The organism is Mycetocola saprophilus (genome assembly GCF_000718085.1).
Taxonomy (GTDB): Bacteria; Actinomycetota; Actinomycetes; order Actinomycetales; family Microbacteriaceae; genus Mycetocola; species Mycetocola saprophilus.
Genome location: NZ_JOEC01000002.1, coordinates 1151249 through 1208919, shown reverse-complemented (window position 1 = coordinate 1208919; position 57671 = coordinate 1151249). Strand labels below are relative to the sequence as shown.

Genomic DNA, 57671 nt, shown 5'->3' with positions numbered 1-57671 from the left:
CGCCTTGCCGGTAACGCGGTCATCGAAGCGGGCGCCGAGGGCCACGATCAGGTCGGATTCCTGCAGCGCGAGCACAGCGGGAACCGTTCCGTGCATGCCGGGCATACCCAGGTTTTGCGGGTGCGAGTCCGGGAAGGCACCGCGGGCCATCAGGGTGGTGACGATCGGCACGCCTGTGCGCTCGGCCAGCTCCAGGAGCTCCTCCGAGGCGCGGCCGCGGATCACGCCGCCGCCCACGTAGAACACCGGACGCTTGGCTTCGAGGATCAGCTGCGCGGCGGCGTTGATCTGCTTGCCGTGCGCCTTGGTGACCGGACGGTAGCCGGGCAGGTCGAGGGTGACCGGCCAAATGAAGGGCACCGAGTCCTGCTGTGCATCCTTGGTGATGTCCACCAGGACGGGGCCGGGACGACCGGTCGTGGCGATGTGAGCCGCCGCGGCCAGGGTTGCCGGAATGTCCTTGGCGTCCTTCACCAGGAAGGAGTGCTTGGTGATTGGCATCGTGATACCCACGATGTCGGCCTCCTGGAACGCGTCGGTTCCCATCAGGTTCGAGAACACCTGACCGGTGATCGCGAGCATCGGGACCGAGTCCATGTGGGCATCGGCGATCGCGGTCACCAGGTTGGTGGCACCGGGACCGCTGGTTGCGATGCAGACACCGAGCTTGCCGGTGGCCGCGGCGTATCCCTGGGCGGCGTGGCCGGCACCCTGCTCGTGACGAACGAGGATGTGGCGCAGCTCGGTGGAGTCCATCAGCGGGTCGTAGACCGGCAGGATGGCCCCGCCGGGGAGACCGAACACGTCGGTCACCCCCAGCAGTTCCAGCGTGCGCACAACCGCCTGGGCACCGGTCAGCACCGGGGTGTCGGTGCGTGCGGGGCCCGGGATCGGGCTATCGGATTGGGGACGTGGGGTGGGAGTGTCAGCTGACATGTGACAAATGATTCCTCAAGTGATGATGATCTGACTGGGGACGCAAAACTAGCCGGTGATCGCGCCTTCTGCGGCCGATCGAACGAGCTTAGAGTATTTTGCGAGTACGCCACGGGTATAGCGCGGGGGAAGCGGTGCCCAGCCTTCACGGCGGGCGGCCAGCTCGGACTCCTCGACAAGTAGGTCAAGAGAGCGAGCTGCGATATTGACCCGAATGAGATCACCATCGCGCACGAATGCAATAGGACCTGCGTCCACTGCTTCGGGTGCTATGTGGCCGATGCACAGTCCGGTTGTGCCGCCTGAGAATCGACCGTCCGTTAATAGTAGTACATCTTTTCCGAGTCCCGCACCCTTGATGGCCGCGGTGATGGCCAGCATCTCGCGCATACCCGGTCCACCCTTGGGGCCCTCATAGCGGATAACCACTACGTCTCCGGCCTGGATCTTGCCCTCGGTCAGTGCGTCCATGGCACCTCGCTCGCGCTCGAACACCCGGGCGGGTCCCTCGAAGATTTCGGCGTCGAAGCCGGCGGTCTTCACCACGGCACCCTCGGGGGCAAACGAACCGTGCAGGATCGTCAGGCCACCGGTGGCGTGGATGGGGTTGTCCAGGGTGCGGATGACCTCGCCGTCCAGCGGGTCGGGGTTCAGCTCGGCCAGGTTCTCGGCCACGGTCTTGCCGGTCACGGTGAGCGCGTCACCGTGCAGCAGGCCGGCGTCCAGCAGCGCCTTCATCACGACGGGGATACCACCGTGGCGGTCCACGTCGTTCATAACGTACTTACCGAAGGGCTTGAGGTCACCGATGTGGGGAACCTTGTCGCCGATGCGGTTGAAGTCGTCCAGGGTCAGGTCAACCTCGGCCTCGCGGGCGATGGCCAGCAGGTGCAGCACGACGTTGGTCGAACCGCCGAAGGCCATGGCCACGGCGATGGCGTTCTCGAACGCCTTCTTGGTCAGGATGTCGCGGGCGGTGATGCCCAGGCGCAGCATGTTGACCACGGCCTCGCCCGAGCGGTGGGCGAAGTAGTCGCGGCGACGGTCGGCCGAGGGCGGCGCGGCCGAGCCGGGGAGGCTCATGCCCAGGGCTTCGGCGACCGAGGCCATGGTGTTGGCGGTGTACATACCACCGCAGGCACCCTCACCCGGGGCGATCGCGCACTCGATGCGCTTGAGGTCTTCCTCGCTCATGGTTCCGGCCTTGCAGGCACCCACGGCCTCGAAGGCGTCGATGATCGTGACGTCCTTCTCGGTGCCGTCGGAGAGCTTGACCCAACCCGGGGCGATCGATCCGGCGTAGAGGAAGACGCTGGCCAGGTCGAGGCGGGCGGCGGCCATCAGCATGCCGGGCAGCGACTTGTCACAGCCGGCCAGCAGCACGGTGCCGTCGAGACGCTCGGCCATGACCACGGTCTCGACCGAGTCGGCGATGACCTCGCGCGAGACGAGCGAGAAGTGCATGCCCTCGTGACCCATCGAGATACCGTCGGAGACGGAGATGGTGCCGAACTGGAGCGGGTATCCGCCACCGGAGTGGACGCCTTCCTTGGCGCCCTGAGCAAGCCGGTCAAGCGAGAGGTTACACGGGGTAATTTCGTTCCACGAGGACGCGATACCAATCTGGGGTTTGTCCCAGTCGGCGTCTCCCATTCCGACGGCACGGAGCATGCCTCGGGACGTGGTGGCTTCGATTCCATCGGTTACTGCGCGACTTCGCGGCTTCAGGTCAATCTCGGACATAAAGAGAGTCTAGGACCTAATTCGTGACCGTTTTGGCATATGCGCGTGATGCACGTGCACGGGCGAGCGCACGAAGTACCAGCGCGACCTCGTGCGGACCCGCGACCCGATGCTCGGCCCGCGTCTCCCCCGGACCACACTTGAGTCCAAAATCCCCGGATTCAAGGGCCGCGAAGGCGTCCTCATCGGTCACATCGTCCCCGGCGTAGAACACCGCATCGGCACCGGTGTGTGCGCGCAAACGTGCAATTCCGTCGCCCTTGGTGGCCGACAAAATACTAAATTCCAGCACATCTTTTCCCGTACGTTCACTCAGTTCGGGATCGTTGGCGCGCACCCAGGCGCGAACGGCACCGTGCAGGGCCGGCACCGAGACCTGCTCGGCCAGGCGGGTATGAACCGCGGCCCCCAGCGGCTTGGGTTCTACCCAGGCCCCGGCGATCCCGGCGGCCCCGCGCTCAAGCGCCTGCACCAGTGCCGCGACTCGTGCCCGTTCGGCCTCGGTGGGCTCGGGTCCGGCATCCTCCCCCAGGCGGTACTCTCCGCCGTGTGAGGCGACGATGAGGATGCCCGCGGAGTCCGGATACAGCGCATCCAGCGAGGCCAGGTCTCGCCCCGAGACCAGGGCCACGGTGGTGTCCGGGAGGCCGCGCAGCTCGGCGATGGCCGCGGCCGATTCGGGCAGCGCGCGGGCGCTCATCGGATCGTCCACGATCGGGGCCAGGGTCCCGTCAAAGTCCAGCGCCACCAGGATGCGCGGGGTCTCGGCAAACCGGTTCAGGGCCGCTTCGAGGACGGGAGCCAGGCCCGCCGCCGCGGTTCCTTTCTCTCCGGATTCCCCCGGAGTCGGCGTGCCTTCGCCGGGCCCGGTCACTGCTGCTCCGCCCCGACCCGGTGCCCGCGCGCCTCATCCAGGCGGGCGGCGGCCGAACGCTCCAGCTCGGCCAGGAACGCGGTGGACCAGCGTTCCACGTCGTTCTCGCGCACCTTCTTCCGCATCGACTTCATCCGCTTGGCCCGCTCGGGCTGGGGCATGTTGATCGCGGTCATGATGGTGTCTTTCAGACCCTCGATGTCGTGCGGGTTGATCAGCAGCGCCTGGGTCAGGTCATCCGATGCCCCGGCAAACTCGCTCAGCACCAGCACGCCGTCCTGATCGAACCGGGTGGCCACATACTCCTTGGCCACCAGGTTCATGCCGTCGCGCAGCGCGGTAACCAGCATCACGTCGGAGGCCAGGTAGAGCGCCACCATCTCCTCGCGCGGATAGCCGTGGTGCAGATAGTGCACGGCCGAGTGACCGATCTGGCCGAAGTCGCCGTTGATCCGGCCCACCGTGAGCTCGATCTCGTCGCGCAGCTGGCGGTAGGTTTCCACCCGCTCGCGACTCGGGCTGGCGACCTGGATCAGGGTCACGTCGGCGGGGTCGATCCGTCCGTCGGCCAGCAGCTCGCCGTAGGCCTTCAGGCGGTGACGGATGCCCTTGGTGTAGTCCAGCCGGTCCACGCCGAACAGAATTTTGCCCGAGCCACCCAGATCCGAACGGATCTCGGCCGCCCGTGCCTGCACCTCGGGGGTGCGCGCCAGGGCCTCGAAGCTCGCCGAGTCGATCGAGATCGGGAAGTGCTTGGCCAGCACATGACGGGTGGGGCCGCCGCGGCGATAGCCTCCGGTCTGGCCGGGCGAGGAGTCGGATTCCAGCGGCACATAGACGCTGGTGCCCTTGGTTTCATAACCCACCAGGCGACGCACGGCCCGGGTGAAGTTGGAGGCGTCGGCGACCCGCTGGAAGCCGATCACATCGGCACCCAGCAGACCCTCGATGATCTGGGTCCGCCAGGGCAGCTGCGAGAACAGGCCGTAGGCGGGGAAGGGAATGTGGTTGAAGAAACCGATGGTGAGGTCGGGACGCAACTCACGCAGCATGCCCGGCACCAGCTGCAGCTGGTAGTCGTGCACCCAGACGGTGGCGCGGTCATTCGCGGTCTCGGCGGCGGCCTCGGCGAAGCGGCGGTTGACCTTGACGTAGGAATCCCACCACTCACGGTGATAAGTGGGCGGCGCGATCACGTCGTGATAGAGCGGCCAGAGCGTGTCGTTGGAGAAGCCCTCGTAGTAGCTCTCGACCTCTTCGGCGCTGAGCGGAACCGGCACGATTCGGGTGCCGTTATGGGTGAACGGGGAGATGCCCTCGGTGTCGGCACCGGCCCATCCCACCCAGGCGCCACCCAGGCGCTCCATCACCGGGGTGAGAGCCGTGACCAGCCCTCCCGGAGATGTCCGCCACCCCGGCTCACCCTCGGCCGTGGTGTAGCGGTCCACCGGCAAGCGGTTGGCCACCACCACAAAGTCAAAGCGGGCTTCGGACTGGTTGGTACCTGATGTCATCGTTATACTCCCCGTGGTTGCCAGACAGGCTATCAGTCGAAGATGTGCAGATCTCACCTCATTTTCACCTGCGGGGTCTATGCTGGCCCCGATGATACAGATCGGAATGAGCACGTCCTGCGTTTACCCGCTCGAAACCGAGCGGGCGTTCCAGCTCGCACGGGAGGCCGGATTTGACGGCGTCGAGGTCATGGTGACCAATGCCGCAACCACCCGCGATGCCGTCGAGCTGCGGAAGCTGAGCAAGAAGTATCACCTGCCGATCCTGTCGATCCATGCGCCGGTTCTGCTGCTCACCACCTTCGTATGGGGTCGCGATCCGCAGGTCAAGCTCGAACGTTCGGCCGAACTGGCCGCCGCCGTGGGCGCGGACACCGTGGTGGTGCACCCGCCGTTTCGCTGGCAGAAGGACTACTCGGAGAACTTCCTCGAGATCGTGCGCCGGATCGAAACCTCCTCGGGAATCAACATCGGCGTGGAAAACATGTTCCCGTGGAAGGCGAAGGGCCGCTCGGTGGCCGCCTATGCCCCGGGCTGGGATCCCAGCGACTGGGACTGCGACAACGTGACCCTGGACTTCTCCCATGCCTCCCTGGCCGGGCAGAGCGGGCTCGAACTGGCGCAGCACTTTGGCGACCGGCTGCGCCACATTCACCTGTGTGATGGATCCGGCTCCCAGGACGATGGCCAGATTTTTGATGAACACCTGATCCCGGGCATGGGCACCCAGCCGGTGGCCGAAACCCTGGAGTATCTGGCCGCCAAGAACTGGGACGGCGCGGTGGTGGCCGAGATTAATACGCGTCGGGCCAAGTCCGATGCCGAACGCCTCAAGGCCCTGCGCAAGACCGTGCGGTTTGCCCGCACCCATCTGGGGCTGCACACGCGCTAGTTTTCTGCGCATCCACGGCGGGTATATTCCCGCCTCGCCCCGGTCGCACGCTAGGGTTGAAGGGTTCCGGTTCGAAATGAGGGCGCATGCGTAAGTATCTTCTGAACATTGGTGTGATCAGCGCCGCGTTTGGTGCGGTGGGCCTGATCCGGGCTACCGCTTCGGGACCGCGCAACTGGCGCCTTGCCCTGCTGTGGTTCAGCTGGCTGATCTCGCTCGCGCTGGCGATCGGGACCGTCGCCGAAGACAATCCGCGCATCGAACGCGACTAAATTTTTCCTGCGCTGATCCCCGGTTCTGTCCTAGACTGACCGGGAATACACGCACGCCCACACTTCGACTCGCCTTCGGGAGTTTTATGCGCGCCCTTCCCGTCTCTCCAGACCCCACCCGCACCGCGATTGGGCATCGGCTGCGTGCCGCACGGCAGGCGCAGCTGCTGACCATCGAGCAGCTGGCCGAAACCACCGGCCTGTCCAAGGGATTCATCTCCCGGGTCGAGCGCAATCAGACGTCCCCGAGCGTGAGCACCCTGGTGGCGCTGTGTGATGTGTTGAACGTGGCCGTGGGCGACCTCTTTAAGCGCTCCGAGCAGCTCGTGGTGCGCGGCGCCGATGCCCCGCGGATCACCCTGGGTGGCGAGGGCATGCTGGAGCTCCTGGTGTCCCCGCGGACCGAGAAGCGTGTCCAGGTGGTGCGCACGATCGTGGATCCCGGCGGTCACAGCGGCGAGGCCCCCTACTCGGTGAGCGCCGAGCTGGACCTGGTGTACCTGGTGCGCGGACGGATCGAGATGAGCTTTGCCGACGCCGTCTGGGAACTGGGCGCCGGGGATTCGCTAACCCTGGACGGACGCGAACCGCACTCCTGGAAGGTGCTCGGGGATGAGAGCGCCGAGCTGTTGTGGGTCATGGTCCCGGCCACCTGGAACGGCAACCCGACCTCGGGATAGAGCCCAACACAAAACCCCCACGGTTTCCCGTGGGGGTTTTGTTGTACCGGTGGCGCCTTCTTACAGGGCGATCACCGGGTTTTCGAGGATGCCGATGCCGTCCAGCGCGGCCCGCACCGTATCCCCGGGCTTGATCGGGGACGCGGTCTCCGGCGAACCGGTGAGGATCACATCCCCGGGTCCGAGCGTCATATACTCGCTCAGGTATTCGATCTGCTCGGCGATGTTCCAGGCGAGCCGGTCGGTGTCGCTCTGGCAGCGCAGCTCTCCGTTGACAAAGAGTTCCAGCGGAACCGAGTCCGGATCCAGGTCGCTTACCAGCCAGGGGCCGAGCGGGGTGAAGCCGTCTCCGCTCTTGGACTGGATCATCTTTTCGTCGAGGGCGATCTGGTCGGTCGCGGTCACGTCGTTACCGATCGTGAATCCGGCGATGACCTCGGCGGCCTCCCGTGCGCTGACGTTGCGGCAGTGCACCCCGATGACCACGGCGAGTTCGGCCTCGGCCACCACGTTTCCGTGTCCGGGAACGATCCGGATCGGCTCCCCCGAACCGATCGCGGACCTGGCGGACTTCATGAACGCCTGCCGGGGAATGGCCCGGTCGGCGGCGGAACCGTTGTGAGCCATGCCGAGGATGACCCGGGGATCACTCGGTGCGGCGAGCACCGCGCCCTCGAGCGGCCAGTAACGACCGGTCAGCGGCGAAACCGTGGCCCACTCATCGGCGACCTCATACCAGGCGCCGTCGATCTCGCGGACCGGGACGATCTGGGTGAGGCCGGAGCCTGTGACGTTCCCCGCGTCGGGGGCGGCTGGTGCGCCGCCCCCGATGCGCAGTCTGGCCCGGCGCACTAGGAGCGTCCGACGGTGGCCAGCGGGCGCTCGGCGATCTGGGCGGCGGTGTCGGTGAGGGCGTCGCCGTGCAGGGTTAGGTCGCGGCCGCGGGTTTCCGGGGTGACGAAGGTGGCCCACAGGGTGAGCGCGCCGAGCAGCAGCACGTAACCGGCCAGCGGGATCCAGGATCCGGTGGTGGCGGTCAGCAGCGAGGCACCGATCAGCGGGGCGATACCGCCGGCGAGCACCGCCGAGAACTCGCGGGACACGGCCACACCCACGTAGCGGTGGCGGTTACCAAACAGCTCGGGCAGGGTCGCGCACTGGGCACCCAGCATCACGTTGATGGAGAGGGTGTAGGTCAGCGCGAGCACCGGGATGATGACGCTCACGTTGCCCTGAGACATCAGCCACCAGGCGGGGATCGCCAGCACCAGCTGGATGATCACACCGGCGCGGTAGACGGGCATCCGTCCGAAGCGGTCGCTCAGCGCACCGGCCAGCGGCAGGATGATCACACCGAGGGTCGCACCGATCGCGATGGCCAGCGGGCCCACCCAGGACTCCACACCCACGTACACGGTGATGAAGGAGATCGCCAGGGTCTGGTACAGCGCCGATCCACCGTTCTCGGCCATGCGCAGGCCGATGCCGCGAATGACGCTACCGAAGGACTTGGTGAAGACCTCCTTGAGCGGCGAGTGCTGCTCCTGCTCCTGCTTTTCCAGCTGCACGAAGGTGGGCGACTCGGCCAGGCGGTAGCGGATGAAGACCGAGACGGCGATCAGCAGGATCGAGGCCAGGAACGGCACACGCCACAGCCAGTCATGCACGATCTGCTGGTCCACGAGGCCCAGCAGGTAGAACACGATCGAGGCCAGCACGGTCCCGATCATGATGCCCACAAACGGCAGGGCCGAGAAGAATCCGCGGCGGCGAACCGGCGCGTACTCGGCCATCAGCGTGGTGGCACCGGCCTGTTCGGCTCCGGCACCGAGGCCCTGCAGAACCCGCAGGAAGACCAGGAGGATGGGGGCCCAGATGCCGATCTGCTCGCCGGTGGGCAGCACACCGATCAGGGTCGAGGCACCACCCATCAGGCCGATGGTGGCCATCAGAACCCACTTGCGGCCGAGCTTGTCGCCCAGCACACCGAAGAAGATTCCGCCGAAGGGGCGGGCGAAGAACCCGACCGCGTAGGTCGCGAAACCGGCGGCGATGCCGGCTCCGGGGCCCAGGGCGGGGAAGAAGAGCTGACCGAAGATCAGCGCGGAGGCGAGCCCGTAGAGGGCGAAGTCGTAGTACTCAAGTGCGCTTCCGACACTGGAAGCAAGGGTGGCGCGGCGCAGGTTGTTGGCGTATTCCGGATCGTCGGATCCGCGGACCTCTGCGGCGGGGGATGTGGACACGGTCTGTACCTTTCGGGACGGCTCGCATCTGGAGACTTCCCGGGTTCACCGTGGGTGGGGGCCGTCTACCTTGACGCGAGGGTTACCTCGATGTGGGCGTCGGTGCCCACACCCCCACACTAACAGCATGCTGAACGAAGTTCAACATATTGAACGAACTAGGCGACATCCCCCACCAGCAGCGGGTTCGAGAGGGCGGCGGCGGCCGTCCCCAGGGCACGCGTCACGCGCTCGCGACGACCATCCTCGGGGGCCAAACCCATCATCGAGGCACCCAGGGCCAGCGGCTGATCCCCCGCATTGCGCGGCGGAATCACCACCGCGACGCCGGTGACCGTGGGGAACATCTCTCCCTCATCGAGCCCAAACCCGGTCTCGCGGGCGCGCCGAATCTTGGCAATCAGCGCATCCAGATCCGTGGTCGAGGCCGCGGTCACCTGCGGACGGGTTTCCGGATCGGCAAAGCGCGCGCGGATCTCCTCATCGTCCAGGCGCGCCAGCAGGGCGTTGCCCACGGCGGTCAGGGCGGCCGGATAGCGGTCGCCGATGCCGGCGGTGAGCCGCAGCGGCGCGCGACCCTCGTGCCGGGCCAGGTAGAGCACGTCGGTGCCGTCGAGCACCGCGATCTGCACCAGCTCATGGCTCAGCTCGGGCGATTCGGAGCACACCCGGTAGAACTCGCGCACCTGATCGAAGCTCGCCAGATAGGCACCGCCGAGCTCCACCGTTCGCCGACCGAGCCGGTAACCGAGGTCGCCGCGCTGGATCAGCCCACCCTCCTCCAGCGCCACACACAGGTTGGCGGTTGAGGATTTGGCGATGCCCAGCGCGCGGGCCAACTCACTGATCCCGAGCGGCTGCCCGTGGGCGGAGGCCAAGACATCAAGAATCGCGATGGCTCGGGTTACCGCGGGGGCGGCCGTCTTCTCGGTACGGGGTGCGTCGGTCATGCGCGCTGGGCTCGCTTTCATCGAGATCGATCTCGTCGGGGTGCGTCTAGTAGAACTGAACCGTGTCTACCACGTTCTTGGGTGTGGAGCCATCCAGAATCGCGGTGGCGTTAGCCACAAACAGCTCGGCGATGCGTCGCTCCTCGGCGGCATTCAGCGCGGCGGTGTGCGGGCTGACCAGCACGTTGGGCAGGTCCCACAGCGCACTGGTGGGATCCAGCGGCTCGGCGGCAAAGACGTCGAGCGCGGCGAAGCCCACGCGGCCATCCTGAAGCGCCACGGTCAGGGCGTCCTCGTCGATCACGGTGCCGCGTCCGACATTGACCACGGTCACGCCGGACTTGACCAGCGCGAGCAGGTCGGCGCTGAGCATCTTCTCGGTGGCGGCGGTCCCGGGCAGGGTCACCACGATCGAGTCGGCGCGGCCGATCACGTCGGCAATATTGTCGGGGTGCACGATCTCGGAGACGCCGGGGACGTCCACCGGGCGACGGCTGGTTCCGATGACGTGCGCGCCCAGGGCGTCGAGCTTGCGCGCAACCTCGGCACCGATGCCGCCCAGGCCCAGCACCAGAACCGTCTGCTCCGAAACCTGACCCATCTCCCAGCGGTCGGTCCACGCGTGCTCGGACTGCTGCTTCTGCAGGCGCGGCAGGGTCTTGGCCCCGGCGAAGACGCCAAACACGGCGAACTCGGCCAGCGGTCCGCCATGCACGCCGGCGGAGGTGGTGAAGGTCACCCGGGCAAGGTCGGCCTCGGAGAGTCCGGCGGCCTTGACCTGGCCGCCGCCGCCGGCGGCCATGATCTGTACCCAGCGCAGCTTCGGGTTTGCGGCAACGGTGCGAGCGAGGGCCGCGGGGTTCACATCGGGGATGCCGTAGAGCACGTCGGCCGAATCTAGCAGCTGCTCGAAGCGGGCCTGCTGCTCGGGGGTGCGAGTGAAGGAGGGGTCGCCGGCAAAGTCGGCGGCAAAGCGCATCGGGGGTAGCAGGTCGGCCTCGCGCACCAGGTCGATTCGCGGCTCACGCTCGGTGATCAGGGTGGCGAGTTCCTCGGGCAGCGGGGTGGCCACAACTACGCGGAGGCGGGTGGGGGAATCGGTCATGACGACGCGGACCTTCCTTTCGACGATGAGCGGGGTCTGCCCCCATCCTAACCCCAGGAGGCCAACTCTCTGAACGGAGTTCGATATAGTGGCCGCATGATGGTGATCAATGATGTTCCCAAAATTGGTGTTGGCGTGATCGGACTCGGTTCGATGGGCGCCCCGATGACCCACAACCTGCTCTCCCACGCCCCGGAGAACGTGCGGGTCTTCGTCCAGGGCCGCCGCCCCGAGAAACTGGTGCCCTTTGTCCGGGCGGGTGCGACCGCGCGCAATACCCCGCGCGAGCTGGCCGTTGATTCCGACATCGTGATCGTGATGCTCCCGGATCTCGCGCAGCTCGAACAGGTGCTCGCCGGGACCGACGGACTGCTCGCGGGGATCGAAACGCCCACCCTCCTGGTGGTGTGCTCCTCCGTCTCCCCCACCGGACTGCGCGAGCTTGCCGCACGCCTGGACGCCGAGACCGGCGGCCTGCTGCGCGTGGTGGATGCGCCGGTGTCCGGTGGCACCGAGGGGGCCGAGGCGGGAACCCTGTCGATCATGGTGGGTGGCGATCCCGAGGATGTGGCGCGGGTTCTGCCCGTGCTGTCCACGATGGGAACGCCGCTCCACCTGGGACCGCTGGGCTCGGGCCAGGTGGCCAAGGCCTGCAACCAAATGATCGTCGCCGCCACGATGACCGCGGTAGCCGAGGCCGCCGTGGTCGCCGAGCGCGCGGGGCTCGACGTGGCCGCGCTCCTCCCCCTCTTGCAGGGCGGGTATGCGGGTTCGCGGGTGCTGGAAACCAAGGCCGAGCGGATCATCACCAGGGATTACACCCCGACCGGGATCGCCGCCTTCATGGTCAAGGACCTCACCGCCGCGGTGGCCGAGGCCGACGCCACCGGCACCGCCGCCCGCCAGCTACGCACCAACCTGGACGTCTTCACGGACCTGGTGGACGCGGGCCTCGGCGACGAAGACCTGGCGGTGGTGCACCGCTTCGCCGAGATCGATCCACTCGGCTAGGTTCGCCCGGCCGGCGGCCCCCAAACCAAAAGTCCCGGCGGGAAACCCGCCGGGACTTTGTTGGTGCACCCCCTCGGACTTGAACCGAGAACCCACTGATTAAGAGTCAGTTGCTCTGCCGATTGAGCTAGAGGTGCCCACGCCGTATCCGACGTGATATCTCCACCGTACCCAGAGAAGACGGCGAAGAAAAATCGACACTCGCATGGCGCAGCACCCGGCGTCGGGGGGACACCTGGCACGGTGGTATCGCGAACAAACAAAACACCCCGATTCCGCGGGGAATCGGGGTGTAATTGGCTGGTGCACCCCCTCGGACTTGAACCGAGAACCCACTGATTAAGAGTCAGTTGCTCTGCCGATTGAGCTAGAGGTGCGCGCTAAACACTGCGGTGTTTTGGCAACGTCACAACTATACACACAATCCCACACGCCTCCTATTCGTGACACCGCCGGGCGCGTCCTGTCCCCGGACCCGTAGCATCGAGGCATACCGTTTTGTGCTCACCGATCGAAGGACGCACCATGTCTGCCGTTGTAGTCACCGCCGTATTCACGCCCGTCGAGGGCCGACTTGAGGCCGTACTGGACGCGCTGCGTCCGGCCATCGAGGCGGTGCAGACCGAGCCGGGCTGCGAGCTCTATGCGATCCATCAGCACCCGAACGGCGACATCGTGATGATCGAGAAGTGGTCAACCGTGGAGCAACTCGATGCCCACGGAGAGGGGCCGGCCGTGGCCGCCCTCAACACCGCCCTGGCCGGGCTGCTGGAGGGTCCCGCCGTGGTTACTCGCCTGGTCCCGATCCCCGTGGGCGATCCGATTCGCGGCACCCTGTAGCCCGCACGGACCGGCGACCCACACCAGATCTCGGGTCGCGGCACCCGATAACCGCGCGTTCCCGGCCCGGGACCGCCACACCGGTACCGGACAAACGTATAATCGGCACGTGAGCTCCGCCGACCCGATCCTGCGTGTTCTCGGCCCGATCCGGGTAGGCGAGACCCCCGTCCCCGGCGAGCGCGCCCGCGTGCTCCTGGCGGTCCTGGCGCTGGCCCACGGTGAACCCCGCTCCCCCGGATACCTGGCCGATGAACTGTGGCCCGAGCAGCCCCCGGCGGATGAGCGCGGCGCGCTCCAGGCCCTGATTTCCCGGGTACGAAAGCTGCTCCCCGCGGGAGTCCTCGTGCTCGAACCGGCCGGATATCGGCTGAGCGTCGACTCAGACCTCGGCCGCGCCCACGCGGCCCTGCGCACCCCGCAGGACCCGAAAGCACTGCGCGATGCCCTGGGACTCTGGAGCGGGGATCCGGGACCAGACCTTGATCCGTTCCCGGTCGCCGACGACCTGGCCGCCCACGCCCGAGAAACCCGGATCGCGCTGCTTCGAACTCTCGGCACGCTCCTCGCCGAAACCGACCCCGCCGCCGCGCGCGACGTACTCACCGAGCTGTGCGCGCTGGATCCCTTGAATCAGGATGACCACCTGGCGCTGATCCGCGTGCTCGATGCGCTCCACGAACCCGCGGCGGCCCTGGCGACCTACGCCGCGCTGCGCGAACGCCTGGCCGAACAGCTGGGCACCGATCCGCGTCCCGACCTGCGCGCCGAGCACGCCCGTATCCTGCGAGCGGACTCGGCGGCGGCCGACGTCGAGGTCGAGGTCCGCGCCCCCGCGTCCGTGGACACCCTCGACCTCTCCCCCGACACCCTGTGTGTGGGACTGCGCGGGTTCGCCGATACCCTGATCGGCCGCGATGCCGACGTCCGCGCCCTGCACCAGGCCCTGCACCAGCACCGCCTGGTCACGATCCTGGGCCCCGGCGGCCTGGGCAAAACCCGTCTCGCCCAGGCGGTGGCCCAGTCCTGGCGGGGGCTGATCCCCAGGATCGTGGTGGCCGAGCTGGCCGGTGTGCGCAGCGCCGATGACCTGCCCCGCGCCCTAGCCGCACTACTCGGGCTGCGCGACAACCTGGCCGACGCCCGCGTGGGCGATGCACCCCGGCTCGATCTCGGCGAGCGCGTGCTCACGACCCTCGCCCAGACGCCGACCCTGCTGATCCTGGACAACTGCGAACACCTGATCGACGCGGTGGCCGGCTGGAGCGCCGACGCCCTGGGTTCCTGCCCGGACCTGCGCCTGCTCACCACCTCTCGCTCGCCGCTGCTGATCCCCGGGGAGTGGATCCACGAGCCGACACCGCTGGCCTCCGGTGACGCCGACCACCCCGGTCCCGCGCTGCTGCTGTTTGCCGAACGCGCCCACGCGGCCCGACCCGGCGCGCGCTTTGACCCGGTATTGGTGGCACAGCTGTGTGAGCGCCTGGACGGGCTTCCGCTGGCCATCGAACTGGCCGCCGCACGCACCCGGGTGCTGACCCTGCCGCAGATCCTGGACGGGCTCGCGCACAACCTCGGGGTGCTGGATCCCCCACGCTCGGGCGGAAACCGAATCGCCCCGGACCGCCACCGCACCCTCACCGCGGTGATCGGATGGAGCTGGAATCTGCTGAGCGAACGCGAGCGGGAAACCTATCTGGTGTGCTCTCTCTTTCCCGACGGCTTTGGTGTGCCCGCGGCCTCGGCGGCGCTGGGCCGCGACGCGACCGAGGACCTTGAGGGTCTCGTGCTGCAGTCCCTGGTGCGCTCCTTCGAGGACCGGGCCACGGGGACCATGCGCTTCCGGATGCTGGAAACCATTCGCGAGTTTGGTGCCGCGGAGCTCGCCCTGCACGGGGGCGGCGATCTCCTGCGGGATCGCATCATCGACTGGGCCGAGGCCTTTGCGCTGGAACTCGTGCCGCGCACCGACGGCCCCGAACAGACCCAGGGCTTTGCGCTGGTTCGCCTCGAGCACGACACGTTTATGTGGGCGCTGCGCGTGGCCCTGGAACGGGGCAACGCCCACGCGGCGCTGGCGATCTTTGGGCTGGTGTCCTTCTATCAGGCCCGACTCAGCATCTACACCGACGCCGACGGGCTGGCCGACGCCATCCTCGCCCTCCCCCGGGTCGAGCGGGACTACACCGGGGTGCGCGCAAACGCCGCGGGGCTCGGGTTTGTGGTGCTCTCGGTATTTGGGCTGTTCGATAATCTGCGGACCGGGGTCACCGCGCTCACCCGAATCCGCACGATGCTTGATGCGGGCACCCTCACCGATCGCCGAATCGAGGCGTTCTATCGGATGCTGCGCAGCTCCGCGGCCCCCGACCGCATGATGACCGTGCTGCACACGATGGCGGGCGATCCCGAACCCCGGGTTGCCGTCTACGGACTGCTCCTGGCCGCCCAGCTGGCCGAGAACGCCGGACGCGCACGGGAGGCCATCGACTTCGCGCTGCGCGCCGAAAAGCTCGCGCACGCACTCGGCGATCTCTGGACACTCACGATGACCCGCGTGGTCCTCGCCCAGCTCACCAGCGAGGTCGCCAGTATCGAGGACTCCATCGCCTGGGCAAAACTCGCGCTCCCCGGGCTGACCACGCTCGGCCTCGCCGAGAACCGTCGCCATATCCTCTGGCTGCTGGCGATCTATACCGAGTCCCCGGCCGAGCTGGAACCGCTGCTCACCGAGGAGCCCAGCCCCCACATGAACAGCGCCGAGGAGGACTTCCGCTCGGTCGCCTGGGCCGGCCGGGCCGAACTCGCACTGAAAAACGGCGAGCGCGCCCGCGGCCTGGAACAGTATCGGCTCGCCGAGCGGAACTTCGCCACCCCGGTGGCCCGCGCCTACGCCTGGTACACGATGGTCGCCTCGGGATCCCTGGCCGCTCACGGCCTGGCCCACGAGCCGGACCCGGCGATGTTCCGACGCCTGCGCACCCGCGCCCTCGCGCTGCAGCGCATCGGCGGCATCCACACGGATATGCCCGTGTGGGGATCGGCCCTGCTCGCGGTCTCCACGCTGGGGCTCAGCACCCCCGCCCTCGCCGATCTCTCGCTCGAACTCTTTGCGGTCTGCCGGGCGTTCTCCGCCCGGCAGGAACTGCCGGCGCTGCGCTACGCGACGCATGAGGCCGCCCACGCCGAGGTTTCCGGCTCCGAGGCGGTGACCCGGGCGCTGGCCGAGGCCGATGCCCTGAGCGCCGAGGACCGGGTGGAGCGCGCCGTCACGATTCTGCGGGATCCCCGCTGGCGGGCGGCCGGCGCCTAGCCCGCACACGCCACACACCCCGTCCCTCCGCGGTGGGAGGGACGGGGTGTGTGGCGTCCGGAACCGGTCGGCGCTAGGCGCGGCGCATATAGGCGCGTACCGTGAGCGGGGCGAAGATCGCCACGATCACCGCGGCCCCGATCAGCGGGAGGAACGCCTCGCTGGTAAACGCGCCGGTGTTCAGCACGTCGCGCACCGAGGTCACCAGGTGCGAGACCGGGTTGATGTTCACAAACCACTGCAGCCAGGTGGGCATGGTATCCACCGGAACAAACGCGTTGGAGAGGAAGGTCAGCGGGAACAGGATGATCATCGAGATACCCTGCACGCTCGAAGCCGAGCGGGCGATCACGCCGAAGAAGGCGAAGATCCAGCTGATCGCCCAGGCGCAGACGATCACCAGCAGCGCGGCACCGATGACCGACCAGATGCCGCCGTGCGGGCGGTAGCCCATGATGAAGCCCATCACGAAGGTCAGGGTGGTGGCGATCGCATAACGCACGGTGTCGGCCAGCAGCGCGCCCGAAAGCGGGGCGATGCGCGCAATCGGCAGCGAACGGAACCGGTCAAACACGCCCTGGTCCATGTCCTCGCGCAGCTGGGTACCGGTGACCACCGAGGTGGTAATCACGGTCTGCACCAGGATGCCCGGGATGATCACCGGCAGGTAGCTGGCCACATCCCCGGAGATCGCGCCGCCGAAGATGTAGGTGAACATCACGGTGAAGATGATCGGCTGCAGGGTCACATCGAAGAGCTGCTCGGGGGTGCGCCGGATCTTCAGCAGGCCGCGGTAGGCCATCGTGAGTGAGTGCCGGATGCTTTCGCCAAGGCTCACCCGGTTGCGCAGGGTGCGCTCGTGGGCGGGCACGATGGTGCCCCCCGAGGCGTTGTGGGTGCGGGATCTGGGTGCGGTGGTGGTGCTCATGCGTGGGCTCCCTCGGGGGTCTCGGCGTCTTCGGTGGGTTTGCCGGTGATGCTGAGGAACACATCATCCAGGCTGGGCTTGTGCACGCTGAACTCCTCCAGTCGGATGCCCTCGCCGCGCAGTTCGATCAGCAGGTCGGTCACCCGCTCGGGGTCGCTCAGCGGCACCGTGATCCGCGCGGCCTCGGCCGAGGTGGTGCCGGCCACGCCGAGAACCCGCTCGGCAATCCCCAGCGCACGCTGGGCCAGCTGCGGCTCGCCCAGGCGGAGCTCCAGCGAGGAGGATCCCACCTGCGCCTTGAGCTCGTCCCCGGTGCCCTCGGCCACCACGCGGCCGCGGTCGATCACGGCGATCCGGTCGGCCAGCTGGTCGGCCTCGTCCAGGTACTGGGTGGTCAGCAGCACGGTGGATCCCCCGGCAACCAGGCGCCGGATGGTCTCCCACATCTGCGCGCGGGTGCGCGGGTCAAGCCCGGTGGTGGGCTCATCCAGGAAGATCAGCGGCGGCTGCGAGATCAGGCTCGCCGCCAGGTCTAGGCGGCGGCGCATGCCACCGGAGAACTTCTTCAGCGGACGCGATGCCGCCTCGGTCAGCCCGAACTCCTCCAGCAGATCGTTGGCCTTGATCTTGGCCTCGCGTCGCCCCAGCCCCAGGAGGCGGGAGAACAGCACGAGGTTCTCGGTGGCCGAGAGGCCCTCATCCACCGAGGCGTACTGACCGGTCACGCCGATCAGCTGACGCACGACCTGAGCCTCGCGCTGGACGTCGTGTCCAAAGATGCGCGCACTTCCGGCATCCGGGCGCAGCAGCGTGGCCAGCATCGAAATGGTGGTGGTTTTGCCCGCCCCGTTGGGGCCGAGCACTCCGTAGACGGTGCCGGTGGCGACCCGCAGGTCAACCCCGTCCACCGCACGGTTGCTTCCAAAAGTTTTGACGAGCCCGTCGGCCTCAACGGCCCACTCGGTGTGTGTATTCACAGGTGTCCTTTCAACGTCTCTGGGAACACACTGCCCGGCCCGGCTGACGCGGCACCGACGCGGCCACGTCGGCGCGTCAGTGATTAATCACGCATCGTTGATGCGACATTGCGTCACCCAATACCGGAAACCGATATTTCACGAGCGCCGATTGCTTCATAGGCTGGGGGCATGTCCAGATATACAGCACGCACACACACCCGCGGCGCCCTGGCTACACTGGGCGCCGGCCTCCTCCTCTCGGTGGTTCTGATTCCCGGAACCCCCGCCCTCGCCGCCACCCCCTCCGCCGAATTCCCCGGCCGGACCATGGGCAGCGGTGCCTACGGCTACGTCGGCCAGTTTGGCATCAGCCAGACCCAGTCCACCCCCAAGCCCCTCGACTTTGCCTACCCCTACGGGGTTTCGGTCCGCGATGGCGTGATCGCCGTGGGCGACTCGGGTCTGGCCACCTGGGAGGCACCCAACCAGCAGGCCGCCGGCCACAACCTGCAGACCTTTACCCTGCAGCCTGGACTGGGCACAAATGGGGCCTACCTGGGCGAGGGCAAGTGGGCGGTGGAAACCCACGAAACCGACGCCAACCCGCAGGGAATCGTCCAGCCCAAGTGGCAGACCCCCGCCGATCCCCAGGGCCCCCGTGGCCAGCGCGGCACCGCGATCGACTCGCGGGGCAACGTGTTTGTGCTGAGCTCGGATGCGATCCCCAACGTGCGCAAGTACTCCCCCACCGGTGAGCTCCTGCTCTCCTTCGGCGACGGGCATACGCCCGGACCGATCAACTGGCCCGTCGGCATTGATGTGGACGAGCAGGACAACGTCTACGTCACCAGCGAGGGCACCAGCGCGGTGACCGTCTGGGATAACAACGGAACCTTCCTCAGCTGGTGGAGCGTCTACTGGGCCGACGGCGAAAAGCTGCCCTTTGTGGACCTGACCGGCGTGGAGTCGGTGGCCGTGGACACCAAGCGCGGTGCCGTCTACATCGGAGACATTCAGGACGAGGGCCGCCCCGGCCGCGTTCACAAGCTCCTGCTGGACAAGACCACCGACCACAACGTCGACCCCGGCAACAACCCGGCGGGCTGGACGTGGAAGATTGATCCCACCTTCGGTACCGGCGGCTACGTCGAGCTGCCCAAGCTGTTCCTGGGCAAGAACCACGTGTTTGGCCTGGCCGTGGATGAGAACACCGGAAACGTGTACTACTCGGCGACCACCGGAAACATCAGCTGGCTCTCCCCGAATGGTGCCCGCCTGGGTACCATCGGCACCACCTCCGGGCTCGCGCAGTCCGAGGGCCGCACGGGCGTGGTGCGCGGGATCGACGTGGACGATGCGGGCATCGTCTATGCCAGCACCCAGCAGACCACCTCGACCAGCAATAAGCGCTCGATCGTGCAGGCCTTCGCCCTGACCCCGGACCCGGTTACCGGTGCCACCGCCACCGCGGGGGACGCCCGGGTGGACCTGGCCTGGACCGCCGTCACCCAGGGATACGGCCAGGTGCCGGTGCTGGACTACTTCATCGAATCCTCGACCGATGGGGGCACCACCTGGACCCCCGCTCCCGCGGCGACCGACGGTTCCGACGCCGCCACCCGCCGCGCGGCCAGCACTGCCAGCACCGCCACCACCCGCACCATCACGGGCCTGGAAAACGGAACCGAGACCTCATTCCGGATCCGCGCCGTGAGCGAGGCGGGGATGGGCGACCCGATGATCGTCACGGCCACCCCGGTGGCCACGGTTACCCCGACACCCACGCCGACCGTGGACCCGACGCCCACGGTTGACCCAACCCCTACGGTTGACCCAACCCCCACAGTGGACCCCACACCGACCGTGGATCCGACCCCCTCGGTCACCCCGAGCACGGATCCCGAGGTCACCCCGACCGACGGCCCCGGGACCAGCACGGACCCGAGTGACCCCCCGGTGGTTGCCCCGCAGCCGACCGATCCCGGCCGTCTCTCCCAGACCGGATCCAACGGTCTACTGCCCCTGGCCGGGGCCGCGATCCTCCTCCTGATCGCCGGCATCGCGATGCGCGCCCGCGCCCGCCGCGGCAACGCCTGATAGCCGGCATCCAGTTCCGCGTCTGCGCCTGGTGACCGGCACCCTGGTCAGCGCCCGCCGCGGTACCTGGAAGAGCTACCCCCGACCGAGCCCTCCGTCCGAGCGCCCGTCCGGCTCCCAGTCCGACTCCCAATCCGAGTGTCCCCGCCCACGATTCATCCCGTGGGCGGGGACACTCGCATTTCACCGAGATCGGGCAATAAAAAGCCCCGACCGGAAACCGGTCGGGGCTGGTGGTGCACCCCCTCGGACTTGAACCGAGAACCCACTGATTAAGAGTCAGTTGCTCTGCCGATTGAGCTAGAGGTGCGTTGTCCGAATAACCGGACAAGAGAAGACTTTACCAGTGCCGCACGCTCTTTTCCAATCGGGGCGCGTGTCGCCGTGTCGCCCGGTTTGGCGCGGATGCCCAGGGGGAAACGCTAGGCTATTTTCATGACTCTCGATGCCTCCTGGACCCCCGAAGAAGACCTCGCGCTGGCGCTGCGTTTGGCCGATGCCGCCGACGCAATCTCGCTCGAGCGCTTCCGCGCCGGAGACCTCCGGGTCGACACCAAACCCGACCGCACCCACGTGACCGATGCCGACCTGGCCGTGGAGCGGGCGCTGCGGGAAATCATCGAGGCCGAGCGTCCGGGCGACGGCATCCTGGGTGAGGAGTACGGCACCGAGGGCAGCACCGAGCGCCAGTGGATCCTCGACCCGATCGACGGGACCGCGAACTTCCTGCGTGGCGTCCCCAACTGGGCCACCCTGATCTCACTGGCCGAGAACGGCGTGCCCCGGGTGGGCGTGGCCAGCGCCCCGGCATTCGAGAAGCGTTGGTACGCGGCCCCGGGCGCCGGTGCCTGGCTGATCGAGGGGGACGCCGAGCCGCGCCGGCTGCACGTATCCGGGGTGCGCAGCATCGAGGATGCCTCGCTGAGCTTCCAGTCCATCGGTCAGTGGCGCGATGCCGGCTATCTCCCCCAGCTGCTGACCCTCGCCGAAACGGTGTGGCGCGACCGCGCCTACGGCGACATGTGGTCCTACGGGCTGCTGGCCGAAGGCCTGGTGGATATCGTCGCCGAGTTCGACGTCAAGGAGTACGACATCGCTCCGTTTGTGGCGATCATCACCGAGGCCGGCGGCCGCTTCACCGCTATCGACGGCACCGAGACCATCGCCGGGCGCAGCGCGCTGGCCACCAACGGTCTGCTGCACGACCAGGTGCTGAGCATCGTCGGCCGCTAAGCCTACCCCGGCTCACACGAATGCCTCGGCCCGTCGGGTCGAGGCATTCGCGTGAGTGAAAGCTACCGGTTGTGTGTGGGTTTCGGCCGCACCGCCCCGGGCGCGGATGGCTCCGCGAACGGCGCAGAATCAGCAGGCTCGGCCGCCGTTTCGACGTCGCTCTGCGTGGCGGGTGCCTCTCGAATCTCCGTTTTGAGAATCCGCGCCGACTGCCCCAGGCTGCGCGCCAGCGCGGGGAGCCTGGGTGCCCCAAATAGCAGCAGGACTATCGCAACCAGCGCGATCATGTGCCATCCCGAAAGGTTTGCAAGCATGGTGATCTCCTTCGATCCGTTTGGTGAGGCTTAGCGCCCGGCGAGTGATCCGCCGATACCGCCCACGCTGAAGTAGCGGTTGAGGGTGGCAAAGAGCAGGATCGGCGGAATCATCATGATGACCGAGACCGCCATGATTGAGCCCCAGTCGGTCATGTTTTGCTGGACAAAGGACTGCACCCCGACCGGCAGGGTGAAGCTGAGTTCCGACCGCAGGAACACCAGCGCCACCAGATAGTCGTTCCAGGCGAGCAGGAACGCGAAGATCGCGGTGGAGAGGATCCCCGGCAATGAGTTGCGCAGGATGATCCGCACAAACCCGCCAAACACCGAGGCCCCGTCAATCCAGGCGGCCTCCTCCAGGGCAATCGGGATCGAATCGATATAGGCGGCCATCATCCACGTGGCCACGGCGATCGTGCTGCCCACATAAACCAGGGTGATCCCAAACAGGCTGTCCGAGAGCCCAAAGCCCGCAAACAGGATAAACAGCGGCACTACCGAGACGATCACCGGCAACGACTGGATCACAAACAGCAACAGCGAGTATCCAGAGACCACCCTTCCACGGCCCCGGGAGAGGACATACCCCGCGGGGGCCGCAACCAGTACCGAGACCAGCACCGTGGCCAGCGTCACCACCAGGGAGTTACGCAACCACACCAGAACCGAGGTCTCGGTGAGGACGGTGGCGAAGTTTTCCAGGGTGATGGGGTCGGTGGTGGTGCTGGCGGCGCTGGGCTGCAGCGAGAGTCCGATCACCACCGCGATGGGGATCAGGGTCAGCGCCGTCAGCAGGATCAGCAGCGCAAACCGCCACCACCTTCCCTTTTCCTCGGGGGCGCGAGAGGGTCGTGCAAGGGCCGGAGCGACTCCCGGCCGTGCTGGCAGGGTTACGGACGCACTCATGCGGTGTCCACCTTTCGAATCTGACGGTACAGAACAACCGAGACGGCAACCAGGACCGCGGTCATCAGGAAGGCGATTGCCACACCCGACCCGGTCTCAAAGTTCTGGAACACCGATCGGTATGCAAGGACCACCAGCGATGTGGTGGCGTTGACCGGACCGCCGCCGGTCAGGAGGTAGATGGTGGGGAAGTCGTTCACGCAGAAGATTGTCATCAGGATCCAGCTGATGTAGGTGGAGCGTGCTACCAGGGGCAGCGTGATCTGGGTGAACTGCTGTCGCGGGCTTGCGCCGTCCATTCGGGCCGCCTCGTAGACCACCGGGTCAACGCTGGCGAGCGCCGACGCACTCATCATCATCATGAAGGGGAAACTGACCCACACCTTGAAGATGCACACGGTAATGGCCGCGAGCGTGGGATCCGCGAGAAACAGCGGGGTCCCCCAACCCAGCGCCTCAAAGAGCTGCGGTACCGGACTGGACGGTGTGGCCACCAGCCAGTTCCAGGCGGTCGAGGAAACGACGATCGGCACCACCCAGGGCAATAGGAGCAGTACCTTGAACAGTCCCCGGGCGGGCGTCCGGGTTCGCAGGAGGAGTGCGAGCCCGAGCCCGACGATCCAGCTGCCAAACACCCCCACCACCGTGAAAATGAGGGTAAAGCGGGCGGCCTCCCAAAACGCGGTACTGGTCAGAGCGTTGGTGTAGTTGGCGAGCCCGACAAACTGGCCGTCATCCAGCAGCGATCCATCCCGAACAGACTGGTTGAGACCAAACGCCAGCGGATACGCGTTCAGCAGGATCAGCAGCAGCACGGAGGGCACCACAAATAGCACCAGTGTCAGGTTCATCGGTGTGAGGCGCCGACGAGGACGCCGATGTTCTCCGGCGGGCCGGTGACCCGTACCCGCCGGTATCGCTCGAGCTCGGGTGCGTGGGGAAAGTGTTGAGGTCGCCATTACGACTTCTTCTTCATCAGCGATTCGATCGCCGCCTGGAAGGTGGTCAGGGTCTGCTTCGGGTTGCTCTTGCCCGCCAGCACGGTCTGCGAAAAGGTCTGCATGCCCTGCCCACCATCCACCGCGGCGAGGGCCCCGAACGAGCTGGTAGAGCGCGCACTGTAGGTCTGCGAGATCGGCTGCCAGACATCAACAATCTTGACGTTCTGAGCGTTCTCCTGAAACTCGGGCAGGTCGGCAATCGAGTGGCGCACGGGAATCGCGGTGATGACCTTCTGCTGCCAGTAGGTCTTCATGTTGTCCACATACCACTCCAGGAACGCCTCCGACGCTTCCTGATTGGGGGTAGCCGTGTACATCATGAGGTTGTTGACGTAGTAGAGCGAGCCTTTGGTGCCGTTGGGGGAAACCAGCGGCTCCCCCACCAGCACGTCGTTTTCGGTGTCCCCCACCGAGGCGTTCCAGCCCGGCGTATTGATGCCCATGCCGGCCTTACGGTCCTTCCACTGGGTCAGCAGGTTCTCCGAGGTGTAGCTGACGGCGGCCGGATCGATGATCCCCTCGGACACCATCTCGTTGAAAAACTCGAGGGTTTCAATGTTGCGGTCGGTCACCAAATCCGGGTTGCCTTCGGGATCGAACATGCCGCCACCGTTATTGATCATCATCGAGACAATCGCGTGCCCCCCGAGGTTGAATCCCGACCCGGCACCGGTGGCAAAGCCCACCACCCCGATCTTTTTCAGCGCCTTGCCCGCGCTCAGGAACGAGGCCCAATCGGTGGGGACGTCGACCCCGGCCTTTTCCAGCAGTGACTTGCGGTACCACAGCACCCGCAGGTCCATCTGCCAGGGAATGGCCACCTGGCCCTGGCCGGTGCGCAGCGCATCAAACACTCCGGGTAGGAAATCGTCATAGGATCCACTTTTTTTCAGCGCATCCACCACCCTGTCCGCGTAGGCGATCTTCCCCGCCTCGGCGAACTGGAACGCCTGGAACCCGGAACCCGAACTCACGGCGGGGCCGGTGTTTGAGGCGATCGCCGAGCTGAAGGTTTGGTAGTAGTTATTCCACTGGATGCTCTGATAACTGGCAGCTCCGAGGCCGGCGGCGGGTGTGTAGCTGGCGATCAGGTCCTTCCCGGCGCGGGAATAGTTTGCCTGGCCCCAGGGCATGTCCCAGAACTTGATGGTGCCCGCACCGCCACCGCCTCCGGCACCACCTCCGCCTCCGGCCGCACCGCCGGGGCTGCAGGCGGCAAGCAGGGGGATGGCCGCGGCGGCCCCCAGTGCTCCCAGGAATCCGCGACGGGACATCTGTAACCGGGAAACCGATTCGATACTATTCATGATTTTTCCTTTTCCGGAGGCGCACCTTTGGGGCACCCCACTATCTCGGCATTGAGGGGAGGGGGAGAGAAAGTCTGTGGTTAGATGGCCGGGGACAGGCCCATCTGGATGCGCCGGCCGTGCTCATAGTGGGCGAGGTCGGAGGTTGTCGTGCCGCCGTGAACGGCCGCTACCAGGCGGCGCAGTGCCGTACGTGGCGCGTTTTCCCAGAGGGCCGCGCGGTCGTCGTGGTGCCCCGGAGTCCAGATATCCACCCGTGCCCGCAGCGCAATCACCGGATCGGGAAGCTCCAGCACCACGGTGGTATCGGCACCGATCAGCCGAACCCGGGCGCCGCGGGGGCGGGAGGCGGTGAGGTGGCCGGAGAGCTGGAATTCTCCGCCCTGCTCGAGCGATCCCACCACGCGGAATCCCCCCGCACCGTGCTCGTGCAGCGTGGGTGATGCAACCGTGGCACCGAGGGCGTGCAGCAGCGCCAGCTGGTCGGCGAGGGCGAGTTCCAGATCCTCATCGGGTGGCAGGTCGGCACTGATTTCCACGAATGCCCGGGCCGCAACCAGCTCCGCGGCGGCCGCATGGTGGGCAGCAACGGCGGCGTTACTAGCCCAGTCGGTGAGGATCACCACCGGGGTGGATGCGGCGCTCGCGATCAGCTCGCGGGCATCCTCGGGGCGGGGGCGCACGATCAACAGGCCGCGATAGCCCGCGGCGATGGCCTCGCTGGCGCGCCTGGTCCAGCCTCGGTCCCCGGCGATGGCCAGCAGATCCGCGCCGGCGCAGGCCTGGTCTGAGGAGGGCCGTTTCACGCCGAGGTGTCCCGGGCGGAGGGAAACCGGCAGCGCGGCGATGCTCTGATCGATCATGCCCGGGATTTGTGCCGCGGGTTCGGTGTTGAGGGAGAGTTGAGTGCTCATGCGTGTGCTGCCTTCACTGTGTTGCGGGCGAGATTGGAGGCCGTATCGGCGATGGTCAGGGCAAATCGAAGATCCTCAATCAGGGTGTCGGCGGGCTGGGCGGGCGTCGCCCCCGCGGCAACCTCGGCGAGGTGTAACCACTCCCCCGCGTAACCGTTGTGGATCTCGCGGCCAAAGACCGTGCGGCGACCGTTCTGTGCCAGGGTGACCACGGCGGATCCCGCATGAATGTAGGAGGGGCCAAAATCCACGGCAATGGAGGCGTCCTCGCCGATGGCCTCGAAAAACCAGGAGGGTTCCCAGTTGTCGGTGAGTGCAGCGTGGAGTTCGATGGCCAGGGCCCCCGCCCGCAACACGATATGGTAGCCGCCGGGGGCCAGGGCCGCCGCGCGCACCACCTCGATTGGGGTTCCGTCGGGAACAAAGGTGCGCACCAGCGGAAGGTCGTGGATGGCGAGTCCCATGACCCCGCCGAGGACACGTTCGGCGACCTGCTCGGGGTCACTAAAGTCGGCAGGAACCGGGTCCGGTCGGCCCAGAACCTCGGTGGCGGAGTCTTCAAAGTAGGCGTTGGGCGGGAGCACGATCGAGGAGCGTACCGTGTGCACCCCGGCGGGGAAGTTCCCCCAGGCGGCGCGGGCCGCAAGCCAGGCCGGATCGTAGGTGTGCATCGCGCCCACGAGGATCGGCACACCGGTTTCGGCGGAAACCTCGGCGATGCCGCGGGCCTCCTCGGGGGTCATGGCGAAGGGCTTCTCGCAGAGAATCGCCCGCTTACCGGCGTGACAGGCGGCAATCACCTGCTCGGCGTGGAAGCGATGTGGGCTACAGATCACCACAACCTCCACGGTGGGATCCTGCAGCAGATCTGCCATCGTGGGGGCGACGCGGGCGCCCACGCGCGCGGCCACCGAGGCGGCGACTTCGGGGTCAACGTCCATGATGGCGCGCACGGTGAAGTGCTTCTGAAGACGGGAGAGGGTGGGGAGATGGATCGCCTGAGTCACCGGTCCGGCCCCCAGAATGCCCACGCCCCAGGGGGTCGATGCGCGGGGGTCGGAACGATGAGACGGCGTGAGTTGGTCCTGCACGGGGATGTGCCCTTCGATAGCGATGTGCCCTGTTTCGCGTCGATACTCTGTGCACCATTACACGAAAGTTTTAGGGTTGTTCAATATTCATATATATTGAACGAAGATTCAATTTTGTGCAAGACTTTTTTTGAAACGACGACAGGAGACGGATGACAACCACCAAACGCGGCCCCTACCGCAAGGGAATCGAACGTCGGGCAGAGATCCTCCGCACCGCCGGCCGGGTATTTGGTGAGTACGGATACGCCGGTGCATCCCTGCGTCAGATCGCCGACGAAGTGGGGGTCACTGCAGCCCTCCTCATCGCCCACTTTGGGAGCAAGGAGGGGCTACTGATCGCGATCCTCAAGCACCTCGCCGATGAGGGCGACGCGGCGATGCCCAACGACGGCGTCGGCATCGAGTTCTTCACCTGGTACTCGCCGCTGATGAAGTTTCACCTTCAGCGGCCCGGATTCATCGACCTGCTCCTCACCCTCGCCGCAGAGGCGTCAAGCCCCACGCATCCGGCACGCGATTTCATGGTCGAGCGCTACCGCCTGTTTGTGGCCAAGTGCGTGGCGCAGCTGGAGATTGCGCATGCTGCCGGAGATTTGCCCGGCGTACGTCCCGAAAAATTCGAGTTCGAAGCGCGCGCGTTTATCGCGCTGCTGGACGGGGTTGAACTCCAGTGGCGACTGGAACCCGAGATGGACCTGTTTGAGACCGTCACCAGCAATCTCGAGGTTATGCTGAGCCGGTGGAGCGAACGTGAGATCATCCTGACCCGGGATCCAGTGATCCCCGAGGTTCCCGGAGTCGCCCCCACTCCCGAGCCCTAGCCACGACCAGGCCGCAACACAAAACAGCCCGGTTCCAGAGGGAACCGGGCTGAGTGCTTCAACAGCGTGTGACATGACCGATGGTGGAGATGCGGGGAATTGAACCCCGGTCCACTGCTGCAATTCTGCGTCTTCTACGGGTGTATCCTTCGAAAACGTTTTCTCGGCCCCAACCTTTACCGAAGGCGGTTAGGTTGACAGGCCCAGCCAGAGTATTAGTCCCGCGTACCGCTCAGGCGTCGGCACACAGCAAGTTTCCTAAATGACGCCAGGAACCGGGGCGGAAACAAACCCGGTCTGACGGACTATCGGGCTCGCTTAGGCAGCGAGGGCGAAGTCAGTGCGCTTAGAGTTGGCACTTATTGGTTTTTCAGAGATCGTTAACGAGATAACCCTGAATCCTCGACCCGCTTCTCGCAGTTTCACAGGCAATGTCGAAACCGATCATCCCCATGCACATTCACGAAGAATGGGTCATGTCACACGCTGTTGAATTTTCAGGAGCCGAAGCCCACGAACCCCGAAGGGATGCCCCCAGTATATCCGGGATTGCCCGGGCGGGGAACCACGTTCGCGCGCGGCGATCAGCTTAGCGCGCGAACGGCGACCGTGGGCTAGTCTCGCTCGACCAGCAGCGCGCGCAGACGCTCGCGAATCTCGGGGCCCACGCCGGCCGAGTCGAGGTATCCCTCGAGCCCGCCGGGAACCGCATAGAGGTCAACCAGTACCGATGCGAGCACGTCCCGCGGGCTCTCGGTCATGATGCCCAGCAACTGCGGCGTGACCTCGATACCCTGACTGCGCGCCATCTCGGTCATGTGCTCGGCCCAGGCCCCGGCCAGGTTGGCCTGAGTCGCCTCATAGTCGTCCAGGACGTCCTCGCGGTCGACCCCCACGGTCAGCAGCACCAGGGCGCTGAGCACGCCGGTGCGGTCCTTGCCCGCGGTGCAGTGGATGATCGCCGGGGTGGTTGCCGGCTCGGCGAGCTCGGTCAGCACCGCCCGCACGACGTCTGTGTGGCGGAAGAGGATCGCCCGATACAGGTCGCCGAGCCCGAGCCCCGGAGTCGCGGCGGCATCCACCGATCCCTCAAACACCGCGTGGTGCAGGTCTTGGAAGCCCAGACCCTCCACATCGTCGGGCATCGCCGCACGCTCGGGCTCATCACGCAGGTCGATGATCGAGTGGATCCCGCGCTCGGTCAGCGCCGCGCGTCCGGCCTCCCCCAGGTTGTGCAGGGCATCGGAGCGATAGATCACGCCGGAGCGAGTGCGCCCGCCGGGGACCGGATAGCCCCCGAGATCACGAAAGTTGACGGTACCGGGCACGGGCAATGCTGAGGATGCGGTCATACCAACATCCTGGCGTGCGGGCCGCGCGGGTGCAAGGATTTTGCCGACAATGTCCGGCCCAACGCACGGACGCGGCGGCCCCGATCGGGGCCGCCGCGTCTGCGGAGGCGCTACTGGTCCAGGCGCACACGAGTGGACGAGCTACTCGCCCAGGCGCGCACGGGTGGACGAGCTACTCGCCCAGTCTGTTTCGCGTCGCCATCGCGCGGGCGGCCTCGCGATTATCCTGACGCTCACGCAGCGCGTGGCGCTTGTCGTACTCCTTCTTACCCTTGGCAATCGCGATCTCCACCTTGGCGTTGCCGTTGTTGAAGTAGATCTTCAACGGAATGATCGTGTAACCGCCGGGGGCCACCTTATGCGCAATCTTGTTAATCTCCTGGCGGTGCAGCAGCAGCTTGCGCTTGCGCCGGGCGCTGTGGTTGTTCCAGCTGCCCTGGAAGTACTCGGGAATGTGCACGGCATCCAGCCAGATCTCGTTCCCCTCCACAAAGGCATAGCCGTCCACCAGGGACGCGCGACCCATCCGCAGCGACTTCACCTCGGTGCCGGTGAGGACCATACCCGCCTCGAAGGTGTCCTCGATCAGGTAATCGTGGCGCGCCTTGCGGTTGGTTGCGACAACTTTTTCACCACGTTCCTTGGGCACGGTGTTCTCCTTCTTTGGGCACAGCTGGGCCCGGTAAATGACTCGGGCTGCCCGGGAAACCCGGGCAGCCCATCAGTATATCCGGTTGGGACCGGTATTTATGCCTTCAGGTAGCGCTTGATCGCGAAGTTCGCCGAGAGCGCTGCCAGGATCATGCCCACCAGGATCAGTGCGGGAACCACGATAAACGCGTCTCCCAGCCCCACCAGGTTGGACATCGAGGACGGCACATTGTCCTTGAGGTAGCCCTGCACAAAGAAGTGCACGATCGCGACGATCGCTCCGCCCGCGAGCAGGGACCCAATGAAGGCGGAGATCACCCCCTCAAGGATGAAGGGTGTTTGGATGAACCTGTTCGACGCACCCACCAGGCGCATGATCGTGATCTCACGGCGACGCGAGTAGGCCGACAGGCGGATGGTGGTGGCGATCAGCAGCACGGCGGCCATCAGCATCAGCGCGGCGATGCCGATCGCGGTGTAGGAGGCCACGTTCAGGACCGAGAAGATCGTGTCCAGATACTTGCGCTGGTCGGTGACCTCTTCCACGCCGGGGACGCTCGAGAAGGCCTCGGAGATCACGTTGGACTGAGCCGGGTTCTTGAGGTTGACCCAGTAGGTCTCCTGCAGCTGGTCCGGGGTCACGTACTTGGTGATCTCGTTGCCGGCGAACTTCTCCTGGAAGCGCTTGAACGCCTCGTCCTTGGACTCGAAGTAGAACTTCTCGATCACCGGGGCCAGGGCGGCGGACTTCAGTGCATCCTCGACACCCTTGCGCTGGTCGTCGGTCACCGCACCGCCGGCACAGGATTCGCTCAGCGAGTCCTGCGGGCAGAGGTAGATAGCAACCTGGGCACGGTCATACCAGTAGCCCTTCATCTGACCGATCTGCATCTGCATGAGGGCGGCGGCCCCCACGAAGGTCAGCGAGATGAAGGTCACCAGGATGATCGAAACGACCATCGACAGGTTGCGACGCAGGCCGGTGAAAACCTCGCCCCAAATCAGCGACATTCTCATTTAACCGGCCCCACGTTCTGCTCGTCTTCTCCCGTTTGGTCACCGTCGCGGCGCAGGCCGAGGCTCTCGGCGATGCCGAGGTGGTCGGTCGCGTCCTCGGTCTCCACCTGCGGCAGGCTGATCGCCTGGGTGTGGGTCGGGGTCGCGGGCGTGACCGGCGCGGCCGGAATGATCGGCTGGGCGCGAGTCTCCAGCTCGGCGGCGGCAGCCTCGGAGGCCACGGCTGCCTGGGCGGCCAGGGCGGATTCACCCTTGACCTCCTGCGGACGCAGCTCGGGCACGATACCGGTGTTGCCGTATCCGCCGGAACGCTCGTCTCGGACAACCTTGCCCTCGTGCAGCTGGATCACGCGGCGACGCATCTTGTCCACGATGCCCGCCTCATGGGTGGCCATCACGACGGTGGTGCCGCCGGCGTTGATCCGCTCCAGCAGCTGCATGATGCCGGCGCTGGTCGCGGGGTCGAGGTTACCGGTGGGCTCATCGGCCAGGAGTACCGGGGGCTTGTTGACCACGGCGCGGGCGATGGCCACACGCTGCTGCTCACCACCGGAAAGTTCGTGGGGGTAACGCTCCCCCTTGCCATCCAGGCCCACCATCTTGAGGACGTCGGGGACGGCCTCCTGGATGAACCCTCGGGACTTACCGATGACCTGCAGCGTGAAGGCCACATTCTGGTACACGGTCTTGTTGGGCAGCAGGCGGAAGTCCTGGAACACCACGCCCAGCTGCCGACGGAAGTAGGGAACCTTCCGGTTCGAGATCGAACCCAGGTCGTTTCCGAGCACGTGAATGGTGCCGGACGTGGGCCGCTCCTCCTTGAGGATCAGCTGCAGACAGGTGGACTTTCCCGACCCGGAGGCGCCCACGAGGAACACAAACTCCCCGCGCTCGACCTCGAAGTCGATCCCGTCGACCGCGGGTCGCTTGGACCCGGGATACTTTTTGGTGACGTTCTCATAGCGAATCATGACGTTTCGAGCCTAAGCATGCCGCTGAGCTTTTGCGCGCTGACACGCCAAGAGGGGTCACACTCTCGGGTTTCGGGGGCCGTTTTTCCGCGGTCGGGACTAGTCGCGGTCGGCGCTCTTGCGCCAGCGGATGCCCGCGGTGATGAAGCCGTCGAGGTCGCCGTCAAACACGTTGCTCGGGTTGTTGACCTCGTAGTCGGTGCGCAGGTCCTTGACCATCTGGTACGGCGCCAGGACGTAGGAGCGCATCTGGTCGCCCCAGCTCGCGGTGATGTTACCGGCGAGTTCCTTCTTCTTGGCGTTCTCCTGCTCGCGCTGCACCAGCAGCAGTCGGGACTGGAGCACCCGCATCGCGGCCGCCCGGTTCTGGATCTGCGACTTCTCGTTCTGGCAGCTCACCACGATGCCCGTGGGCAGGTGGGTGATGCGCACGGCGGAGTCGGTGGTGTTGACCGACTGGCCGCCGGGGCCCGAGGAGCGGAAGACGTCGACGCGGATGTCGTTGTCGGGGATGTCAATCGACTCGGTGACCTCCATCAGCGGCACGACCTCGACCGCGGCGAAGCTGGTCTGACGCTTGCCGGCGGAGTTAAAGGGGCTCATCCGCACCAGGCGGTGGGTTCCCGCCTCGACGCTCAGCGTGCCAAAGGCATAGGGCGCGTCGATCTCGATGGTGGCGGACTTGATGCCCGCCTCCTCGGCGTAGCTGGTGTCGAGCACCGTGGCCGAGTACTTGTGCTGTTCGGCCCAGCGCAGATACATCCGCAGCAGCATCTCGGCGAAGTCTGCGGCGTCCACTCCCCCGGCACCGGCGCGGATCGTGATGACCGCGGGACGCGGGTCGAACTCACCGTTGAGCAGGGTCTGCACCTCGAGGTCACCGATCGCGGTCCGCAGCTTTTCCAGCTCGGCGCGAGCCTCGGCAGCCGAGGCCTCGTCGCCCTCCTCGTTGGCCAGTTCGATCAGAACTTCGAGGTCGTCCAGCCCGTTGGCCACCCGGGTGACACGCCCGAGCGAGGCCTGCTTGTGGCTCAGCGCGCTGGTCACCTTCTGTGCCTCATCGGGGTTGTCCCAGAGGTCGGGCGCACCGGCCTGCTCGCTGAGCTCGGCAATTTCCGCGCGCAGACGGTCAAGGTCCAGCACGTCGCTGATGGTCGCAAAGGTGCTGCGCAGCGCGGCGATTTCGGCACTCAGGTCAAGATCTAACATATGGACCCATCCTAGCCGGGCCTGCACCGCGCGTGCATGCCCGCACGCTACACTGGAGAAACAAGCGCGAGTGGTGAAATTGGCAGACACGCAGGATTTAGGTTCCTGTGCCTTCGGGCGTGCGGGTTCAAGTCCCGCCTTGCGCACCAGTTTTTGATGGTCCCGGTGGGATTTTCTCTTGACCCGACGCACGGCCCGATGGGTAGCATGGGTGGATGACAGCGTCGTTGAGTTTCTCAGAGCTTTCTCTTCCCCCGATCGGATTTGGTACCGGGCGTGCGCATGGCCTCGCCGGCATCGAGTCCCTGCACTCGGCCTTTGAGGCCGGGTACCGCCTGCTGGATTCGGCCTTCAACTATGAAAACGAGGGCACCGTGGGGCGCGCGGTGCGCACCGCGGGGATCCCCCGCGACGAGTTCATCGTCACCAGCAAGCTGCCCGGCCGCCGCCATGCCCGCGCCGAGGCCACGTTCACGGTCGAGGAGAGCCTGTTTCGCACCGGCCTCGATCACATCGACCTCTACCTGATCCACTGGCCGAACCCCCGCGTGGATAAATACGTCGAGGCCTGGGAAGCCCTGATCGATGCCCGCGAGCGCGGGCTGATCCGGCACATCGGGGTGTCCAACTTCCTGCCCGAGCACATCGAGCGGCTGGAGGCTAAGACCGGGGTGCGGCCGGTGGTCAATCAGATCGAGCTGCACCCGTGGTTCCCGCAGGAGTCGGCCGTGGCCTACCACCGCGAGCGCGGCATCGTCACCGAGGCGTGGAGCCCGCTGGGCCGCGGCAACGGGGTCACCGCCGACCCGGTGATCGAGCGCATTGCCGCCGGACACGATGTGTCCCCGGCCGAGATTGTGCTGGCCTGGCACGTGGCCCGCGGGGTGGTCCCGATCCCCCGTTCGGCGAGCCCCGAGCGCCAACGACTCAACATCGCCGCCGCCCAGATCGAACTCTCCACCGAGGAGATCGCCCTGATCACCGCTCTCGGCCGCCCCGACGGCCGCCTGGGCGACCAGGACCCGGCGGTCTACGAGGAGTTCTAGCCCCTAAATAAAACGGCGGGCGGTGGAGATCAACTCCACCGCCCGCCGTGTTGTGTCCTACCTAGGCGAGGTCACCGGTTCCGCGGCGACGGATCTGCCGGATGCCCAGCAGCGCGCCGCCGAGCAGCAGACCCAGTGCGGCCATCAGCCAGCCCCACGGCGGGTTGGCGCCGGTGCCGCTCAGCTCGCCGCCCGGGGTGCCGGGGCCCGGCGGGGTGATGCCGGGATCCTTGGTGAACGTGTTGACCACGCTCAGGGCCACGTTGGTGCCCGATCCCACGGTCACCACACCCACGGCCGGGTCGCCGGCGTTCGGGGTGATCGCGGTCGCGTTGGCACCGCCGGTTACGGTTTCGCGCAGCTCGCACACGGCACCCGTAGGCAGCTGGGTGTAGGCGGCGGTCAGCCCGGTCGCGGCGGACAGCGTGCGGGTCGCGCCCTCGGGGATGGTCAGCGCGGTGCTGACACCGTCCCGGTCGAGGGTACAGGCCAGCGCCACCTGGAACTGAGCATCGGCGGCGGACGCGGCGTTATCACCCTCGACCGTCTTGGTGACGGTGATACCGCCCACCTCGAAGGTGTTGATCACGCGCAGCGCCACGGTGGTGCCCGATCCGATGATCACCGGCTCGGTCACCGCCGCCCCGTCGGCATCCACGATCTCACTCGTGGTGGCGCCACCGATCGCGGACTCGGTGAGATCACACGCGGCACCGCTCGGCAGACCGGCGAAGTCGGACTCGAAGCCGTTCTCGGTGCTCAGCTCGCGGGTGGCCCCGTCGGGGATGGCGATCGCCGCCCCGTCCAGGGTGCAGGCCAGCGCAACCTGGAACGGCCCGGTGCCCCACAGCTCGGCACCCGGTCCGGTGATCTCCTTGGTCACCCGCAGGCCCCCGGCGGCAAACGTGTTGATCGCGGTGAACTGCAGCGGCTCGCGCAGCGTTCCCACCGCAACCGCCGCGGCCTTGGTGTCCGGGGTGATGACCGTGGTGCTGGCCCCGCCGCTGTCGGTCTCATCCAGCTCACAGCGGGCACCGGCGGGCAGGGTGTCCACGATGATGTGACGCCCGGCGATGGCTTCGGCCTTGGTCAGGTGCAGCGCGCCGTCGTAGACCACGTCCGATCCCACCCGGCAGGTGAGCTCAAACACGAAGTCGGTGCCGTCATCCACGGCCGCCGCGCCGTCTCCCTCAACCCGCTTGAACAGGTCGATGGCGCCCAGCGGGAAGTTGTTGACAAAGCGGACAACTGCCGCGCGGGAGGGGGCCTCATCGGCGGTCAAGGTGACCGTGACGGTCGGCCCCTCGATGGTAACCGGTCCATCCACGCCCGGCGTGGTCACCGAAACATCCGCGCCGTGCGCATCGGTCTCGGTGATCTCACACACGCTGCCCACGGGCAGCCCGCTCAGGGTGCGGCGCTTCCCATCCGTCAGGCTAAAGGTCATCGGGGAGAGTTCGAATCCGGTGGCCACCACGGGCTTTCCGAGGAAGGTGCAGGACACCTCGAACGGGAAGGATCCGTAATCCAGCGGCTCACCGTTTTCATCCGATGCGCCGATCACCGTCTTGCTGACCTCGAGCGAGGTGAGGCTGTAGACGTTGGTCAGCGTGGCCAGCGGCAGCAGGCTCGGGGTGCGTTCGATCGTGACCGCGGGACCCGAGGTGTGAGAGGTTTCCCCATTGACTCCCGGGGCATCCACCAGCACACACTCGGCCCCGTAGGGGAACTGCTCCTCGAGGGTCACCGGCTTGCCGCCCTCCACGGTCACCGTGACCGGGGGCAGCACCGTTTCCAGTGCGGTGCCCTTCCCCACGGTGCACAGCACCTGCAGCTCGAAGGTCGCCGGGGCAAACGCCGCCGCATCTCCGGTCACCGTCTTCTGAACCGCGAGCGGACCCGTGGCGAGCGCAACACCCACCCGGCGTCCCTCGGTCGGCAGAACCGAGCCGATTCGGGTACCGGAGGCGGTAACAGTCTCGGCACCGATCGCGATGGTGTTCCAGGCGACGGTGTCCGAGGTCGCCACCGGCGAGAAGGCCGGCGTACGGGTCTGGAAGGTGTAGCCCAGGATGTCGCCGGGACGGAAGTGGTTTTCACCAAAGAGGAACACGGTCTTGATGTGCTTCACATCCGCGGCCGCGACCTCCGGGGTCAGCGGCAGCCAGGCCCCATCCGGGCATGCGGTCTGCGACGGAGACAGGTCCGCCACACAGGGATCCTGAGCCGAGGAGTAGTAGTACTCCACGCCCTCGGGGGTGCGGTAACCGTCCGCGGTCACCGGGGTCACCGGGCCCGTCCAGCTGGGCTCCCACTGGCTGCCACGGGGCAGCAGCACGAGCGCGCCCTGGTCGCCCGGGGTGGGCAGGCGGTCGATCGTGACCACCTTATCCATCTCCAGGGTGCCCGAGTTCTGGACCCGCTCACGCCAGGTCTCGGTGCCCAGCGGCTTGGTGATCGGCACGCAGTTGCCCGAGTAGTAGTCGTCCAGCGTCGGCGCGCACTCGGCGGCCGGGTTGGTCACGTCGGTGACACCCAGCGTGGTGTCGTCGGCCTTCACAAACTTCTGACCACGCAGCGCCCCGATCTCGGTCGGGTACACATCGGTATCCGCCACACAGGCGAAGACCTCGTGCTCCTCGCCATTACAGAACTGGAACGGCTGAGCGGCCTCGACCAGCACCGAGTTGGTCACGTGCTGCCCCGCCGAGATACCCGGGCGGAACATCATGTTCAGCGTGATCGTATAGGTGTCCCCGGGCATCAGTACCGTGCCCTTGGGGAAGGCGAAGCCGATGCTGGTGGGCTCACCGTCGGCGTTTTTCCCCTCGGTGATCGTGATCTGCGCGGGATCGGTGGGCATCGGCAGGTTCGGCGAGGGTGTGGCACCCGCGGGCTGGTAGCCGAACTCGTACCGCGGGTCGTCGCTGTCCTCATCAAAGATCAGCCAGGGCTTCCCGGTGGGATCGTTAGTGTTGATATCGGTGGGCAGGATGTCGGTGATCTTCGGGTCGAGGATCGCCCGTTCCAACCCGCTATTCGCCGGTGCCGGGTTCGACACGGTGAGGGTGAACGGGATGACCTGTCCCGGCAGCTGTGCCCCGATCGGCGTCTTCTTGACGCTGATCTCGGTCCCGCCGGCCTCATAGAAGGCCTGCGCGGTGGTCTCATGGGTCGCGGTCAGCGGGATCGATCCCGGACCGTTGACCGAGCTGGTGACCTCACCCTGCACGGAGTTGGTGAACACGCCACCGCCGCCGAACGGCCTGAGCTTCTCGCCCGGTGCCGCGGGCTGGGAGTCATCGGGAACCGGGACATCCGGGTTGGAGGCCAGGTAGGCGCGACGGTGCACGGTCAGCGGGATCTCCTGACGCGGGCTCGACGGGTTCTCCCACTGGGAGCCGTCGGTCCGGGTGAAGGTGAAGCGCAGTCCGCGCACGTCGGCCGCGGTGACACCCGCGGGCAGAGCCGGGGTGGCCGCCGGGGTGCCGAGCGTCCAGGTGGCACCGTTCAGACTCAGCGGGTTACCGCCGCCGGTGGTGTCATAGGTGCCGCCGACCAGCGCATCCACCTGCACCCGCAGGATGGGGGCGGTGAGCTTGAAGCCCGGCGCGAAGTCCACAAACCGGTAGGCGTTCCAGAACGTGGTGGTGTCATCGGTGACCACCATCTTGGCCGGACGCGCCGAACCGGTTGGGCGGGCCGAGAGGGTCATCGTGATCGAATCCCAGGGCTCATCCGCATAGCCGGGCTCATCCGGCAGGATCTGCGCGTACTGAATCTTCGGGTCGAATGACTTGGTGGTGGTGATGCCGATGTTCAGCTCGGCCAGCGCGATCTGGGCACTGTCCTTGGCGCTCACCTCGTGCACCCCGTTGACCCCGCCGGGATCGAGCACGGTGGCCGAGGCCTCGTTGCGCACCGGCGAATTCACCACGGTGACCGGGGCACCACCGTCGCGATGGGTGGCCCGCAGGCGCAGATCCATCGTCAGGGTGGACTTGCCGGCCGAGACGATGCGTCCGTGATGCGACACCTCGATGCCCACCACATCGGCCAGGTTTGCCGCACTCAGCGCCTTGGCCTGATCGATCGAGTAGGCGTCGATACCGCCCCCGGCGCGCGTGAGCTGCACCAGGGATTCGGCGGCAATCGCCCCGTCGGGCACGGTGATGCCCACGATCTTGGCCAGGTTGAACGTGTCAAACGGCTGGGTGGCACTGCCCGGTGCCGGGTCCACGATCTTCAGCGTGTCCACCTTGGCCACGGTTGCGTTGGTCGCGGTGATGGTCACTCGACCGCTGGGGTACGCGCTCTCCGGGGTGCCGGCCGGCGGGATGCCGATCGGTCCGCCGCTCCAGCCCTTGCTCACGGAGACGTTGAGCGGACGGTCGAGGATCGAGATCAGGTCCGAATCCTCATCGTGCGCGGCCACGGCCCCGCCGGTGATGCCACTGGCGCTGGCGATGTTGTTCACGTCGCCAGTGTCGGCGGTGTTGTAAAGCTCGCTACCCAGCACGGGCACGGCCGGAGAGGCCGGAACCCGCTTGGTGTCGCGCAGCTCCCACTCCAGGTCGATCTGACGGGTGTTTCCGTTTGAACGGGCAACCCCCGAGCCGACGGCCGGCGCATCCACGTCGGTCGCGGCCTCGCGGGCGGCGGTATTCTCGGCAAAGATCAGGCGCACACCCTGGGTCGAGGCCTGCTCGGCGGCGTTCAGCGCAATCTCGGGCAGCGATCCGGTGTAGGGCAGCGCGGTCGCGCCGGAGGCGGGCACCCAGGCACTCCCGTTCCACAGCTCCACCGCGGTGATCCGGTCATAGGCCAGCAGCGGATCCATGGCCGGGGTGATCGCCTTGATCTTCACCAGGTTGAAGGCCTGATAGGTGGTCTTCTCCACCGGGTCGGCCGGGCCGGCGTTCGGGGTCTGGCTCACGCGGGTATCGGCGATAACCATCTGCTCGTAGCCGCCGTGTCCACCGGTGGACCAGCTCAGGCGCGAGGTTGCTTGGTCTCCGGAGCGGGCGACCACGATCTGGTCGGCCGGGGCGATCCAGCGCTTGGTGAGGAAGTCATACTCCCCCGGGGTCGGCGCCAGAATCTCGATCGAGGGGCACGGGTTCAGCGTCGCGGCCCCCGCGGTGGCTCCCGGCGCGGTGGCCGAGGCACTCGAGCAGTTCTCGACGGTGATGTCGCTGCCCGCGGGCTTGGGAGCCAGGCTCTCCTTGAGCTCGGTGGTGATGTTCGGCTGCACCGTGGCCCCGGGCGCGAAGCCCGGCTCATCGCTGGTGAACTCGAACTGCAGGCCGCCGATCTGGTCGCGAATCGCCTCGGGAATCTCCATCGAGAACGAGGTGGCACCCACGACGTTCTCAGCCAGGACCACCCAGGTGTTGCTGACGGTGTCGAAGTAGCGCACGGTCAAGATGGCACCCGGGGGCACATCGGTCTTGGTAATCGCGGTCGGGCGGAAGTGATCCCACCAATCCGAGTCCTTGGGGGTTCCGTCGGCCTTGAGCTCGGGATCGTTAACCAGGATCTGGGTTGCGTTGGCGGTGGACCCCTTACCCACGGTCGTGGGGAGCTGGATCGTCGCCGTCTCCCCCTCGGTGCCCCAGATCTGTCCGGGGCTGATCTTCTTCTGGGTTTCCAGCTCGATCCGGTGCTCGTCCAGGGTCAGGGTGTCGGTCGCGGTGGCATCGGCGCTCTGGTCGCCGGCGGTGCCGGTCACGCCCACCACGTTGTCGATGGTGGTGTCCTTGGCCAGGCCCTCGGCGGCGGTGACCCCGAAGGTCAGGTTCGACTCGGCACCGGCGATAATCGGCTCGCCGGTGGTGTCGGTAAAGGTAATCTCGAAGTGCTTCAGCGATCCGAAGTCCACCGGCAGGGCCGGGAACTGGCCCCCGTTGGTCAGGGTCACGGTGACGCTCTGCTCGACACCGGCGCGGTCCAGGTAGACCAGGGTGATTTCACCGCTGTCGGCGCCCTGGGGGAACTCGACCGGCGAGGTGAAGCCGGTGAAGTCCAGGCGGGAATCGAAGTCGCCGGTGGCCGGCTCGCGAATGGTCAGCGTGGACAGCGGGGTATCTCCGGCGTTCGAGCCGGACAGGGACACGGTGGAGGCGCCGCCGGGCAGCACCACATCCGGGTCGAAGGACTTCTTGGCCGCCACACTCAGCGGCTCGGTGACTACCTTATAGGTGGCGTCATCGGTGTCGGTCGCGCGGTCGCCTCCGTTGGTGACGGCGGACTCGACGGTGTTTTTCAGGGTGATGCTCTCCTCGAGGTCGGCGACGTTCTCCCGCTGCTCGAGCTTCAGGGTCAGTCCGCCGGTGGCCCCCGCGGGAATCGTGGTTCCGTTCGGGCCGGTGAAGGTGACCCGGATTCCGGTGGCCGAGGCCGGCGGCGCATTCGGGGCACCGGGCTTGGTGGCTACCGATCCCTGGACCCAGGCGGTTCCATCCCAGTACTCCACCGTGGCGGTGGTGGCACCCTCGGGCCACTGCACCGAGTCGATCCCGGTGATGGCCAGGTAATCGAAGGGGTTACCGGTGGCACTCGGATCTGCCGGGTCGGTCAGGGTCAGGGTGTCCGCACCGGCGTTGGACTTATTCGCGCCCGAGAGGGTCAGCGTGGTCTCGGTGCCGGGCTTTGCCTGCCCCGCGGTGGGGTTGAAGGACTTGGTAGCGTCGGTGGCCAGGTGCTTTTCCAGCACGGGCTTCACGTTGGCGGTCGAGGTGACCTTGGTTGCGTTATCCGCGGTGACCTGGGCGGTGTTGGGGATGTTCACGCCGTTCTTCTCAAACGGCACATCCTCGCGCAGCTTCACGGTGATCGTGATCGTGGCGTTGGCGTTGTCGATCAGACCGATGACACCCTCGCTCAGCTGCTCATTGAAGACCACGCTGACGTTCTGCCCGTCGATGATCGGGGTCTGGAAGGGCGCATTGGCCACCACCACGTTTTGGATCTCAAACTCGGGCGGGATCGCGTCGGCAAAGACGGCGTTATTACAGCCCACATCGGTCAGGGTCGAACAGGCGACCTCGATCGTATAGGTCAGCGTCTCGCCGGGCTTGACCTGCTCGGCGGATGCGGTCTTTTTCACATCGAGCACCGCGGTGGGTGCCTCGGCCGCGAAGGTGGAGCTGGGTGTCCACACAAATCCCAGTGCGAGAAGCGCACCTAATCCCATTGCCATGCCCCGCATCCGCGAGCGTTTTTGTCCCCTGATCGGTGCCACCGAACTCCCCTGTCCTTTTGGTAAGACGCACAGTCTGGTCCCAGCATAGGAGTCGTGATTCAGGATAGACAACCGAATTTAACGCATGACGAGCGAATGACCCCCAGATGAGGGGCCCTTTTCTCACAGGAGTGCCCGGCGGAGTATGGAGCGTACCGCCGGGCATCGAACCCCTAGTCGAACTTCGGAGTGGTCGCCTCGCAGGTCACCGGCTTGCCCGGCTCCCCGGCGACCGCCGCGATCTGCCGCTTGCCATCCAGCAGGATCTGACAGGTGGCCCGCTGTCCCTCCCCCGGGGTCGCCACGATCGAGGCGGGCCGGGTCGCGGTCACCATCACCGTCTTCTCCCAGCGCGAGCTTCCCGGGGTCGCGGGGTCGGCCACCAGCGGCAGGTTCGGCAGGTCCTTGCTGACCGTGTCCTCGCCGCGCGTTTTGGCCTCGCCAAACGTCACCGCGGGCAGGCTCGGAGTTCCCTCACCCGTGACCGTGACCGCGTAGGTCACCGACCAGGCGTCGGCGGTGGAGTTCTTGATCGAGTCGACCAGGCCACACCCGCTCAGTCCCACACCCACGAGGGTCGCGGCTCCCAGGGCGATGCCGGTTTTTGCCCAAATTCCTGCGCTCTTCATCATGTTTCCTCCGTGTGTTCAACGTCTGAACATCACGCTATCGAGGCACAGGCACCCGGCGCTTCGGTCGCCGCGACGATGTTGGCGGCGGCAATATCGCTCGCTCGGAGGAGGGCTCTCCACCCAGCGGACCTACTTGGTGAGCGCCTCGCCCAGGTCGGGGCAGTAGCGGGCGGTCGCGGTGTCCATGAAGGAGTCGACGTCCTCGGCCGTGCGACCGTCCGCGAGGGAGTTCTGCTTATACTCGTCGGCCACCTTGCGCAGGCCCGACGCGTTATCGCGTTCCTTGTCCAGGCGCGAGCAGTAGTCCTGGGCGAACTCGATCAGTCGGCCGGTGGACAGGGTGGAGTAACTCTTGAGCGACTGGGCCCGTGCCGAAAACTCCCCGTTATTGATCGGGGCCGGTCCCTGGGCGCACCCGCTGAGCAGTGCCACCGCCAGAATGGTCGCCGCGACTGCGAACCTGTGCTTCATGATCGGGAACTCCCTTCTGAGTCAGTATCCTAATCCCCCGCGCGGCGACTCACCGTCACGGCGCGCAGCCCGGACGGTGCCGAAATCGTTACGGCATTCCCAGGCTCATCGCGTCCGGGGCACCCATCCATCATCCGATGGAATGATCTTGCGTCTCCCGCCCGTTGCGCTACCCTGTGGGCAGTAGACTCGGTCATGTCCCTTCACGGTGCGTCTGCGGGTGTGCCACCAACAATTCGGAGCCTTTCATCGATGCATACAGCTCTCATTCCCTGGCTTGACTCCAACGAAATCCTGCAGGCGGCCGGCCCCTGGGCCGTTCTGGTCGTGTGTCTCATCGTGTTTGCCGAAACCGGCCTGCTGGTGGGATTCATGCTCCCCGGCGACACCCTCCTGGTCATCACCGGCCTCACCAGCAACAACGGCACGAGCGATGGTCTCGGCATGCCGATCTGGTGGGTCGCGATTCTGATTGGAATCGCCGCGTTTATCGGCGGTGAGGTGGGATACCTGATTGGGCATCGCGCCGGCCCCAAGATCTTTGAGCGCAAAGAGACCGGTCTGTTCAGCATCGAGAACGTCAACCGGACCAATAAGTTCTTCGAAAAGTGGGGCGCGCTGGCGATCATCATCGCCCGCTTTGTGCCCGTCGTTCGCACCTTCGCCCCGGTCGCGGCCGGTGCCTCGCACATGAACTACCGCAAGTACAGCCTGTACAACCTGATCGGCGCGCTGATCTGGGGAACCGGGCTCACCTACTTCGGCTACCTGATCGGCTATATCCCGCCGGTGGCAAACTTCGTGAGCTCCTATATCGACGTGATCCTGCTGGCCGCCGTGGCCCTGTCGGTCGGCCCCGCCGCCGTGCACTACTTCATGGCGTTCCGCAAGAGCAAGCGTCTGGCCGCCGAGCGCCAGGTTGCCGAGAAGCTGGCCGCCGAAGAGGCGGCCGGCAAGCCCGCTCACGCCCCCGAGGACGAGGCCCCCTCGGCCTAGTTCCCACATATAAACGGCGCCCGCCGGATCCTTCCAGATCCGGCGGGCGCCGTTTTGTTCAGGGCGTGATTTCCTAGACGTGCACCTCACGCTCGTGCTCGGCGTGCTTGGGTGGTTCGATCTGGAAGGTCGAGTGCTCCACGTCGAAGTGGTCGTGCAGGCAGTCGGAGAGCCGGTCCAGCAGCGCCCCCACCTCCCCGCGTTCGAAGACCTCGTCCTCGGCCACCACATGGGCGGTGAAGACGTGCTCCCCCGAGGTGATCGACCACAGGTGCACATCGTGAACCTCGCGTACCCCGTCCGCCCGGGCGATGTGGGCACGCACGTCCTCAACCGAGGTGTCCACCGGGGTGGACTCGTTGAGCACACGCCACACATCGCGCAGCAGCAGGTAGGCGCGCGGCAGGATGAACGCGGCAATCGCCAGCGACACGATCGCGTCGGCGGGCGCCCAGCCGGTGAGCATGATGATGATCGCGGCCACGATCACCGCCACCGATCCCAGCATGTCGCCAAAGACCTCGAGGTAGGCGCCACGCAGGTTGATCGAGGACTTCGCCCCGGCCCGCAGGATCAGCATCGACACGATGTTGGCGGCGAGTCCCACGATGGCCACCAGGAGCATCGGCACCGGCAGAATCTCCGCCTCGGTGGGGGATGTCAGCCGCTGAATCGCCTCGAGGGCGATGCTGATCGAGACGCCGCAGAGAATCAGACCGTTGATGAGCGCGCCAAACACCTCCGTCCGGCGATATCCGTAGGTCGCACGGGCGGAGGCGGGGCGGGCCGCGAGGGTCATCGCGGTGAGGGCCACGATCAGGCCGATCAGGTCGCTGAGCATGTGCCCGGCGTCGGCCAGCAGGGCCAGCGAGCCGGTGAGCAGGCCACCGATGACCTCGGCCACAAACACCGTCGAAACGATGCCGATGACAATCAGGAGTCGTTTTTTGGACGTGGTTGCGGGTGCGTGATCGTGTGCCATGCCTCCACGCTACAAAGGCCATCCCGAAAGGGCTAGGCCGACACCGTAGATAGGAATGATAGCAGTTATCAATATCCGGCTGACCGGGGTTTTCTAGGCCCCGATCAGACCGTTCAGCACCGGAATCGCGCGCTCAAACGCGCGGGCCCGATGGCTCGCCTGGTTCTTCTGCTCGGGGGTCAGCTCGGCGGCCGAGACCTCAAACTCGGCGGGCAGGAACACGGGGTCATAGCCGAAGCCGTTTTCGCCCTGAGGCTCGCGGGCGAGGGCACCGGTCCAGATGCCCACCACCACGTCCTCGCTGGGCTCCGAGCCGTCCACGCCGGGGTTCACGATCGCGATGTTGCAGACAAACTGTGCGCCGCGGTGCTCGGGGGCGATATCGGAGAGCTGTGCGAGCAGCAGTTCGAGGTTCGCCCGATCGTTCTTGCCCGGACCCGCCCAGCGTGCCGAGAAGATGCCGGGGGCACCACCCAGCAGGTCCACGGCGATGCCGCTGTCATCGGCGAGCGCGATCTTGCCGGTGTGTGCGGCGGCCACGCGGGCCTTGATCAGCGCGTTCTCGGCGAAGCTGGTGCCGTCCTCCACCGGGTCGGGTCCGTCATAGGCGACGATGTTCAGTCCCGGCAGCGCGCCGCCGAGGATCTTCTGGAACTCCTCCACCTTGTGCTGGTTATGGGTCGCCAGGACCACCTCGATGCTCATCGCGCGCCACCCTCGAGGGCGGCGAACTGCAGCTCCTTGAGCTCGGCGGAGGAGGCCACGGCCAGATCCAGCAGCTTGTTCAGCTCGTCGCGGTCAAACGGTGCGCCCTCGGCGGTGCCCTGCACCTCGACGAAGCGGCCGTCGCCGGTGAGAACCACGTTCATGTCGGTCTCGGCGCGGACGTCCTCAACGTAGGCCAGATCCAGCATCGGCACGCCGTCGATGATGCCCACCGAGACCGCGGCCACCGAGTCGGTGAGCGGCTGAGCCTTGGGACCGATGTGCTTACGCTCGCGCGCCCACTCGATCGCCTGGGCCAGTGCCACGTAGGCGCCGGTGATCGCGGCGGTGCGGGTTCCACCGTCGGCCTGGAGCACGTCACAGTCGATCACGATGGTGTTCTCGCCCAGCGCCTTGGTGTTGATCACCGCGCGCAGGCTGCGACCGATCAGACGGGAAATCTCGTGGGTGCGTCCACCAATCTTGCCCTTGACGGCCTCGCGGTCGTTGCGGGAGTTGGTGGCCCGGGGCAGCATCGCGTACTCGGCGGTGACCCAGCCCTTGCCCTTCCCGGTGAGCCAGCGCGGCACACCCGGGGTGAAGGAGGCGGTGCACAGCACCTTGGTGTTGCCGTAGCTGATCAGCGCCGACCCCTCGGCCTGGGCGCTCCAGCCGGGCTCGATGGTGATGGTACGCAGCTGATCGGGGGTCCGGCCATCGGCACGGGTCGTGTTGCTCACGCGGAGCTCCTTCGGGTTGGGGCGAGCCTAGCTCGCGGCGGGGTTCTGAATGGTGGTTTCGCGCTGCAGGGTGCGCAGATCGCCGAGGTCGATGACCCCGGTCTGCACGAGGTCCACGTGTGAGATCTCGCGACCCACCAGGCGGGTGGCGAGCTCCAGGAACTCGCTCTCGCTCTGGCCGGTGGCCTCGTAGTGGTGCTGGGGCGGGGTGACCGCGGTGCGCTCCTGACCCATCGACACCAGCTGGCGGTAGACGTCGTTGGCGGTTTCCGAGTCGCTGGAGACCAGGGTCACATCCGGACCCATCACGTAGCTGATCGCGCCCTTGAGGAAGGGGTAGTGGGTGCAGCCGAGCACCAGGGTGTCCACGCCCGCCTCACGCAGCGGTCCCAGATACTCCTCGGCGACGGCCAGCACCTCGGGTCCGGTGGTGATGCCGTTTTCGACAAACTCCACAAACTTCGGGCACGCCTGGGTGAACAGCTCCAGCTCGGGGGCCGCAGCAAACGCGTCCTGATAGGCGCGGGAGCGGATGGTCCCGGCGGTGCCGATCACGCCCACGCGGTTGGTGCGGGTGACCCGCACGGCGCTGCGCACGGCGGGTTGGATGACCTCGATGACCGGGACCGAGTAGCGCTCGCGCGCATCCCGCAGGACCGCCGAGGAGGCGGTGTTGCAGGCGATCACCAGCATCTTGACGCCCTTGGCCACCAGGTCGTCCATCACCTCAAGTGAATAGCGACGCACATCCGCGATGGACTTGGGGCCGTAGGGAGAGTGGGCGGTATCCCCGACGTAGAGGATCTGTTCCCGCGGCAGCTGATCCTGAATAGCGCGGGCGACGGTGAGTCCCCCAACGCCGGAGTCAAAGATCCCAATTGGTGCATCATTCACACCCCCAACCCTACTACCGAGCCCCCGTCACCCTCGTGCACCGGGTCGGCGCGGGGAGCAGAAACGCCCCCGTTCCGGTGCCGGTTGTCGGACCAAAAAACACGGGGCCGGGGTGTCAGAGCACGCAGAAACGTCCCCGTCTCCCGGGCTGGTGCGCGGGAGACGGGGACGTCATCGGGACACCCCGAACCAACACCCGGCGGCCTCGTGAGCCGGGGTGCGGTAACTGCCGGGAACTACTCCGCGGGGGTGACGGGCACCGTGGCCACCGCCGCGCGACGGCGCGGTGCGATGGTCAGGATGACCCAGCCGATGATGCCAAAGAGAATGCCGACCCCGATCACAAATGCCGAGACCCCGTAGGACACCACCGAGGTGAACAGCGAGGTGCGCAGGAACGAGGCGTTCATGACGGTGGCACGCAGCGGGTCGTCCTTGTCCAGCTCGGCGTAGGTCTTACCGTCGGTCATGTTCTTGGCGTGGGTGCTGATGATGTCGGCCTGAGCAAACGCGGAGAAGGGGCCGGCCACGTCGGCGCCGCCGAGGAATGCCGCATCCTCGCTCACGGTGATCTTCTCGGCACGCAGCTGGCTGGTCACCACGCCCCAGACGGTTCCTCCGGCGATGATCATGATGGCGGCGGCCAGCAGGGCGATGAACCCCGCCCAGCGCAGCGCGAGGGCCTTGCCGGGGGTGATGCTCAGGGTGACGGGTGCTGTGGTTTCGGACATAACTGCTCCTTGTAGTTGGGAGATCGCGTTTATGACGCGATCCCGACGTGGTCTTTCGACCAACAATCGCCCCCGGAACTTGCCCGGGAACTGCGATGCTCACGGTGCGAGTAATTGCATGCTAACCGTGTGTTAGCCATTCCGTTTCGGTGATGACGCCCCCAGTATGGGGCACCTGTCGGATGGTGCGGATTTGTTCAATCCGCTGCATCGATTCGGGGTTTCGGCTCGGACCCGGGCGCGTATTCGTGCACCTCGGATGCGGAAAGGTTCACGAACTGGCTAGGCTGATGTTGTGAACACTTCAACCGCACTTCACACCGACCGCTACGAGCTCACGATGATCGATGCCGCGTTCGCCCGCGGTACCGCCACCGAGCACTGTCTCTTCGAGGTTTTCGCCCGCCGCCTCCCCGGCGCGCGGCGCTACGGCGTCGTGGCCGGCACCGGCCGCCTGCTCGAACTGATCCGCGACTTCCGCTTCGGGGAGTCCGAGCTGCAGTGGCTCAGCGACAACAACGTGGTCGGCACCGAGACCCTCGATTGGCTCGCCAACTACCGCTTCCGCGGCAACATCTGGGGCTATCAGGAGGGTGAGGTCTACTTCCCCAACTCCCCCATCCTGACCGTCGAGGCCAGCTTCGCCGAGGGTGTCATCCTGGAGACCCTGGCGCTCAGCGTCCTGAACTATGACAGCGCGGTGGCCAACGCCGCCACCCGCATGGTCACCGCGGCGATCGGCCGCCCGCTCTCGGAGATGGGCTCGCGCCGGGCCAACGAGGAGGCCGCCGTGGCCGCCGCCCGCGCCGCCTATATCGCCGGCTTCGGCGCGACCAGCAACCTCGAGGCCGGACGCCGCTGGGGGATCCCCACGATGGGCACCGCCGCCCACGCCTTCACCCTGCTGCACGCAAGCGAGGAGGAGGCCTTCCGGGCGCAGATCGACAAGCTCGGGACCAAGACCACGCTGCTGGTGGACACCTACGATGTGCACCAGGGTGTGGAAACGGCCATTCGGGTGGCCGGACCCGAGCTCGGCGCGATCCGTCTGGACTCGGGCGATCTGCCCACCCTGGTCACCGAGGTACGGGCCCAGCTCGACTCCCTGGGTGCCACCGGCACCAAGATCACCGTGACCAACGACCTGGACGAACACGCGATCGCGACCCTCGCCGCCTCCCCCGTGGACTCCTACGGCGTGGGCACCTCGGTGGTCACCGGGTCGGGCTCCCCCGCCGCGAGCATGGTTTATAAGCTGGTGGCCCGTCGCGGCGAGGATGGATCCTGGATTCCGCTGGCCAAGAACTCCGAAGGTAAGGCCTCGATCGGTGGTAAGAAGACCCCGATGCGTCGCCTCTCGGCCTCGGGCCGCGCCAACCAGGAGCGCATCTACATCGGTGACACCGCCCCCGAGGCGGACGCCGCCGAGCGCGCACTGAACGTGCCGCTGATCGTGGACGGTGTGATCGAGGAGCGCTACCTCGGCGCCGCCGGAACCGCGCTGGCCCGCGAGCACCGCGCCACCGCGGTGAGCGAGCTGCCGGCCGGAGCCTTCCGCCTGGGACGCGGCGACGCGGCGATCCCCACGGTTTTCATCGGCCACTAGCCGCGAATAAGAGGAGAGGGGTCCGCCGTCCGGCGGGCCCCTCTCTCCCGTTATCCGTGGGCGTCGAGGGTGTCGGTCAGCAGGTCGAGCAGGCGCGCATTATCGATGCTCGTTACCACCTCGATCGGCGCGGGCGCGGCCCCCAGCGCGGGCAGCGCATCCGGGGCCCAGCGCACCGTGCGACCGCGGGTCGGTCCCGGCAGCAGGTCCACGCTGATCGCCAGGTTTCGGGTTTCCACGATGCCCGGATCCAGCAGCAGCGCCACGGTGACCACGTCGTGAATCCACATGCCCCCGATGCCCCGGGTCCGGGCCGAATAGGTGATCCAGGGGCGCAGGGTGGGGACCAGCGCGCGGGTCAGCCGAGTATCCAGCTGCTCGATCCGGTCCAGGTCCGCGTGGGTCATCAGCGTCGTGGTGGTGGCGTCCATCGGGACCAGGGTGATTTGGGCACCGCTGGAGAGCACAATCGCCGCCGCATCCGGGTCCACCCCGAAGTTGGTATCCACCGGATAGCCGTCCACCTCGAACACGCCACCCATGATGATGATGCGCGCCACGTTCCGGGCGAAGTCGGGGAAGAGTCGCGTGGCCAGCGCCAGGTTGGTGAGGGGACCGATCGCCACAATCGTGATGGCTCCGGGATGGGCCCGGACCAGCTCGCCGAGCACCTGGGCCGCGGGCGTCCTCGGCACGTCGTGGGCGGCGCGGGGACGCGGGGTGGATCCCCAGGTTCCCGCCACCGTCGCGTCGGCGTCCTCCCGATCCAGGTGGGTGCGCCAGCGCTCGGGCGGTTCCACCAGCGCGCGTTCGGCCCCCAGATAGATCGGCACCTCGGCCCCGAGGTTCTCGATCAGGGTTTGCGCCGAGGCAAAACCCAGCGCGCTCGGGGTGTTGCCGGAGACCGTGGTGATCGCCTCGAGGGTCAGTTCGGGATGGGCGGCCACGGCGAGCGCCAGGGCCAGCCCGTCATCCACGTTGGCCCCGGGCACCCCGTTGCCGGGATCGCAGTCGATCACGATCCTCACGCGGAGGTCCCCGTCCGGGACCGGGGCCGTTCGGCCGCGGTTTTTCCCGCCGTCGCTTGCTCCGTTGTCGGCCGTTCCGCCGCCGGTTGTGCCGCCGCTGGTTGTGCCACCACCGGTTGCTCCGCTGCCCCATGCTCCCCCGCCGAGCCTGCCGAGCCCGCCGCCCCGAGCAGCGCCCGGGCCGACGGGGTGCGCCGATACTCGCACCCGCAGGAGCGTCGGCGCACCAGCTCGACATCGCAGACGGTCACCGGATACTCGGCCCGGTCGCTCCGGGTCAACAGGTCGATGGCCAGGGCCGCGATTTCCTCGATCGGCTGCTCGATGGTGGACAAGGCCGGAATCGAATACTCGGCGTTGGTGGTGCCGTTGAAACAGATCACCGCCAGGTCCTCGGGGACCCGCACCTCAAGCTCCGCCGCCGCCGCTAGCACGCCCAGGGCCTGCTGCTCGTTGGAGGCGAACACCGCATCGGGACGGGTGTCGCGCTCCAGCAGCGCCCGCCCGGCGAGGTATCCGCCGCCGCGGGTGTAGGTGCCCTCGATCTGAAGATCGGCGCGCGCCGCGTCGCCGAGGGCGTCCCGCCATCCGTCGCGTCGGTCGCGGGCATTTTGCTGCGCCAGCGGCCCGGTGATGATCGCCACCGCGTCCCGACCGTGCTCGATCAGGTGCCGGGTGGCCGAGGCCGAGGCCGCCCGCTCATCCACCCGCACGCCGATGATCCCGGGACCCGCGGGCGGCTCGTCCAGCACCACAACCGGGACCTTGCCCACGGCCTGGTCGAGCCAGGGATGGTCCCGGTCCACCCCGTAAAACAGCAGTCCGTCGATGCGGTGCTGGAGGAATGTGCCCACCAGATCGGCCTCGCGGGCCGGATCATCCGCGGAGTCGCCGAGCAGCAGGGTGAAGCCGCGCCGGTAGGCGGCCCCCTCGATCGCATGCGCGAGGGCGGCCACAAACGGGTTGGCAATGTTGGGCACGATCAGCCCGAAGGTGCGGGTGGATCCCGAAGCCAGGGCCCGGGCGATCCCGTCGGGCCGATACCCGGTGGATTCGATCGCCGCCAGGACCCGCGCCCGGGTCGCCTCGGCGACCGGGCGCGGACCATTATTGACCACGTAGCTGACCACGGCGACCGAGGTTCCGGCCACCCGAGCCACGTCGGTGCGGGTTACTTTTTCCCTACTCACACGGTTCCCATCCGAGCCTCGGCATCATCGGTGGCATCGTGAATCAGGTTGAGGTCGCGGCCGCGGGTTTCCGGGGCCTTGAAGGTGGTGAACAGCCCGATCGCCGCCATGACCACCCAGTACAATGCTAGCGGCCACCAGGCCCCAAACGCGGCCAGTAAGCCGGCCGCCACGGCGGGTGCGGTGCCGCCGGAGAGGATCGATCCGATCTCCTTGGCCAGCGCCATCTTGGTGAAGCGGTTGCGGGCACCAAACAGCTCCACGCCGTAGGCGGCCTGCACGCCGAAGATCCCCAGCGAGGCGATGCTCATCCCCACGATAATGATCGCCATCACCACGGCGGTGTCACGGGACTGGATCAGCGCAAACGCCGGGAACGCGTAGGCCACCAGCAGGATACAGAACCACCGGTAGGTGATCCGACGTCCGAAGCGGTCGGAGAGCCAGCCGGCAAATGGGATCACCGCAAAGCCGATCAGCGAGGCGATCAGCACCGCGGCGGTGGGCACCGACTTATCCACCATCAGCACGGTGGCCACGTAGCCGATCAGGAACCCCTGGGCCATATAGGAGGGACCGTTCTCGCCGATGCGCAGTCCCAGCATCACAAAGAACGCGCGGTTGCGACGCCAGAACGAGCGGGTGTCCACCGCGCGAATGGCCTCGGTGCGGGCGGCGATCTGCTCACGCTGCTTGGCGAAGACCGGGGTCTCCTTCATGGTGCGACGCAGGACCAGGGCGAAGCCGGCGATCAGGATGCTGGCCAGGAACGGGATCCGCCACCCCCAGCTGGTCAGATCCTCCTTGGGCAGCTGAACCACCAGCAGCCAGGCGGTCGAGGCGAGCAGCGTCCCGCTGTTCGAACCCAGGGCGACGATCGAGGCCACCAGGCCGCGGCGCTTGACCGGGGCAAACTCGGTCAGCACGATCGCGGCGCCGGAGAGCTCGGCGCCGGCCCCGAAGCCCTGCAACACTCGCAGGATCAGCAGCAGGATCGGGGCGAGCGCGCCCACCTGGTCATAGGTCGGGAGCAGTCCGATCAGGGTGGTGGCCCCTCCCATCAGCGCGATGGTGATGACCATGACCGTCTTGCGGCCGTGCCGGTCGCCGATCCGGCCGAAGAACCAGGCACCCACCGGACGGGCAAAGAAGCCGACCGCGTAGGTGGAGAAGCTCGCCAGCAGCGCGATCGTGGGCGAGGACTCGGGGAAAAACAGGGTGTTGAACACGAGTGCGGTGGCGAGGCCGTACAGCGCGAAGTCGACGTACTCCATCGTGGTGCCAAGCCACGAGGAGAGCGTTGCCGTCCGAAAGCTCTTTTTTCCCTCGGGGGTGGAAAGCGCATCTTCCGTTACGAGAACGGGGGCGGACTGGGTGGGTTCCACGGGGGTTTCCTTTCACGCGGTCTGATGCCGCGGCTCTGGGTGGGGAGAAGGGTCTACCCGCGTAGAGTCTGCGCAAAATCTACGCGGGTAGAACACCTGCTTACGGTAAGCAGCACCCGCGATGGTTGACAAGCCCCGTGGCCGCAAAACACCCACTGTTCACCCACTCGTCGCCCGGGCTTACCCCCTCGGGGCACACACAAAACGCCCCGCCTGCGAGGTCCGGTCCGCGCGGCCGTTGCGACCCCCACCGTGTGGGGTGGGGCAACAACCGCGCGAATCCGCCGGGCAGCGGGGCGTTAGTGGGTGGGTTTAGCTATCGCGCAGACGCGCGTACACTTCCTTGCAGGCCGGGCAGACCGGGAACTTTTCCGGGTCGCGACCCGGGGTCCACTTCTTGCCACAGAGCGCGCGCACCGGCTTACCGGTCATCGCGGACTCCAGGATCTTTTCCTTCTTCACGTAGTGCGAGAAGCGTTCGTGATCGCCGGGCTCGATGGCCTCCTCGTTGAGGAGCTTTTCCAGCTCGCGGTCAAGCAGGGCGGTGCCGCCGCCGTCCGGCGTACCGTTCGGGTCGGAGATACTCAGGTTCACGTCGCTCATGGGTTCAGTTTAGGCCGTTTGCCCGGATAATGCGCGCCCCTAGTGCGAGGTCGCAAACTCCATCAGCTCCGCCGTGTGCCGGGTGTAATAGCGAGCCCCGGCCGCAACCCCGAGGATCAGCACCAGCACCCCGACCCCGAGACCCACCGCGAGGGTAAGCCCGATCATCGAGGACTCGCCGCCATACGCCCGAGTCGCCAGGTAGAGCACCGGGAGGCTCAGCACCACGGTCCCGATCAGGCTCAGCGCCTGCACCCGAGCCGAGTATCCGCCGCCAGCCTGGGGCTGCTGGAAGGGGCTATCGCCGGGCTGAACCGCCGGATACGGGGTCCGTGCCGAGAAGTAGGAGGCCAGCCCGAGACCGGTGAGCAGGATTCCCCCACACACGCCGATCAGGACCGGCAGCATCTCGGGGACGCCACCGAGGCCCACCGAAATCGGGGCGCCGATCGCGATCACCAGGACACCCAGGAGAAAGACCGGCAGGATTCGACCGATCCGGTCCGCGCGGCCCGAAACCCCGGAGGTCACGTGCAGCCAGAGTGCCGAGGAGTCTAGGGCCAGGTCGTTATGCGGCGCCCAGGCGATAAAAAGCAAAATAATCGGCAGCGGCAGCAGGCTGAGAGCCGACCAGGACACCCCGGCGATATTCAGCGCAAACACGGCCACGATGGGAACCACCGGAACGATCAGCAGCGAGGTGATGTAGCGCGGATCGCGCAGCCAGTAGGTCAGCGAGCGTGCGGCCACGGCCGCGGTGGCCCCGGCGGGAACCCGGGCAAACCAGCCCAGGTGAATGCCGGCGGGAACCTCGGGCCGACTCACCGAACGCACCAGATACGTGCACAGCACACCCCAGGCGGCAAACAGCACAATCACCGTGAGGACGGCAATCGCCAGTCGCCCGGCCAGCGCCCCACCGCTGCCCGGTTCGGTCAGGAGCCAGGGGGCACCAAGCGGCGTCCAGCCGGCAAACCCGGCCACCGCCGCGAGCCGGTCTGAATCCCCCAGCGCCAGGACGCCGGTGCCGATGGCGAGCAGGGCCAGCACCACGCTCACCAGACCCCGCAGTCCGCGGCGGGCGGGCTCGCGCAGCTGTCCGCCGAGGGCCGATCCTAATCGGATCAGGAGCGACCCGGTCAGCGGGACCAGGACGGTGGTCGCCAGCGCCGGACCGACCGCATCGGTCTGCATGGACGCTAACCCGAATCCCGCGATACCGCCGAGTAGCAGTAGTACGAGGGTCGGCAGGCTCAGCAGGCCCGAAAGAATGAGCCCACCGGCGAGGGTGCGCGGGGCGATGCCGAAGCCCGCGTATCCGCGCGGATCCAGCGTGCTGGACACGCGAGATACCAGGGGCACCAGGAAGCAGCCCAGCAGGATCACGCTGCCGCCCGCGCCGATCAGCGCACGCAGCAGTGCCGGATCCACCTCGGTGGGTTCCTGGAACAGCGTGGCAAACAGGTAGCAGGCGGCTGCGGCCAGGATCAGGAGGAGAACTCGGCCGGCCACGGCCCGCGGTTCGCCACGAAAGGCGTTGAGGAGGGTCTGAATCCTTAGTCGGAGAAGCTGTGCAACCATTCCAGGCCCTCCGCGGGATCGGCGGGCAGGGACAGCTCGGCGAAGCGTTCGGCCAGGGTGCCGTTGCCACGAACCTCGGCCACGGTGCCCTGTGCAAGCACGGTGCCGCTGACGATGATGGACACGTGGTCACACACCCGTTCGATCAGCTCCATGCCGTGACTCGAAAGCACCACGGTGCCCCCGTGGTCCACATAGTTACGCAGCAGGGTGAGGAGGCGATCCACCGAGACCGGGTCCACCGACTCAAACGGTTCATCCAGCACCAGCAGACGGGGCGAGTGGATCAGCGCCGCGGCCAGGGCGACCTTCTTCCGCATGCCGACCGAGTAGTCCGAAACCAGGCGGCCCAGCGCATCGCTGAGCCCGATCGCGGCGGCCAGATCGGCGATGCGCGTGCGCACGGTGGCGGCGTTCAGCCCACGCAGGGTACCCGAGTAGTGCAGGAACTGGGCACCGGTGAGACGCTCGAACAGGCGCATGCGGTCGGGCAGGGCCCCGATGGTGCGCTTGGCCCGGTCGGGATCCTCCCACACGTTGACGCCGTTCACCAGGATTTCCCCGGCATCGGGACGCAGCAGACCGGTGATCATCGACAGGGCAGTGGTCTTACCCGCGCCATTGGGCCCCACGATAGCCGAGAACGTGCCGGTGGGCACGCGCAGGTCCAGGTTGTCCACCGCGTGGGTGCCCCCGTAGTGGCGGGTCAGGCCGCGCACCACCAGGACGTCCTCGACGACGTCGCTGGACTCGGAATGATCAATCGTCTCGACTACGGTCTCGGCCACGGGCTGCGCCGCGGCGGATACTTGCGCCGCCGAGCGTTCCGCGGCAGGCTTCGCGGGGGTGCGCGGAGCCGGTGCCCGCTTGGTCGGTGCCTTCTTGGATGTCGGAGACTTCGTCGCGGGGGCCTTCTTCGCGGCCGAGGTCTTGGAGGCGGCGCTATCCGGTTCCGGTGATGCGGTGACCGAATCGACCGGTTCGCTGACGGGTTGTGGACGCACCGGAGCCGCCTGCGCGGCCGCGGTTTTCGCCGCGGCGGTCTTGCTCGTGGAGGTCGCGGCGGGAGCACCATTCGCGCTCGTCTTCGGGGCGGCGGTCTTGGCGGCCGTGGACCTGGCAGCCGTGGACTTGCTCGCAGCAGTCTTCGAGGCCGTGGACTTCGCGGCAACAGTCTTGCCTGCGGAAGTACTGGTAGAAGTTGTCTTGGCAGCGTTCGTCTTGGCGGCGGTCGTCTTGGCAGAAGTCGTCTTGGCAGCAGTGCTCTGAGCGGCGGTCGACTTCGACGCGGGGCTCTTCGCCGCGCTGCTCTTCGCCGCGGAGGCACGCGGCGTTCGCGGCTTTGCCGGTGCCTTTTTCGGCGCCACGGGCGTGCCCGAGGCGGAGGTTCCAGCGGAGGTAGCGGCGCTGCCAGAGGCCGCAGAGTCAGCGGTTCCAGAGGCCGCGGCGTCAACGGCAGGCCTGCGCCCGGCGGAGGGCGTCACCGATTCGCTCGCGCCCGCACTCGGTGTGGTCGAGCTCTCCGCGTCTCGGGCGGAGTTCGACTCCGGCTGTGACCCTGCTTCTGTGGTTCCCACAGTTGATGCCCCCATCATTTTTACGTCTTCGTTTTCGGAGTTTGGAGTGTGTCCGAGACACGTCCGCAGCTCGGATTCGCGCGGTTTTCTGCTGCTTTCCCAAACTACCAACCGATATATGAGTTCCTCGTTAAGCCCGGCCGCGTGGCAAAACTCTAACCTGAGAAAATTCCGAGCGTCGTGTTACGAAACGACAACGACCCTCCGCCCTGTGCCCCGAACTGGGCAATTGGCAGCTAACGTAGATCAGGTGCATGACGGAGTGCGCTTACAACATCTGTCCGGTGAACAACTGGCAAACCCGCCCACTCCGGATGCAACACCGCTCTGATAGGGAGTTACATTGACGACACAGGTAGTAATCCTCGCCGCGGGCATGGGCACGCGTCTCGGGCGCTCGCTCCCCAAATCGCTGACCGAACTGAACGACGGCCGCACCATCATGCAGCAGCAGTTCGACAACATCCACCACGCCTTCGGCAAGAAGGTCAAGATCACCGTGGTGGTGGGCTACAAGCTGGAGCACATCATCGAGGCGTTCCCGGACGCCGACTTCGTATTCAACGAGCAGTACGACCAGACCAACACCTCCAAGTCGCTGATGCGCGCCCTGGCAGCCTCCTCCAACGGTGGCGTGCTGTGGATGAACGGTGACGTGGTCTTTGACCCCGAGGTTCTGGTTCGCGCGGCCAAGGTTGTCGCCACCGACTCCTCCTTTGTCACCGTCAACACCGACAAGGTCTCCGATGAGGAGGTCAAGTACACGGTGGGTGCCGAGGGCTACATCAAGGAACTTTCCAAGACCGTCAAGGGCGGTCTCGGCGAGGCCGTGGGCATCAACTACGTCTCCTCGAGCGATAAGGCGGCGCTGCTGCGTCAGCTCGGCCGCGTGGACGACCAGGACTACTTCGAGCGCGGCATCGAGCTCGCCATCGAGCAGGACGGCATGCTGGTTGAGCCGATGAACATCTCCGACTTCTACGCGGTAGAGGTCGACTTCGCCGAGGATCTCGAGCGCGCGAACCTCTTCGTCTAAATCGATTTCGGGCCGCCGCACCCCGGCTTCCCACGCTTTGAACACCCCGTGTCTTCGGCCCGCCTGCGGGTCGGC

48 protein-coding genes, 4 tRNA genes and 1 other RNA gene (1 of these 53 cut by a window edge) are annotated in these 57671 nt (G+C 66.7%); 14 read left to right on the top strand and 39 right to left on the bottom strand.

All coding sequences use genetic code 11. From position 1 onward, the window contains the following. The 4 genes in view from IE92_RS0111335 to otsA are tightly spaced (at most 48 nt apart) and all read right to left on the bottom strand, a layout consistent with a single transcriptional unit that may run on beyond the window. Positions 1-936 carry the 5' portion of an acetolactate synthase large subunit gene (locus IE92_RS0111335; protein WP_030148610.1) on the bottom strand. 882 nt of this gene lie to the left of the window's left edge, so only the first 936 of its 1818 coding nucleotides appear in the window; its start codon is at positions 934-936; its stop codon lies off the left edge, out of view. Positions 937-984: 48 nt separating this feature from the next. Beyond that, positions 985-2679 (bottom strand): dihydroxy-acid dehydratase, encoded by a 1695-nt coding sequence (gene ilvD, locus IE92_RS0111330; RefSeq protein WP_030148609.1) that lies wholly within the window; start codon positions 2677-2679, stop codon positions 985-987. 16 nt (positions 2680-2695) lie between these two features. After that, on the bottom strand, positions 2696-3553 hold the full coding sequence (otsB, locus tag IE92_RS0111325; protein ID WP_051701580.1) for a trehalose-phosphatase: 858 nt from the start codon (positions 3551-3553) through the stop codon (positions 2696-2698). Then, complete coding sequence (gene otsA / locus IE92_RS0111320) at positions 3550-5067, bottom strand: alpha,alpha-trehalose-phosphate synthase (UDP-forming) (protein WP_081863880.1); 1518 nt, start codon at positions 5065-5067, stop codon at positions 3550-3552. Before otsA ends, otsB begins: the two co-directional genes overlap by 4 nt. 91 nt (positions 5068-5158) lie before the next feature. Here otsA and IE92_RS0111315 point away from each other — a divergent pair, with 91 nt between their 5' ends. From IE92_RS0111315 to IE92_RS0111305, 3 genes are all read left to right on the top strand, one after another. Then, on the top strand, positions 5159-5959 hold the full coding sequence (locus IE92_RS0111315) for a sugar phosphate isomerase/epimerase family protein (RefSeq protein WP_030149592.1): 801 nt from the start codon (positions 5159-5161) through the stop codon (positions 5957-5959). Positions 5960-6045: 86 nt separating this feature from the next. After that, positions 6046-6231: a hypothetical protein gene (locus IE92_RS0111310; RefSeq protein ID WP_030148605.1), complete on the top strand. Its 186-nt coding sequence runs from the start codon at positions 6046-6048 to the stop codon at positions 6229-6231. Between the two features lie 86 nt (positions 6232-6317). After that, a complete protein-coding gene (locus tag IE92_RS0111305) occupies positions 6318-6911 on the top strand; it encodes a helix-turn-helix domain-containing protein (protein ID WP_030148604.1) in 594 nt (197 codons plus the stop codon). Positions 6912-6971: 60 nt separating this feature from the next. On the opposite strand, the gene IE92_RS0111300 is transcribed toward IE92_RS0111305, so the two are convergent. From IE92_RS0111300 to IE92_RS0111285, 4 genes are all read right to left on the bottom strand, one after another. Further along, positions 6972-7763, bottom strand: coding sequence for a fumarylacetoacetate hydrolase family protein (locus tag IE92_RS0111300; protein WP_211250781.1), 792 nt, complete (start codon positions 7761-7763; stop codon positions 6972-6974). After that, positions 7763-9154 (bottom strand): MFS transporter, encoded by a 1392-nt coding sequence (locus IE92_RS0111295; RefSeq protein WP_030148602.1) that lies wholly within the window; start codon positions 9152-9154, stop codon positions 7763-7765. The genes IE92_RS0111300 and IE92_RS0111295 overlap by 1 nt, the downstream gene beginning before the upstream one ends. 158 nt (positions 9155-9312) lie before the next feature. Then, a complete protein-coding gene (locus tag IE92_RS0111290; protein WP_030148601.1) occupies positions 9313-10104 on the bottom strand; it encodes an IclR family transcriptional regulator in 792 nt (263 codons plus the stop codon). Between the two features lie 46 nt (positions 10105-10150). Continuing rightward, entirely contained in the window at positions 10151-11209 is a 1059-nt protein-coding gene (locus IE92_RS0111285; protein ID WP_030148600.1) for a D-2-hydroxyacid dehydrogenase, read from the bottom strand. 96 nt (positions 11210-11305) lie between these two features. Here IE92_RS0111285 and IE92_RS0111280 point away from each other — a divergent pair, with 96 nt between their 5' ends. After that, a complete protein-coding gene (locus tag IE92_RS0111280; RefSeq protein WP_245601264.1) occupies positions 11306-12220 on the top strand; it encodes an NAD(P)-dependent oxidoreductase in 915 nt (304 codons plus the stop codon). A gap of 61 nt (positions 12221-12281) precedes the next feature. On the opposite strand, the gene IE92_RS0111275 is transcribed toward IE92_RS0111280, so the two are convergent. Together IE92_RS0111275 and IE92_RS0111270 are read right to left on the bottom strand one after the other, a co-directional pair. After that, a tRNA-Lys gene (locus IE92_RS0111275) sits at positions 12282-12357 on the bottom strand. 164 nt (positions 12358-12521) lie between these two features. After that, positions 12522-12597 (bottom strand) — tRNA-Lys (locus IE92_RS0111270). 148 nt (positions 12598-12745) lie between these two features. Between IE92_RS0111270 and IE92_RS0111265 the strand changes: the two genes are divergently transcribed. Together IE92_RS0111265 and IE92_RS0111260 are read left to right on the top strand one after the other, a co-directional pair. Then, positions 12746-13060 carry a putative quinol monooxygenase gene (locus IE92_RS0111265; RefSeq protein WP_030148598.1) on the top strand — a complete coding sequence of 105 codons (315 nt, stop codon included), beginning with the start codon at positions 12746-12748 and terminating at the stop codon, positions 13058-13060. Between the two features lie 109 nt (positions 13061-13169). Next, positions 13170-16373 (top strand): AfsR/SARP family transcriptional regulator, encoded by a 3204-nt coding sequence (locus tag IE92_RS0111260; RefSeq protein ID WP_030148597.1) that lies wholly within the window; start codon positions 13170-13172, stop codon positions 16371-16373. 73 nt (positions 16374-16446) lie between these two features. Here IE92_RS0111260 and IE92_RS0111255 read toward each other — a convergent pair whose 3' ends face one another. After that, complete coding sequence (locus IE92_RS0111255; RefSeq protein ID WP_051701581.1) at positions 16447-17301, bottom strand: ABC transporter permease; 855 nt, start codon at positions 17299-17301, stop codon at positions 16447-16449. Next, the gene (locus IE92_RS0111250) at positions 17298-18278 is read right to left on the bottom strand and encodes a daunorubicin resistance protein DrrA family ABC transporter ATP-binding protein (RefSeq protein WP_030148595.1); all 981 of its coding nucleotides are present in this window, start codon (positions 18276-18278) and stop codon (positions 17298-17300) included. Before IE92_RS0111250 ends, IE92_RS0111255 begins: the two co-directional genes overlap by 4 nt. 171 nt (positions 18279-18449) lie before the next feature. On the opposite strand from IE92_RS0111250, the gene IE92_RS0111245 reads away from it, so the two are divergent. Beyond that, positions 18450-20357 carry a hypothetical protein gene (locus IE92_RS0111245; protein WP_030148594.1) on the top strand — a complete coding sequence of 636 codons (1908 nt, stop codon included), beginning with the start codon at positions 18450-18452 and terminating at the stop codon, positions 20355-20357. A 234-nt stretch (positions 20358-20591) separates the two neighbouring features. Here IE92_RS0111245 and IE92_RS0111240 read toward each other — a convergent pair. Continuing rightward, a tRNA-Lys gene (locus tag IE92_RS0111240) sits at positions 20592-20667 on the bottom strand. 125 nt (positions 20668-20792) lie between these two features. Here IE92_RS0111240 and IE92_RS0111235 point away from each other — a divergent pair. After that, positions 20793-21590 carry an inositol monophosphatase family protein gene (locus IE92_RS0111235; protein ID WP_030148593.1) on the top strand — a complete coding sequence of 266 codons (798 nt, stop codon included), beginning with the start codon at positions 20793-20795 and terminating at the stop codon, positions 21588-21590. 62 nt (positions 21591-21652) lie between these two features. Here IE92_RS0111235 and IE92_RS0111230 read toward each other — a convergent pair whose 3' ends face one another. The 6 genes from IE92_RS0111230 to IE92_RS0111205 form a co-directional block, all read right to left on the bottom strand. Beyond that, on the bottom strand, positions 21653-21904 hold the full coding sequence (locus IE92_RS0111230) for a twin-arginine translocase TatA/TatE family subunit (protein WP_030149593.1): 252 nt from the start codon (positions 21902-21904) through the stop codon (positions 21653-21655). A 30-nt stretch (positions 21905-21934) separates the two neighbouring features. Continuing rightward, a complete protein-coding gene (locus IE92_RS0111225; protein WP_030148591.1) occupies positions 21935-22813 on the bottom strand; it encodes a carbohydrate ABC transporter permease in 879 nt (292 codons plus the stop codon). Next, complete coding sequence (locus IE92_RS0111220; protein WP_043321532.1) at positions 22810-23664, bottom strand: carbohydrate ABC transporter permease; 855 nt, start codon at positions 23662-23664, stop codon at positions 22810-22812. The genes IE92_RS0111225 and IE92_RS0111220 overlap by 4 nt, the downstream gene beginning before the upstream one ends. 107 nt (positions 23665-23771) lie before the next feature. Then, entirely contained in the window at positions 23772-25121 is a 1350-nt protein-coding gene (locus IE92_RS0111215; RefSeq protein WP_030148589.1) for an ABC transporter substrate-binding protein, read from the bottom strand. An 80-nt stretch (positions 25122-25201) separates the two neighbouring features. Then, complete coding sequence (locus IE92_RS0111210) at positions 25202-26035, bottom strand: hypothetical protein (RefSeq protein ID WP_030148588.1); 834 nt, start codon at positions 26033-26035, stop codon at positions 25202-25204. After that, entirely contained in the window at positions 26032-27066 is a 1035-nt protein-coding gene (locus IE92_RS0111205) for a Gfo/Idh/MocA family protein (protein ID WP_030149595.1), read from the bottom strand. Before IE92_RS0111205 ends, IE92_RS0111210 begins: the two co-directional genes overlap by 4 nt. Before the next feature lie 212 nt (positions 27067-27278). Here IE92_RS0111205 and IE92_RS19055 point away from each other — a divergent pair, with 212 nt between their 5' ends. Further along, positions 27279-27950: a TetR/AcrR family transcriptional regulator gene (locus IE92_RS19055; protein ID WP_051701582.1), complete on the top strand. Its 672-nt coding sequence runs from the start codon at positions 27279-27281 to the stop codon at positions 27948-27950. 81 nt (positions 27951-28031) lie between these two features. Here the strand turns inward: IE92_RS19055 and ssrA are convergent. The 6 genes from ssrA to prfB form a co-directional block, all read right to left on the bottom strand. Continuing rightward, positions 28032-28402, bottom strand: a transfer-messenger RNA (tmRNA) gene (gene ssrA / locus IE92_RS17870). Between the two features lie 162 nt (positions 28403-28564). After that, complete coding sequence (locus IE92_RS0111195; protein WP_030148585.1) at positions 28565-29302, bottom strand: tyrosine-protein phosphatase; 738 nt, start codon at positions 29300-29302, stop codon at positions 28565-28567. A 172-nt stretch (positions 29303-29474) separates the two neighbouring features. Then, complete coding sequence (smpB, locus tag IE92_RS0111190) at positions 29475-29951, bottom strand: SsrA-binding protein SmpB (protein WP_030148584.1); 477 nt, start codon at positions 29949-29951, stop codon at positions 29475-29477. 98 nt (positions 29952-30049) lie between these two features. After that, positions 30050-30970, bottom strand: coding sequence for a permease-like cell division protein FtsX (ftsX, locus tag IE92_RS0111185; protein ID WP_030148583.1), 921 nt, complete (start codon positions 30968-30970; stop codon positions 30050-30052). Then, positions 30967-31941 carry a cell division ATP-binding protein FtsE gene (gene ftsE, locus IE92_RS0111180; protein ID WP_030148582.1) on the bottom strand — a complete coding sequence of 325 codons (975 nt, stop codon included), beginning with the start codon at positions 31939-31941 and terminating at the stop codon, positions 30967-30969. Before ftsE ends, ftsX begins: the two co-directional genes overlap by 4 nt. 99 nt (positions 31942-32040) lie before the next feature. After that, the gene (gene prfB, locus IE92_RS0111175; RefSeq protein ID WP_030148581.1) at positions 32041-33150 is read right to left on the bottom strand and encodes a peptide chain release factor 2; all 1110 of its coding nucleotides are present in this window, start codon (positions 33148-33150) and stop codon (positions 32041-32043) included. A 64-nt stretch (positions 33151-33214) separates the two neighbouring features. Here prfB and IE92_RS0111170 point away from each other — a divergent pair. After that, positions 33215-33299 (top strand) — tRNA-Leu (locus IE92_RS0111170). 66 nt (positions 33300-33365) lie between these two features. Continuing rightward, positions 33366-34196 carry an aldo/keto reductase gene (locus IE92_RS0111165; protein ID WP_030148580.1) on the top strand — a complete coding sequence of 277 codons (831 nt, stop codon included), beginning with the start codon at positions 33366-33368 and terminating at the stop codon, positions 34194-34196. 61 nt (positions 34197-34257) lie between these two features. On the opposite strand, the gene IE92_RS0111160 is transcribed toward IE92_RS0111165, so the two are convergent. The 3 genes from IE92_RS0111160 to IE92_RS0111150 all read right to left on the bottom strand — a co-directional run bounded on the left by IE92_RS0111160 (position 34258) and on the right by IE92_RS0111150 (position 42542). After that, on the bottom strand, positions 34258-41397 hold the full coding sequence (locus IE92_RS0111160; RefSeq protein ID WP_030148579.1) for a DUF5979 domain-containing protein: 7140 nt from the start codon (positions 41395-41397) through the stop codon (positions 34258-34260). A gap of 215 nt (positions 41398-41612) precedes the next feature. After that, complete coding sequence (locus IE92_RS0111155) at positions 41613-42071, bottom strand: hypothetical protein (protein WP_156027514.1); 459 nt, start codon at positions 42069-42071, stop codon at positions 41613-41615. A 129-nt stretch (positions 42072-42200) separates the two neighbouring features. Beyond that, on the bottom strand, positions 42201-42542 hold the full coding sequence (locus IE92_RS0111150; RefSeq protein WP_030148577.1) for a DUF732 domain-containing protein: 342 nt from the start codon (positions 42540-42542) through the stop codon (positions 42201-42203). A gap of 252 nt (positions 42543-42794) precedes the next feature. Between IE92_RS0111150 and IE92_RS0111145 the strand changes: the two genes are divergently transcribed. Next, positions 42795-43538 (top strand): DedA family protein, encoded by a 744-nt coding sequence (locus IE92_RS0111145; protein ID WP_051701583.1) that lies wholly within the window; start codon positions 42795-42797, stop codon positions 43536-43538. Between the two features lie 73 nt (positions 43539-43611). Here IE92_RS0111145 and IE92_RS0111140 read toward each other — a convergent pair whose 3' ends face one another. The 5 genes from IE92_RS0111140 to IE92_RS0111120 form a co-directional block, all read right to left on the bottom strand. Continuing rightward, entirely contained in the window at positions 43612-44520 is a 909-nt protein-coding gene (locus tag IE92_RS0111140; protein ID WP_030148575.1) for a cation diffusion facilitator family transporter, read from the bottom strand. Positions 44521-44613: 93 nt separating this feature from the next. Continuing rightward, positions 44614-45225, bottom strand: a complete 612-nt coding sequence (gene rdgB, locus IE92_RS0111135) for an RdgB/HAM1 family non-canonical purine NTP pyrophosphatase (protein WP_030148574.1) — start codon at positions 45223-45225, stop codon at positions 44614-44616. Next, the gene (gene rph / locus IE92_RS0111130) at positions 45222-45965 is read right to left on the bottom strand and encodes a ribonuclease PH (RefSeq protein ID WP_030148573.1); all 744 of its coding nucleotides are present in this window, start codon (positions 45963-45965) and stop codon (positions 45222-45224) included. Before rph ends, rdgB begins: the two co-directional genes overlap by 4 nt. Before the next feature lie 27 nt (positions 45966-45992). After that, positions 45993-46859 carry a glutamate racemase gene (gene murI / locus IE92_RS0111125; RefSeq protein WP_051701584.1) on the bottom strand — a complete coding sequence of 289 codons (867 nt, stop codon included), beginning with the start codon at positions 46857-46859 and terminating at the stop codon, positions 45993-45995. A gap of 236 nt (positions 46860-47095) precedes the next feature. Beyond that, the gene (locus IE92_RS0111120; protein WP_030148571.1) at positions 47096-47590 is read right to left on the bottom strand and encodes a hypothetical protein; all 495 of its coding nucleotides are present in this window, start codon (positions 47588-47590) and stop codon (positions 47096-47098) included. Positions 47591-47885: 295 nt separating this feature from the next. Between IE92_RS0111120 and IE92_RS0111115 the strand changes: the two genes are divergently transcribed. Next, entirely contained in the window at positions 47886-49196 is a 1311-nt protein-coding gene (locus IE92_RS0111115) for a nicotinate phosphoribosyltransferase (protein ID WP_030148570.1), read from the top strand. 50 nt (positions 49197-49246) lie between these two features. On the opposite strand, the gene IE92_RS0111110 is transcribed toward IE92_RS0111115, so the two are convergent. The 6 genes from IE92_RS0111110 to IE92_RS18770 all read right to left on the bottom strand — a co-directional run bounded on the left by IE92_RS0111110 (position 49247) and on the right by IE92_RS18770 (position 56350). Next, positions 49247-50224: a nucleoside hydrolase gene (locus IE92_RS0111110; RefSeq protein WP_030148569.1), complete on the bottom strand. Its 978-nt coding sequence runs from the start codon at positions 50222-50224 to the stop codon at positions 49247-49249. Beyond that, on the bottom strand, positions 50221-51414 hold the full coding sequence (locus IE92_RS0111105; protein ID WP_081863882.1) for a LacI family DNA-binding transcriptional regulator: 1194 nt from the start codon (positions 51412-51414) through the stop codon (positions 50221-50223). The genes IE92_RS0111110 and IE92_RS0111105 overlap by 4 nt, the downstream gene beginning before the upstream one ends. Beyond that, complete coding sequence (locus tag IE92_RS0111100) at positions 51411-52799, bottom strand: MFS transporter (RefSeq protein WP_051701585.1); 1389 nt, start codon at positions 52797-52799, stop codon at positions 51411-51413. Before IE92_RS0111100 ends, IE92_RS0111105 begins: the two co-directional genes overlap by 4 nt. 312 nt (positions 52800-53111) lie before the next feature. Next, complete coding sequence (locus IE92_RS0111095) at positions 53112-53402, bottom strand: DUF3039 domain-containing protein (RefSeq protein WP_043321534.1); 291 nt, start codon at positions 53400-53402, stop codon at positions 53112-53114. Between the two features lie 39 nt (positions 53403-53441). Further along, on the bottom strand, positions 53442-54983 hold the full coding sequence (locus tag IE92_RS0111090) for a hypothetical protein (RefSeq protein WP_030148565.1): 1542 nt from the start codon (positions 54981-54983) through the stop codon (positions 53442-53444). Then, the gene (locus tag IE92_RS18770; RefSeq protein ID WP_245601262.1) at positions 54959-56350 is read right to left on the bottom strand and encodes an ATP-binding cassette domain-containing protein; all 1392 of its coding nucleotides are present in this window, start codon (positions 56348-56350) and stop codon (positions 54959-54961) included. The genes IE92_RS0111090 and IE92_RS18770 overlap by 25 nt, the downstream gene beginning before the upstream one ends. A 553-nt stretch (positions 56351-56903) precedes the next feature. Between IE92_RS18770 and IE92_RS0111075 the strand changes: the two genes are divergently transcribed. Beyond that, positions 56904-57596 (top strand): phosphocholine cytidylyltransferase family protein, encoded by a 693-nt coding sequence (locus tag IE92_RS0111075; RefSeq protein WP_030148562.1) that lies wholly within the window; start codon positions 56904-56906, stop codon positions 57594-57596. Positions 57597-57671: the final 75 nt, after the last annotated feature.

Coding starts and splice junctions, on each gene's coding strand:
- ilvD (WP_030148609.1), bottom strand. CDS start 2,679: ATGTCCGAGATTGACCTGAAGCCGCGAAGTCGCGCAGTAACCGATGGA.
- otsA (WP_081863880.1), bottom strand. CDS start 5,067: ATGACATCAGGTACCAACCAGTCCGAAGCCCGCTTTGACTTTGTGGTG.
- IE92_RS0111315 (WP_030149592.1), top strand. CDS start 5,159: ATGATACAGATCGGAATGAGCACGTCCTGCGTTTACCCGCTCGAAACC.
- IE92_RS0111310 (WP_030148605.1), top strand. CDS start 6,046: ATGCGTAAGTATCTTCTGAACATTGGTGTGATCAGCGCCGCGTTTGGT.
- IE92_RS0111305 (WP_030148604.1), top strand. CDS start 6,318: ATGCGCGCCCTTCCCGTCTCTCCAGACCCCACCCGCACCGCGATTGGG.
- IE92_RS0111290 (WP_030148601.1), bottom strand. CDS start 10,104: ATGACCGACGCACCCCGTACCGAGAAGACGGCCGCCCCCGCGGTAACC.
- IE92_RS0111285 (WP_030148600.1), bottom strand. CDS start 11,209: ATGACCGATTCCCCCACCCGCCTCCGCGTAGTTGTGGCCACCCCGCTG.
- IE92_RS0111280 (WP_245601264.1), top strand. CDS start 11,306: ATGATGGTGATCAATGATGTTCCCAAAATTGGTGTTGGCGTGATCGGA.
- IE92_RS0111265 (WP_030148598.1), top strand. CDS start 12,746: ATGTCTGCCGTTGTAGTCACCGCCGTATTCACGCCCGTCGAGGGCCGA.
- IE92_RS0111255 (WP_051701581.1), bottom strand. CDS start 17,301: ATGAGCACCACCACCGCACCCAGATCCCGCACCCACAACGCCTCGGGG.
- IE92_RS0111245 (WP_030148594.1), top strand. CDS start 18,450: ATGTCCAGATATACAGCACGCACACACACCCGCGGCGCCCTGGCTACA.
- IE92_RS0111235 (WP_030148593.1), top strand. CDS start 20,793: ATGACTCTCGATGCCTCCTGGACCCCCGAAGAAGACCTCGCGCTGGCG.
- IE92_RS0111230 (WP_030149593.1), bottom strand. CDS start 21,904: ATGCTTGCAAACCTTTCGGGATGGCACATGATCGCGCTGGTTGCGATA.
- IE92_RS0111225 (WP_030148591.1), bottom strand. CDS start 22,813: ATGAGTGCGTCCGTAACCCTGCCAGCACGGCCGGGAGTCGCTCCGGCC.
- IE92_RS0111220 (WP_043321532.1), bottom strand. CDS start 23,664: ATGAACCTGACACTGGTGCTATTTGTGGTGCCCTCCGTGCTGCTGCTG.
- IE92_RS0111215 (WP_030148589.1), bottom strand. CDS start 25,121: ATGAATAGTATCGAATCGGTTTCCCGGTTACAGATGTCCCGTCGCGGA.
- IE92_RS0111210 (WP_030148588.1), bottom strand. CDS start 26,035: ATGAGCACTCAACTCTCCCTCAACACCGAACCCGCGGCACAAATCCCG.
- IE92_RS19055 (WP_051701582.1), top strand. CDS start 27,279: ATGACAACCACCAAACGCGGCCCCTACCGCAAGGGAATCGAACGTCGG.
- IE92_RS0111195 (WP_030148585.1), bottom strand. CDS start 29,302: ATGACCGCATCCTCAGCATTGCCCGTGCCCGGTACCGTCAACTTTCGT.
- ftsX (WP_030148583.1), bottom strand. CDS start 30,970: ATGAGAATGTCGCTGATTTGGGGCGAGGTTTTCACCGGCCTGCGTCGC.
- ftsE (WP_030148582.1), bottom strand. CDS start 31,941: ATGATTCGCTATGAGAACGTCACCAAAAAGTATCCCGGGTCCAAGCGA.
- prfB (WP_030148581.1), bottom strand. CDS start 33,150: ATGTTAGATCTTGACCTGAGTGCCGAAATCGCCGCGCTGCGCAGCACC.
- IE92_RS0111165 (WP_030148580.1), top strand. CDS start 33,366: ATGACAGCGTCGTTGAGTTTCTCAGAGCTTTCTCTTCCCCCGATCGGA.
- IE92_RS0111160 (WP_030148579.1), bottom strand. CDS start 41,397: ATGGCAATGGGATTAGGTGCGCTTCTCGCACTGGGATTTGTGTGGACA.
- IE92_RS0111155 (WP_156027514.1), bottom strand. CDS start 42,071: ATGATGAAGAGCGCAGGAATTTGGGCAAAAACCGGCATCGCCCTGGGA.
- IE92_RS0111150 (WP_030148577.1), bottom strand. CDS start 42,542: ATGAAGCACAGGTTCGCAGTCGCGGCGACCATTCTGGCGGTGGCACTG.
- IE92_RS0111145 (WP_051701583.1), top strand. CDS start 42,795: ATGCATACAGCTCTCATTCCCTGGCTTGACTCCAACGAAATCCTGCAG.
- IE92_RS0111140 (WP_030148575.1), bottom strand. CDS start 44,520: ATGGCACACGATCACGCACCCGCAACCACGTCCAAAAAACGACTCCTG.
- rdgB (WP_030148574.1), bottom strand. CDS start 45,225: ATGAGCATCGAGGTGGTCCTGGCGACCCATAACCAGCACAAGGTGGAG.
- IE92_RS0111120 (WP_030148571.1), bottom strand. CDS start 47,590: ATGTCCGAAACCACAGCACCCGTCACCCTGAGCATCACCCCCGGCAAG.
- IE92_RS0111095 (WP_043321534.1), bottom strand. CDS start 53,402: ATGAGCGACGTGAACCTGAGTATCTCCGACCCGAACGGTACGCCGGAC.
- IE92_RS0111090 (WP_030148565.1), bottom strand. CDS start 54,983: ATGGTTGCACAGCTTCTCCGACTAAGGATTCAGACCCTCCTCAACGCC.